Origin of the sequence: Bacillus sp. BHET2 (assembly GCF_005938125.1) — a bacterium.
In the GTDB taxonomy this organism is placed as follows: Bacteria; Bacillota; Bacilli; order Bacillales; family Bacillaceae_B; genus Rossellomorea.
Map to the genome: position 1 here is coordinate 229,077 of NZ_VCQN01000002.1, position 57,671 is coordinate 286,747.

A 57,671-nucleotide genomic window follows, 5' to 3' on the forward strand; every position below is an offset into this window, starting at 1 on the left:
CGGATTTGCTTACCACCTGTTTCAATAATTGCGTACATAATCGCACCTCCTTATAAACTCAGACTCGCCAATGACAGGTGTTGGAATGCTCCAAGCTTTTTTACCTGTAATGAGCGGTTGTAGCACGGGTGCTACAATCAATAACATTAGAATCCTATCATATAAATTGATGTACTGTCAATAACATTCAAGAAATTCATATGATCTTTGTTATATGATAATAAGGATGACCGTGGGTGATTTCCCTTATATCGATCTTCTTATTTAATACTTTTTCAAGTCTCTTTAGATGAATGGACTGATTCCCTGCAAACACATCCTCAACTTCCCTGGTTGCCTCTACTTCAATTCGGGATCCTTCCATCCCCTCCATTTCCCATAGCTCCCTCTCAAGCTTAAAAGCCATCGTTTCAGGAGTCAGTTCTCTTCCTGTACCTTGACATACTGAGCATGGGCGTGTCAAATAAGTTGGAAGAGGCTGACGGGTTCTTTTTCGGGTTAGTTCAAGAATGCCAAGAGGAGTGAAGCCGACTATCGTCGTACGCTGAGAATCTGATACCAATGCGCCGGACAGTTCATCCATGACTTCTTTTCTGTGGGTTTCTTTCTTCATATCGATAAAATCGATCAGGATCATACCACTCAGATTGCGAAGGGTCAATTGTTTCGCCATTTCTTTTGCTGCCAGCTTATTCGTTTCCAGGATGGTTTGTTCCAGATCATCTTTTCCTGTGAATTTACCGGAATTCACGTCCACCACAGTCATGGCTTCAGTGGATTCTATAACGAGAAATGCACCATGATCAAGCCAAACGATTTTTTTCAGCATGTTCTCCCAAATGACGGAAACGTGAAAATGACGAAAAATATTCTCTTGTCCTTGATAGAGTTCGAATTTCCACTTTTCTTTGTTCCCTTCACCGCTCATTGCCTCTATATGAAGAAGGCTTTCATAGTCATCAAAGACAATTTTCCCTCCTTCTCCTTTTTTCAATTGTTCATGGAGATCTACGTAAAAGGTATCCTGTTGCGATAACAAGGAGGGACATTTAGCTCTCAAGGAAACCTGCTGCAGATTTTCAAATCGGAAGCGCAAGGAATTCAACTCATCTTGTAGTACCCCTTCTCTAACTCCGGTAGCATTGGTACGCATCACAATGCCTTCTTCGGGCTGCTTCCACTCATTTCCGAGGCGGCGGAGTACCTTTCTATTTTCATCATCTACTTTTTTAGAGACGGCCACATAGAATCCTCGCGGCATATACACAAGATGTTCACCTTTCAGCTCAACTACCGCTGTCAGTCTGGCCCCCTTCGTTCCCATTTCATCCTTCATAACCTGAACGATGATCTTTTGGCCTTCGTGCACACATTTCCCAATTGGAATCGGATTGCTTCCTGCATGGTATGCCTCCACGTTTTCAGGTAAGTCCTTTTCATGGAGGTAGCCATTCTTGCCTTGACCAAAATCCACAAATGCCGCACCCAGCCCCTTTTGCACCTTGATGACTCTTCCTAAATAGATATTCCCTGTTAAGCTTCCCTCTCCAGGCTGATATGTAAATAAACCAACAATTTCATTATTTGAACGGTGCACCCACCGCTTCTCTCTGCCTTTACTATGTACAATGATTTCTTCCACAGCGAAACCTCATTTCTAAATGGGTTGACGGGGTGTAAACATCCACATCACAGAACAACGCCATTCTTAATAAAACAGGAAAAAGGGTTGGAATCAACCCTTTTCACCAGTATGCCCTAACTTTATACAGTTCGTATCCATTCGTCAATAAAGGTAGAGAAGATCCTTTGTTTTGGCCGACGTCATCTTTTCAGCAAAAAATGCATGGAGAAGTTCATTTTCATCAAGCTTTCCCACTTCCATTCCTTTATCGAATACAACGAGGGGGTGCTTCACCCCACGCTGAAACCTCTCCACTATGGTCATGATGGAATCTTCGCTTTCAACGTGGATCGGTCTTAGTTCGACAAATTGGTGGCTCTTTCCGTAATACCTCTCCATTAGAAATTTCATAAACGCATATCGCCTCTGTTTCCAGTCCACCCAAAGAGAGAAGTACAAGAACGAAAGAACGATCCACAGGTTTAAGTGGAGTGGAGCGGTCGCTAGAACAATCAGGTGAAACAGCAATAATAACCCAAATGAAAAGAGGAGCGTGTATTCATACGCTCTCAAGTAATTGAACTTTGTTGCAAGCAATAAGGAAACCATCTTTCCTCCATCAAGCGGCCAGATGGGAAGAAGGTTAAACAATAACACCATCATATTCAATTGAAGAAAAAGTGAAAATGTATCGGAACTCACCATTCCCATCCTCATTATCCCCCAACCTAAGGCAATGAGCCATACATGCTGCAAAGGTCCCGCAGCCACCACCCAGAACTCCTCACGCAATGAACGATTCCCATGCTCATCCATCTCCGCAACTCCGCCAAAGGGCAGTAAAGCGATTTTCTTTACTCTCCAAGAGAAAGATTGTGCCATTAATCCATGCCCTAACTCATGAATGGTAATGATGACCAGGAGCAGAATCAGTTCAAAAAAATGAGCGGTCATAATGGCAATCGCAATGACGAGCCAAAGGAGAGGATGAACGTAAAATTTTTTCAAAAGTGAAATGATATTAGTCAAATGACATCACCTGTATTGGGTCGATAAATGTATCACCCATTTTGATAGCGAAATAAAACTCTCCTGATCCGTCGTTTAGACTACTCGTGGAGACCTTCCCAACCAGGGATCCCTTCTCAATCGATTCATATTGTTTCACATCGATCGATTCCAAGTTGCCGTACCAGGATTCAGATTGATCAGCATGTTGAATGACCACCGTATTTCCAATCTCATCCTTCTTCCCTGCAAAAATGATCAAGCCACCCTTCATGGCGGTTACATCTTCCCCCAAGCCAGTTTCAAGCATAATGCCCTGTCCATTTGTCTTGAAATTTTCGACAACCTTACCTGATGCCGGCCTTGCGTATTCAGCACTTTGCGTGGAGGTGGGCTCTTTTCCTATATCACTAGTAGGTAAAAGGGCCAATGGTTTTCCAAACTGATCTTCATACCAGGTGGAAATGGCGGCAAATTGAAATTCTGTATCCATGGTTTTCATCACGACAGATTTTGCTTCATTGAAAACGGGTGAAGGACTTTTGAACATGATGGCAGTCACTAGAACCATAATTCCGGCTCCAAGAATTTTCAGCATGAATGTTTCTTTCTTAAACAGGGGGTGCATCCCTTCAGGCGGTGGCCCTCCTTCAAAGCTTGTCTGGCGTTCCATTCCATAGCGCTCCTCATCCGTCGGCAGAAAATAAGGAGGATTCTGATTTGTTCCAGTAGTCGCCTTCTTTCGTTTTGCTATTCGCTTCCGTATTTCATCCGCTCGGTTCCCCATGTACACCATTCCTTTTTATAAGGTATATTTCATCGATTCTCTTCTGGATGCCTCAACCCATTCCAGCGTGATTGAATATATTAGTCCTACTCATGATGACGAAACAAGAGCATAGATCCATATCTACCTGATTTGCTACAATGTATGACTTGTCCAGAGAGAATATTCATGGGGAAATAAAAAAAGCCCTGACAGAAACGTTCTGTCAGGACTCTGATATTGCTTACGCTTTCACACCAAATAACTTTTTAATTTTCGTAAACATACCGGATCTTTCTTCTTCTAACGATTGCAAAGGAACCGACTCTCCTAAAATGCGTCTCGCGATATTCCGGTAGGAAATGGATGCTTTACTTGTCGAATCAAGAGCAATCGGTTCACCCTTATTGGAAGATCTAATCACATTCTCATCATCTGCGACTATCCCAAGAAGATCTATGGATAGATGGGATGTGATTTCATCCACGTCCAGCATTTCACCATTCTTCATCATGTGATTTCTGATACGGTTAATCACGAGTTTCGGAGGTTCGATATTCTCTTGCTCCAGTAACCCGATTATCCGGTCCGCATCACGAACGGCAGAGATTTCAGGAGTGGTAACGACAATCGCCCGATCCGCACCTGCTACTGCGTTCTTATACCCTTGCTCGATTCCTGCCGGGCAATCAATAATGATATAATCATAGTCTTGCTTTAAGTCTAGTACTAGCCTTTTCATTTGTTCAGGGTTTACAGCAGATTTATCACTTGTTTGTGCAGCTGGCAATAAAAAGAGTTTGTCTTCGAAACGCTTGTCTTTCACGAGGGCTTGATGCACTTTACAACGGCCTTCTACAACGTCCACTAAGTCATAAATGATCCTGTTTTCCAGTCCCATCACCACGTCCAGGTTTCTGAGGCCGATATCCGTATCAATTAAACAAACCTTTTTGCCTTGTAGAGCTAATGCTGTACCAACATTGGCAGAAGTAGTCGTCTTTCCTACTCCACCTTTACCTGAAGTAACAACTATGGCTTCACCCACATTAGCTTCCTCCTTTAAAACTAGTAATATTTGGTCTAAGATGCTTCAAAACTTGCAATCGGTCCACAACGATTTGACCATTATCATCCACATATGCGCATTCCATTTCCCGATCATCCTCTTCCTCCACCCGATCGGGAGCCCTGTTCAGGGAGTCCGCAATCCGGAGCTGTGATGGAACCATTTTCGATGCTACAATGACCGCGTCCTGGTTTCCGTTGCAACCGGCATGGGCGATTCCCTTTAATGAACCTAATATGTATATATTGCCGCCAGCAAGGACTTTCCCTCCCGGGTTGACATCGCCTACAATAAGGATATCTCCAGTAATCTCAACGACCTGTCCCGAACGGATCACCCCGGTCATGGTTTCGATATTTCGTTCATCTATAAGTTTCTCTGCATCATTCTTTGTAATGACGTTACTCCACACTTCATTTACTACCAAATTACGTTTTTGCCTTACAATATCTTTCAACTCTTCTATTTGATCGTCTACTAAATACCGATTGCCTGTTTGAATATTGACCGTGAGCAGAGGGGCTCCTTCGGTTTCACGGTAGTGAGCAGACAGTTTATCGTCCAATTCCTTCTTTAACTCGTGAAACGAGCATTGATCGTTGAGATGAAGAGTCAGTCCTTCTTTTGTTCCTTTTATCATCACATTTGGCTTCTTATTATTCATGTCGTAAATTCTCACCTCAGTCGTCTATTAAATTCGACATAAGCAGTGTCATTTCCTCTTTTTATGAAAAAATTACTAATAGAATTTAATCATCCAACCACTCTTTTCGCTTTTTCTGAAGGTAGTTTCTAAATGGAAATGCGATAATGAGATAAAACACGGCATTCAGGACCAATGTCGGCCATAAACGCCAATCTACAAACTGCATAAACGTCAAATCAGTCCGTTTGATAATCAAGTTGATTTGATAGACCAAAAACTCTAAAACTGATACATTCACTATGGAAATGATCCCTAAAACAAAGAGGTTATTATGTAACACTTTCATCATTTGGTGAGTTAAAAAGATGACAAACGGAAACAACACTAAGTATATTCCATTGATTTCAGTGTAATAAATATCAAAGAGGAATCCAAAGATGAAACCATAGATCAGTGCGGTTCGATACTGAAAATACGCACAAATATAGAAAAGCACAAGTATCAGGAAATGAGGAACAATCATTTTTTGATCAAACCACTTTTCACTTGGAAAAAGATGGACAAACAGACTCTCACTATAGAAGAATAGGAGGGTCATGAAAGGGAGGAGGAGCCTGCTGATCATTGCTCTTCCCCCTCACCATCTGATTCTTTTTCAGTCACGCCCTGAATCTCACGATCGATGACCATGACATGTTCTAAATGATAGAAATCTGCAGACGGCTTGACGTATGCTGTCTGGGTAAGACCATATTGATCCGGTTTGACTTCCCTCACTTCACCAATGACAAGCCCTTTAGGGAATACGCCCCCGAGTCCAGATGTCATCACTTTAGAGCCCTTTTCAACCTTCATATCATTTGAAATCCGCTTCACTAAAATTTCTTCTTTCTTGCTGTCGTATCCTTCAATCCATCCGTTTATGTCCTGCTCTTTGCTTTGTACCACAGTGGAAATCCGATTTTTTGTATTGTTTGTCGAAATTAATTCAACAGTAGAAGAAAATTCATTGACGCTTTTAATCTTTCCAATCAATCCTGTAGAAGAAATGACAGCCATATCCGAATGAATGCCATTCACCTCTCCTTTATCAATCGTAATGAGCTCTTGCCATTGATCAGGGTTTCTTGCAATGACCGTTGCCTGGATCGTATTATAGGAGCGAAGATTATCCTTTTTATCCAGTACTGCCCTTAATTCATCATTATCTTGTTTAAGATCTTTTACCTTTGTTTCAAGCTTTACTAATTCATCTAAACGTGTTTTCAGCTTCTCGTTTTCTGTATATGTATTTTGAAGATCTTGAATATTATCAGCGACTCCCGCTACATAATTAACAGGTTTTGAAACCAACGACTGTCCGAATCCTACCATATCTTTCACAAACTGCTCTGGCCAGCTGATGCTATCCCGCTCCCGCAAGGAAAATCCAATCAATCCAACAAGGACGATGACACTGACGAGCAGAATGATCAAACGTTTATTCAGGAAGAATTGTGGCATGATGTACACCTCAACCTTTTCTCATTCTAGTAAACACTATATCAAAAAACGTACATTTTTGATATCATTCGTCAAAATATTCATGGTTCTTCGAAAAAAGATGGGGCCGGCCTTAAGGTAGCGTTTGCTTCCTCAAGGAGACGTCCCCTATTTATGTTCTATTATTATTTCCCTCGATTTTTAAAGAGGTGAATGTGGTCAAGGGCTTTCCCTGTGCCGATTGCCACGCAATCCAACGGTTCCTCTGCAATGAGCACTGGCATTTTCGTTTCATCGCTGATCACTTTGTCAAGGTTGCGAAGAAGTGCTCCTCCTCCTGTCAGGACAATCCCACGGTCCATGATATCTGCCGCGAGTTCAGGCGGTGTCTTTTCTAACGTACTCTTAACGGCATCGACAATCGTGTATACGGTGTCACGAAGAGCAGAAGCAATTTCGGCTGCCGTTACTTCTATCGTTTTAGGTAAACCGGTCAAAAGGTCACGTCCTCGTATCTCCATGGCCTCAATTCCTTCTGAATCTCCTGCAGATCCAACCTCCATCTTGATTGTCTCAGAAGTACGGTCACCGATCATAAGGTTGTACGTTTTGCGGATATAGTTGATGATCGCGTCATCCATCTCATCACCGGCTACGCGGATTGACTGGCTGGTTACGATTCCACCTAATGAGATGATCGCTACTTCCGTCGTTCCACCACCAATATCAACGACCATGCTTCCTGTCGGCTCCCATACTGGAAGGTTTGCACCGATCGCAGCTGCAAAAGGCTCCTCGATTGTATACGCGTCACGTGCCCCTGCTTGTCTTGTAGCGTCAATGACCGCTCTTTCTTCTACTCCGGTTATGCCTGATGGTACACAAACCATGACGTAAGGCTTTCTTGAAAAAGCTCCTTTATTTCGTGTCGCCTGTTTTATGTAGTACTTCATCATCGTCGCGGTTGTTTCATAGTCTGCGATGACTCCATCTTTCATCGGGCGCAGTGCCACAACATTTCCCGGTGTTCTTCCGATCATATTTTTAGCATCATTTCCGACTGCAACGATCTGCTTGTTATCTGTTTGAAGTGCAACAACAGAAGGTTCACGAACGACAATTCCTTTGCCCTTCACGTACACCAATGTGTTAGCTGTTCCTAAATCAATCCCTAAATCTTTCGTTCCAAACATGGATGGTATCTCCCTTTCTGATACAAATTAGCTGGTTTTTAAAATGTTTTATGTGTTTTCATAGGAGAGTTGTCCAAGCACTCTCTATCCTCGTAATTTTCGTCACAATAATTGTTCGTTCATGCATAACGAAAAGACTCATTCCTTTGAAGAATGACTCTCTCTTTTCAGGTACGCTGCGTTATATAGAATCACCATATTGTTTGTAAAAATCATAAGCTTTATTATATCGTAACCAGGAAAAAAATCATAGTGTCATAAATACCCTTTTTCCTTTAAACTGATAAACTTCTTCTCCCCTATTATAAGATGATCGAGTACATCAATACCAATGATTCGACCGCACTCTACTAATCTTTTTGTCACTTCTATATCTTCCCTGCTTGGGGTTGGATCCCCCGATGGATGGTTATGGATACAAATGATGGATGCGGCAGAGCGGCGGAAGGCCTCTTTAAAGACCTCCCGTGGGTGAACGATAGAGGCGTTCAGGCTTCCAATAAAGATGGTTTGTTTGTGGAGAACTTGATTCTTTGTATTGAGGTATAGACAGACAAAATGCTCTTGAGCTAAAAATCTCATATCATTCATGACGTAATTGGCTCCGTCCTCGGGTGAGCGGATGCTATATCTGTCATCAAAGGCCAAATTGCTGATTCGACGGCCAAACTCTACGCTAGCCATGATTTGAACTGCCTTGGCAAGACCAATCCCTTTCGTTTTCGTAATTTCTTCGAGGGACGCATCCTTTAATAGATTCAAGCCGTCAAAATGAGTCAAAAGCCTGTTTGAAAGTTGTAGGACCGACTCGGATTTCGTGCCGGTCCGTAGTAGAATAGCGAGCAGCTCCTGATTGGACAAGCTTGCCGCCCCACTTTGAATCAGCCTTTCCCTCGGTCTTTCATCCTGGGGAAAGTCACGAATCATTAGTCTATTTTCTTCATGCTGGGGTATTGTTTTAACCATTTTTTCCTCCTTTTCTTACGTGAAGGAGTCATTCTGGTCGAAGATAGCCCATATCAATTAAGGTTCGATTCACTCGGGAGATCGGTAATCCGACAACGGAGAAATAATCGCCTTTGATTTCTTTGACAAATTTCGCTCCAATTCCCTGAATGCCATATGAACCAGCCTTATCAAAGGGTTCTTCAGATGCAATATAGTCATCGATCTCTTCTGGTGTCAACTCCCAAAACGTAACGTCCGTTTTTTCATAAAAGAGTTCTTCTACTTCGCCGTACAGGATCGCAACACCTGTATAGACTGCATGGGTGGATCCTGAGAGCATCATGAGCATTTTTTTCGCTTCTTCTTTGGATTCCGGTTTCCCAAGGATTAATCCTTCCTTGGTTACAACGGTGTCGGAACCGATGACATAGTCAGTGGGGTGTTGTAACGATATTTCCTTTGCTTTCTTCCGGGCAAGATACATTACTACTTCATGAGGCATTAAATCAGATGAGAAAGTTTCATCTACAGTAGAGCTGATGACGGAAAAAGAGAGTTGGATTTGTTGGAGAAGTTCTTTCCGACGAGGAGATTGTGAAGCAAGTATGAGGCTGGACACACCAAACCATTCCTTTCAGAGTGAAAATGGGAGATACAAGAATATACTACCAAATTCCACCTCTGTAAACAAGAGAAAATAGAGCCCTCCCCTCTCACTCAGAGAATCATTTATAAAACTCTGACACGTTCGGGGCAGCCCTATTTGATCATTGCATTATTTCCTAGAAAATAGTCTAATTCAGTCGAAATTATAATCCACTATATAGGTGAAGATAGGTTAATAATTCTCCTTGAACCTCTGCTGCATCCTCGGGGGTTTTCATCGATGATGCCAGATTCCCTGCATTGATTAAGGATTTCCCCATGGACGTAATAGACTCCTGGCTAACCTTGATACTTTCAAGTTCCTTTACTCCCGATTGAATGGCCTTGATAGTTGAGTCATCCGGAGTATCACCAGTCACACCGACGCTGCTTACCTGTGCAATGGTATTGAACAGTGCATTGCCTTTCTCTAAGAACGTTTTCTCCTCTTTAGAAGCGTTTACACCTTTTGACCCAAGGACGAAATCTTTCGCGTACACATCCACCCCTTGGTCCTTCAGTTTTCCACCGAGGGATTTGGCCGTTTCTAAATCTCCTGAAACTCCGAGCAATAGAAAGAATTGTCCATCCTTCTCGACGCTTGCACTAGCCAAGCCTTTCCCAGTCAATTGATCCTTCATGGCATTTAATGCTTCCTCGGTGGAAAACACACCGCCTTGCAGAATGGATGTCGTGAAGTCCGGAAGTTCGACAGCGGTCACCGCCTGCTTGCCATCTGTGCTTCCCACTTCAGTACTATCCTGCAACGTAGACGCAGGAGAAGCCGGACCATCCGTTGTCGTAATAACCTTGAGCGTGCCGAAACCGAGGACTGCTCCCACCACAATCGCACCAATCAATGACATTACTAGATTGACAGAATCTTGAAATGGATTCTTGAAAGACTTCCGCTTTTTTTTATTACTACCATTCACATAATTGATTTTCTTATATTCCTTTGGAGGTTCGGCTTCCTCATCGGGAAGGATCCAATCAAATCCTTTATCCTCCGCCTCTTCACCAGCAGCTGCCTCAGATTCTCCCAACTTCCAATCATACACAAGAAGGTCTTCTTCAAACTTCGTTTTCTCCCCATTAATTTTTATCGAAATTTTTTTGTCTTTTTTCCCTTGCTTATCCATCATCGCCACCCTCCTTCATCTATTTTTTTCCATGCTATCACATCCAATAAAAAAAAGAACAAGACTTTTGTCGTCTTGTCCTAATAGGTTTTCGTCAAATTTTTTAGTTTTTCTGCAATGATTCAATCGAAAGGGTGGAAAATGGTATTTCTTCTTTTCCTCCATTATCATTTGTACATAAATTGTATTCTTCACCCATTAAACAAATGGAGATCATATTCTCTCCATCAGCTAGAATATAAGAAGTTTCATCAGGTGCCATGATGGTCTTAGAATGAGGATCCAAAATGGGTTCAATCAAATGAGCATCTATCAATTCTTTATATGTAATCTTATTGATTACTTTCTCTTGAAGCATGGCATCTTTCGCAAAGTATTGGGCTGAACTTTTCATCGTAAGGGCGTTCGCGACAAACGCCTGCTTCTTTGATTTTTCAATGATGTTGTTTATCGCTAAAACGGCAATCACAGCAATGATCCCCATTATGACAATAACTGCAAGCAATTCAACTAGAGTATATCCTTTTTCGTTTTCAGTCATCATTTATCAAACCTTTAATTGATCTTTACATTATCCGATTTTTGTTCAGGAAACTGTTGAAAAGGATTCTTTTTATTCGACGGCAGTGGTGTATCAAGCTTCGGCAGTTCCGACTCCAAAGCTACTAAACCGGGTAAATAAAATGCAGAAACGACTAAATTTAGATTAATATTTTCGACATTTTCTTTGTATTGCTGTATTTCAGCTGGACCGCTAAAGGAAATCTGTTCAACCTCTACGATGCGGTGCAGTTCTTCTAATTCATTGATGAATTTCTCTATTTCAAAATAGCTCTTTGCTTCTATGGAAAGCGTAGCTGTCAGTTTTTGAATGCCTTGTGGGAGCACCTCAACTGGTACAGGATTCTCCTCAGTTGTTTCGCTACCCTCAACTTCGCCCTCTACAGGAGAAGTGACCTCATTCGTTAAAGGAAGAGTGACTGCTCCTTCAGCAAATCCAATAGACGTGATAAAACTGTCAGAGACAATTTCCGCTTTTTCCAGATCAATAAGTAACTGCTGTGTCAGTGGTTTGACTGGTACTTTTTGTTGGAGAGAACTGGAATTTTCAAAAGAATCTTGCTTGATGGAAGCAATTTTGGAATCCAAGGCTTCAATCAGTTTTTTCTCCGTGTTGATTTCATTTTCTACATTCTCTTTTTGATTTTTCACCGGCAAATAGAAAAACCAGACTGCACCGAAGATCAAAGCGAAAACGAGAATGAGAGAAGTTGCAATCAATATCCATTCTTTCTTTGAGAAACGTATGCTCATTCCGAATCGCCCCCTTGCTCTTCGGCATCTTTTTCAATATTTTTTATCGCTTCTCTATCCAAGATAAGTTCATACTGAGCCGTGTACCTTGGTAAGATGATTTCCGTATTGATGGCTTTTTGACTGTCGCTATCTGAAATAGATTCTGTTTCAAGTGTTAATAAGTTTGCTTCTTGTATGTACTCTGATTCCTTCAAATGAGTTAAATAATAGGCCGCTTCCCTGCTAGTGTCAAATTGAATCCCTACTCCGACACTTCCATTTTCCCCGTATGTAAATTCCTTCATGAATCCTCGCTCCGGAAGTAATTCGACGAGATGATCCAGGACAGGCACCGTATTAATCGGATATCTTTCCGCCCAGCTGACGGCACTCTCTAATTGTACCCAAGCATCAGATGATTCGAAATTTGAAATACTTTGTTCCTTTTCTACCCGGATCTGTTTGTTTTCCTGAAGCTCAATCGTGAGGGCATCAACATCTTTCCCGACATTTGAAGCAAGGAATAATAAAAGAATAAGAGAAAGCACGCCAATCGATAAAATTCCCAGCACCACATACAACCATTGTCGATTTCTTTTTTCATTTTGAGGTAATAAATTTATTTCGACGAGCACTATATCACCTCTTTTAATCCTAAACCAATTGAAAGCAAGAACTGGCTGGATAGTTGTTCATTCGTGACAGCATCATGTGCTATAGACGGAACCTGGATGACGTCGATCTCAAACCGGTCTGAAAGGAGACTGTGGATTTGCCCTACCATGAGATGGTCCCCTGCCATAAAAATTTTGTTTATGGAGGACTCATCGTTTGTCAGTGTATAACGATAGAAGCTGATCACTTTATCTATTTCTTTCAAGGTCTCGTCAAATGGGCGGGAGTGGAAATCGTTTCGATTCATTGCCTGATCATCCATTACATCCCCGTCATTGGCTATCCCTATTGGCCTGAAAAATACGGGTTGGTGATCATGGAAAATGGAAACTGTCACATTATTCTGGTTAAAGTAGAGGAGCATTTCGTGATGTGAACGATGGGTGAAATCCAATGAGTGGATATAGCGGTAGAAAGCAAGTGGACTAATATCCGCCACGACAGGTTTCAGGTGAGAGTCTGTTAAAATTTGCTGATAGTCAAGAACGATATCTTCAGGAGCAGCAACCAGGACAATCTCTTTTTTTCCATCCTTATTTCCAACGACCACCACATCAAAGATCGGGTTTTCAAAAGGCAGGTGGATACTTGTTCCGATTTCAAGGAATAAATGACTCTTTACTTCATCATCTTCAATATCAGAGGATATCGTCATTTTCCTTACAATCATCTGAGTGTTCGGCACGATGAATTGGACTTCTCTTTTTTTTATTCCCCAATTAAGGACGCACTCTTCTAATAGAACCTGAAGAGCTTCTTTTTCAATGATTTTGCCATCTGAGATCACCCCATCTGCTATCCGTTTCTCTCCATAATGCTGGATGTGTAATGGAGAAAATGATTTAATTTCCACAAATCGAATCCATTGATCACTGATGACGATATTGATTTTATTTTTATTTTTATTGAAGAGACGTGATAACATCTTGGATAACCCCTTTTAGCTATATAAAGAAAAATACCAATGCAAGATTGGCTGATGAAAGAAGTATGCAACGAGTGTACCGATGACGATGTATGGACCAAAAGCAATCGGTTCTCCCTTTTTGAAAAAACCTGAAATCAAACCAAGTATTCCGACCGCTGCCCCAAATAGTGTGGCGAGAAAGAATGAAAAAATCATCACCTTAACCCCCACAACTAAACCGATGACTGCGAATAGTTTGATATCACCACCGCCCATTCCTCCCTTGCTGATGATCGCAATCAGAAGCAGTAAACAAAAGCCGGCAATGGCTCCAGCAATACTGTCCCACCAAGGTTGTAATGGAATGAATATCCGTTCGATGACGAAAAGGACTGAAAAAACCATCAGCACTTTGTCAGGAATGACCATATATTTAATGTCACTCACCGTGATGATCATAAATAACGACACCAGTGTTAGGGCGACAACGAGCTCCGGCTGTAGACCTAACATGATATAAGATAGTAGAAATAATAGACCGGTAGACAGTTCCATCAAAGGATAGAGAGGAGAAATGCGCCCTTTACACTGAGCGCATTTTCCTCCTTGTATACTATAGGATAGAACAGGAACAAGTTCCTTGGCCGTAAGCGTGTGTTGACAGTACGGGCATGCGGATCTTGGTTTGACGATTGATTTTTTTAGCGGTACTCGAAGGCCGACTACGTTGTAGAAGGAGCCTAGGAGGAGACCGTAAGCAAAGATTATTAAAGTCATAACAATATGTTACTCGCTAGCTACAGGTCCAGTAGCTGGGGTAGCATTTGTAAAAGTTCCATCTAAATCTACTCCATCACGATTTAATTTATTTGGATCTTTACTTACAAAATAACCAGGAGTTCCAGCATCATTTGTTGTTAATGTAACAGTATATGTGTAATTTCCATTTGAATCTTTTGTAACAGTTACCTTACTTCCTGTTGAACTGTAATCACCATTAGAAGGATTATCCACTTCTTCCAAGTAACCTTTTGATACTAAATTGCCTAATGTGAAACTTTTAGAAGCACCAGTAAAATCACCTGATGTTACTGCCAACCTAGCCCCACTCACCATCTGCTGAGCATTCGCAATATGTGCATCCTTCTTCGAGTTATTAATCAAACCACCAATACTAGGAATCGCAATCGCAGCAATAATTCCTAAAATAACGACAACGGCAAGTAATTCAATAAGCGTCAATCCACGTTCATTTTTCAATCTTTTACCTAATTTCTTTAACATGGTAATTCCTCCTGTTTATTTATCTATTACTAAAATATAGTAATCTAGTACTAGTATACAACACTCATCCGGCAAAATAATCATATTTTTTGTAAAATGATAGGTATTTTCTAATAGTTCTGAACACTGTTGAAGATTTCGAACATGGGCACTAAAATCGATGTGACGATTGTTCCCACCAAACCTGCGAGCATGACGATCATTAGTGGTTCAATCAATGATTTTAGACGATCTGTTGAACTTTCGACTTCTTTTTCGTAAAAATCGGCAACCTTTGCAAGCATGGCATCCAAGGAACCTGTTTCTTCTCCGATTGCGATCATTTGCGTAACCAATGGTGGAAAAGCCCAATGTCGTTTCATTGGCTCTGTCAGGGATGTCCCTTTTTCCAATGACCTCCTTGATTCGCCAATGACTTTGGATACAACTTCATTTTCGACCACTTTCTCTACTATCGCTAATGCCTGCAAGATTGGCACCGAGCTTGAAAATAATGAGCTCAAGGTTCTCGTCATTCTGGCCAGGGCTGCTTTTTGCAGCATCTTTCCAAAGATGGGAATTCTCAGGATGGCATAGTCAAGATAATATTTCGATTGTTTGTTTCGTCTTACCATGGCTAGTGTAAAGGCCACCAATCCAAATAACAAAATGATGATATACCAATACTTTTGCATAAAATCACTTGAAGCAATAACAAATTTTGTGATGGCTGGAAGTTCACCACCAAAATCGGTGAGCATTTTGACGAAGGTCGGTACAACTGCTGCAAGTAAGAAAATAACAACACCAATAGCGATAACACCAACGACCATTGGGTAAGCGAGTGCAGATATTATTTTCTGTTTTGTGATATGTTGCTTTTCATAATGAGTAGCCAATCCTTCCAATGTCTCATCCAAGCTACCTGATGCTTCTCCGGCTTTTAACATATTAATGAGTAAAGGTTCAAAAATCTTCTTATGGCGGGCGAATGAATCTGACAATGGATTCCCATCCCTTAATTCAGCTTCAATATCTGTCAGTGCTTTGCCCAGTTGTTTGCTTTCTGTCTGTTGGGCTAGAATATGAGTGGATTCTACGACGGTGACACCTGCTTGAAGCAGGGTAGAAAATTGCCTCAGGAAGATGACGAGATGCTGCAATTTCACCGGATTGCCAATCGTAATATCCCTCGTCATCAACGTTTCAGGTATTTCCAGAATTTCAATGACCCTGATTTCTTGCTTTTTCAACTGTATGAGGGCATCTTTTTTGGAGGCAGCTGTTATTACCCCTGATTTTTTCCCCAATTGATTTCGACCTGTATACTTAAAACGTCCCATTTATTGAGGAATCTCCTCTCTGCTATAAGGAAAAGCCATTTCCTTTGAAATGAGCCCACTCTCATAAAGGTTCATCACACTGTCGCTCATGATGTGCATTCCGCTATTTTTTGAAGTTTGCATGACATTTTGAATTTGATGGACTTTTTCAGAACGAATCAGATTGGCGATCGCCGCATTATTCATAAGCAACTCTGTCGCTGCTCTTCTCCCTTTTTTATCCGTCGTCGCAAACAAGCGCTGAGAAAGGATCCCAACCAGGACAGATGCAAGCTGTACACGGATTTGTGATTGTTGCTCAGGTGGGAAGACATCAACGATACGCTCTATGGTGGCAGGTGCGCTAGATGTATGAAGGGTCGCTAGAACAAGATGACCCGTTTCTGCCGCAGTAATGGCTGTATGAATCGTTTCAAGATCTCTCATCTCTCCAACCAGGATAATATCCGGATCTTGTCTAAGGGCACTTCTCAATCCCTTAGAGAATGAACGAGTGTCAAATCCCACCTCCCGCTGATCGATGATCGATGCACCATGTTTGTGCAGGTACTCGATCGGGTCTTCGAGTGTAATAATATGCTTTCTCATTTTACGATTCATATAGTCAACAATAGACGCCAATGTCGTAGATTTCCCACTGCCTGTAGGGCCAGTGACGAGAAATAAGCCCTGAGGTTTTTCTGCAATCATCTTTAATGCATTGGGAAGAAATAGATCTTCCATAGTCGGAATAGAGGTTGGTATCACCCGGATTGCCAATGATACGCAGGAACGCTGTTTGAATGCATTGACCCTGAACCGTGAAACTCCCGGAATTCCATAGGAAAAATCCAGTTCCCCCACATCTTCAAAAACTGGATACATATTCTCAGCGATGATGGCCTTTGCCATTAATGATGTGCTCTCAGGAAGTAAATTTTCTTTACCGAACCTCTTTAAGTCCCCATGTATCCGGAATATAGGGGGGGATCCCACTGTTAGGTGGATATCCGATGCCCCCAGTTCATAGGCGGACTTTAAAAGATAATCAACTTTGTCCTTCATTTCATTCACCTACTCTGATATCGCTACTCTTAATACTTCTTCCGTCGTGGTTAAGCCTTGTTTCACTTTCAACAGTCCATCATCAATTAAGAAGATGGTTTTATTCTGTACAGCATGCTCCCGTAGCTTTGAAAAAGGCTCATTATTTAATATGACCTTTTTCATATCATCATTCATGACAAGTACTTCATGAATTGCGATCCGTCCTTTGTATCCTGTCATATTACAGGAAGAACAGCCTTGCCCCCTGGTGATCGTTTCGATCTTCATACCTCTTTTGGCAAAAATCTCGACTTCTCTCTTGGTTGCTGCCATTTCTTGTTTGCAATCCCGGCACACTTTCCTGATAAGCCGCTGAGCAACGACCCCGCTGAGCGATGAGGCAACTAAAAAGGGTTCTACTCCCATATCGAGCAGCCTTGTAACCGTACTGATGGCATCATTGGTATGGATCGTGCTCAAGACGAGATGTCCTGTCAACGAAGCACGGATGGATACTTCCACCGTTTCTCTATCTCGGATTTCACCGACCATGATGATATTCGGATCCTGACGTAAGATAGCCCTGAGACCTTTTGCGAACGTCAAGCCCACATTTTGATTCACACCGATCTGATTTATGCCCTCAAGCTGATACTCAACCGGATCCTCTATCGTAATAATGTTCACTTCTTCGCTATTGAGATGGTTTAATGCAGCATATAATGTCGAAGACTTACCGGATCCAGTAGGTCCCGTTATCAGGACAATACCTGTCGGCTGCTGAATCATTTTCATGAACCTTTGTTGATTTACTTTGTTGAATCCTAATTTCAAGAGGTCATTAAGACTTGATCCCAGGTCAAGAATCCTCAATACGATTTTCTCGCCGTAGACCGTAGGCAGCGTCGACACACGTAAATCGATTGGATGGAAGTCGATATTCACTTTTATCCGCCCATCCTGAGGAACCCTGAATTCAGTGATATCAAGATTTGCCATGATTTTCAGCCTGGCAATCAGCATACTTTGCATATGCTTCGGAAGATTTCTTTCGGTTCTGAGAATCCCGTCCACCCTGTAACGGATGACTACTTTTGTTTCTTGTGGATCAATATGGATATCACTCGCTTTTTGGGTCACGGCATTCGAAAGGATTCCGTTCACTAACCTCACAATCGGAGACTCTGAATCGACAATCGTTTCTTCTTCAACTTGGTTTTGATTTCGATTCTCCTGAAAAAGGTCTTCAAATCCATCTTCTAAATCATAGAACTTATTAATGACTTTTAGAATGTCATCCTTTGTTGCAATCGCAGTCTCAATCTGGAAGCCAGTGGCTAAGCGAAGATCCTCAATAGCGTAAAAATCGAGGGGATCACTCATGGCTACGAATAGCTTATCCCCTTCTTTTTTCAATGGAATCATCAGGTTGCGCTTTGCCGATTCTTTCGGGATTAAATGGAATAAGTTCGTTTCAAATGGATACCTGTATAGGCTTACATGAGGGATGCCCAATTGAAATTCCAGCACTTCAATCAGCTGTTGCTCAGTAATATATCCTTTTTGAAGAAGGGCATCCCCTAACTTCTGTCCCTTCGCTTTATCTTTTAAGGTATCCTGTAACTGGGATTCAGAAATGATCCCTGCTTCAACGAGCAGATCCCCAAGTCTTTTTCTAATCGTAGTCACCATATCACCTGCTTCAAGGACTTATTTAAACTCTTTCTTCTGGGGTTTCACTTCTTCATTAGAGCTTTCTGAAGATTTTTCATCTGCTGAATCGCCACTTGTCTTTTCTGTGGATCCGGTTTCTTTATCTGGATTTTCATCAGATGAGGGTGCTGTATTATCCCCTTCTACTGATCCTTCACTTCCACCTTCCCCATCAGTTGGAACGTTGTCATAATCCGTTTCACTGGATTTCTCACTTAGTTCCTCTAAAGGATAGACGGCTATTTTATGCAGAGGAGCATAAAAATCTTCATTGATTAATTCTTCTGAAAGAATTTCTCCTGAAGTGCTCAGTTTTTGCTTGTAAACTCGAATTAGGACTCCATCTTTCCCTTCTTGCTGAATATCTACATTTCCTTTATCAACAAAAGGACTAAACTGTTTAATCATCCTAGGCGCAAAGGTTTCTGTATCCGATAACCGGACGTTGTAAGTGTTTGGAAAAGGAACACCTTGCAATTGCGCCTTGATTCGCTTACCTTCAATGGCCAAGCTCAGCTCATAACCCGTTGAATTAGGATTCGTTATGACAAAGTCCTGATTATTCATCGGATTGAATTTCGCCTCAAACCCTAATGCCACATAATCTGGGAGTTGTTTACTGATATTTCGTTCTATAATAGCGAAATTGGAATGTAAACTTATTTGATAAAGTAACGAAGCCACTGGACTTAAATCTGCTTGAGATTCCACAACAAAGCCTTCTGTTTCTAAGAAGTTCGCAAAGGAAAACTGTGAATTGGGTGCAACGGGAATGGTGGGAAAGTTGTTTATGAAACTCTTAATAGTCGGCGTAATTTCCAATTCATTTGACACTGCTTCGAAAATGACTTGCGCAGACTCATTACTGGTTATGTAGTCGGATACATTGACGCTTTCATCCATTTGAAGGCTCCCAGCTAAGGAAAGAATGTATTCCTGTAGGGAAGAGACATTGAATTCCTCAGCATGATAGCCTGCGAACTGATTGGAGAGAAAATTATCAAAAGAAGGTTGGTCTACACTGACAATTAAACTGGTGTTTTTATGGTTCTCAAGTCTTTCTATGCTCTCTTCTAAATGGAATTGGAAGATGGAGGGATCGATTTTTGCTGTCGCTCCATTATAATCCAGCGTTATGTTTTGATTGGCTTTCCATTCTTCTACTTTTTCATTCAGTAGGTTTTTTGCTTCTTCTTTGCTTGTTCCACCTAGATTAATAGATGCAACCGCTGCATGTTTTGATAGTTTGAGTGACTGAACAAAGAACGTTTCGTAAGCATAAACGCCTAAATGAGAAAACCCGTATAGAAAAAACGTGGATAAGAATAAAACGGTCATTAGTTTTATAAGCAGACCTTTTTTCACATTTGGGGCTCCTTCCTCATTCCTACTTAATATTCATCGTTAAATCAACAAACACAGATGGACCTGCTTCTTGAGCTGCTTTAATATCTGATTCAGTTAAAGATGACCCCTTTGCAATCAATAAATGTCCCTCTAAATTATAGATGTCTTCTGTCACTCTTTTACCTGCCAGTAATTGAGTCTGTTTTGTCTTGATCGTCTCTAAGCCATGTCGAGGTTGTTGTTGTGTTTGTGGTTGATACGTGTTTAGCTCTTCTTCAATCACTGGTTCTGGAATTGCTGTCTGATCGAAGCTACCTTTGAAGTTCTCAGCAGCATCCTCATTTACAATAATGATGTCTTTTCCAAACGTTAACACATACTCAGTACCAAGGAAATATACACTGTCTTGTGCATTTAACTCCAATGAAACAATCGCACCCGTTTCATCATCTACATAAAACTCTTGGATATTTCCGATCATTTGACCTTTCCGGGTCATGACACGAGTATCATTGATTTTTATTTTTTTATTCACAAGCTGGTTAGCGATGGGAATTTCATTTAAGTCGATTACAGCATTTTCATTCTCAACCGTTACGGCATATTCCCCTATGCCGACAACCTTTTTAAAAGGGATTGCTTTGACACTTACCTGCCAATCTTCATGTTCGATCGTCAGGAAATCAACAGATCCCTTTTCTGGATTGATTACAAGGGATTTAACCCTGCCTATTTCACTTCCATCGGATATGCTGATAATCGGTAATGTTTTCATTTCTGCGCTCTTTTTCATGTCATCTCACCTATTCTATCGTTTTAATTTCGCTTTGTTTTTCAGACGCATAGTCATTTGTCTGCTCTAAATCCATTTGAATATATGGGTAGTCTTTGAATCTTTCTTCGATTACTTTAATGAACATTTGTAAATCTTCGAATTGCTCAGTTGAAATGTAATGATCCATTAATATTCTTGCAAATGTGTAGTAATCTTGATCGTGTAAACTTGGGTGAAGATAGTGTTTGATCATGTTTTCCATTTGATCAGAAGAATACAGGCTTTGTGATAGTGCAATCTGCTCGATCATTGTTTTCATAACTTCCCTCATGATCCTTGTGCGTTGTGGAAGTTCATTCATATGAAGATCTTCTACTTCTCTATGATCATGATCAACGTTTTCTAGCATGTCCTCAAGTGGTGACTGCATATCCTCTTCCTTTGCATCATGATGATCTAGTTCACCTTCAATACCATTAGGGCCTTTATACTCAGGTTCTTCCAGTTCTTCTTCAAAGTCTGGTAGAGACTCTATTTTTTCTGCGTCTTCATTTTTATCTATCTTAGCATCAAATACTTCTTGTATTGCTTCTTTCTCTTCATTTCGATCCTCCGCTTTTTCATCAGAACCATTTATCATGCTTTCGATTTCACTTAATCCGTTATCTACTGCAACTCTTTTCTCTTCAACGTTTTCTATTTCTTCATTCAGTTCGTTTTCACTTGCATTTTCAATAAACCATTCACTTTCGTCTTCTACAAGATGAAACGATTCTGCTTCCTCAGCCTTACTGTCATCTTCCATGCTTACTTCATCCATGTCCGTATCTAGCTCATCCTGTTCAGAAGACTCCTTGAGATCGATCTCAGTGTTCACAATTAGAATTTCATCGGTTTCATCAAGCTCCAGTGTCTCCGTTTCTTCTTCGATGGAAACAGGAATTCCTCTATCATTCTCCCAAGTTTCAGGTGCACCCACGTTTTCATCAGTTTCAGATTGTAATGTCTTCTTGGGTTCTTCATATGTATACACCGCTTGTTTCTCTTCTACTTCAGTTCCAGTGGCCAAGGCCAATAGTCCGCTAAAACGCTGTTCAATCATATAAGAAGAAATGCCCAGCAAAACCAGTAACATGATTCCAATCATCCATATCGGATATTGGCTTGAAGCGACTAAACCAAGAAGAGTTAAACCAAATGCTACAGAAGCAATCATAATTTTCCCCTTCACGCTGATGCCTATTGGAATAAAATATAAAATAGGTAGTAATAGAACAAGTGCCAGTATTGAAAATAGGTAAATCATCTTACATTCAACCCCTTCCTATGATATATTTCATATAAATCAGACTTTTTTTAACAAGTTTCGACTACTAGATATTGTATAATAAAGTCAGGTATTTTGAAAGCGGGTGCGGGAGTGAAACATATAAAAATATTAAAAAATAATAGAGGACTCACTTTAATCGAACTTTTAGTTTCCATAACCATCCTTGGGATCGTCCTTCTTAGTTTCATGAATTTCTTTCTGCAATCCAGTACATATACCAACAACAATCAAAAGAAAACGGTGGGAGTCAATGTCGCCCGGAATGTATTGATGTTCATGGAAAAGCAAAACTTCCTGGAAACCCGTAACTATTTTCATGACGTGAACGCAGGAATTGAACCTTCAAAAGAAGGTTATTTAAAATTATTCATTTGCAATGATCAGTATGAAACTTTCTCTAATTCTTCTACCAAAACAGATATAAATGATTCATGTCCCAACAAAAAAAACATTATGATAAACGGGTTGGAATATGAAACGGCCATATATTCCGAGGAAGTCACCAATCCTGATGAAATGGATTACTATATTCCAATTACAATCGAAGTGAGGTGGGATATCAATGACCGGGAATACAGTACGTCGGTTGATGGAAAAATTAAAAGCGAAGATATCCGATAATAAAGGAATAACCTTGATTGAGCTGTTAGTCACCCTTACGATATCGTCCATCCTCTTGCCCGTTACATACGGAGCGATGATAACAGGGTATAAAGTCTATGAAAAAGTATCGATTGATGCCCAATTAAGAGAGGATGCAGACTATGTTTCTGCCATGGTAATGAAAAACTTATACTCCTATCCATTTGACAGCGTTAAAGAATGCACCCCAACTAGCTCGAACTGTATCAAATTTGTTAATAACAGTGAAAAAAAAGTCGCACCTTATTCTGGAAAGTCCTTCTATGAGGTAGAAGACAAAGCAATTCAAGATGATGAACAAACACTACAATTAGTTCAAATAGGTAAAAAAGGTCAATGGAGCTTTAACGGTGTCATCCTTGAGACCCCTTCTGACTTTACAGGGTCCACGATATCCACTAGTTGCTCATCCAGTCCCTGTGAGGATGCGATGATTCAACTGACCTATGAAGTGACCCATCCTCGTTTCAATAAGACGCTTCAATTAGAAAGTAATTTCGGATTTTAGAAGGGAGGAATACACTTGCGATCCAATGAAAGAGGAAACGCTCTACTGACCGTCCTTATTACCTCACTTGTCATGGTGACAATCGGCATGGCCATCATCAGTTCAACAATAGGTGGAGCCAAAAGGACCGAAGTAAGAGAGACGGACATTGATATTACATACGAAGGCTTAAAAGCGGTTGAAGAAATCTCTTCCAAGCTTGTCTTTCAATTGCAGCCATCCAAAAAGCTTGGAATCGATCAGTTAACGTCATTGAATATCAACTCGAAAGTAGCGGGCTTTATTCAATCAGATATTATTCCATCCTATCAATCTTCAGATACAATTAAATGCATTACCATCGTTGATGTGAGTGGTAAAAATGCCTCGAACCTCCTAGGGGATCAATGCGGGAAAGCAAGCTCTCTTCAATTCCACACATTCGATTTGGATTATCTAAGTTCAAACCTTACCCGGGTCTATGAAATTATCGTACATACAAAAAATCCTGAATCCGAAGATGGTAAAATTGAAAAAATCGTCCGAAAAAGAATTATCTTATCACCGATCCCGAGCTTCTTGAAATATACATTAGGCTCTCGTGAACAGCTGAATTTGAACGGCTCACCCCATTTGGTTGGTAACGTTTATGCACATTCACTTGGTGTCAGTGAGGAAGCAAACTATCAGTTGTCAGATCAATCTGATAACACAGTCAGTGCCCCTTTTCCATCCATCATTGGCGATTTGTATACCAGTTATGACAAATCAAATTATGCCGTAATGAAATCATTGGTAGATACTAAGCAATTCTACCCACACATCCCTGCACCAGGTATTAAACAAGATAGTCAATTTACGGATATTTCATTTGATCAAACATATGATGAAGAGGTTAGAAAGGTTTTGGATCCATTAAATCTCTCTCTTGGTAATAGCATAACTCAAGCTAATCTGAGAAATACGATCGGTCAAAATCTTCTCTCGAACAACCTTCTTCTCCCACCTATCGTGAACGGTATTCTGAATGAAAATGTACAAGGGGTAGTGAAAGCAACCAAAAGCATCACGGTGAAGGGACTCCGTCACACCGGAGTCGATTTGATCGTACAGGGAGATGTAAACATTCTAGCGAACTCCGTTATGAATATAGGAAACATCATCTCTACTGGTAATGTGACCATCTCCAATCTATCGGGTGATATGTCCATCGGAAATATCATTGCAGCAGGAAAAGTCTCAATCGAAGCGAATGCCCCGATAAAACTGAAAGAGAATATCGTCAGTTTCGATAATGTTTCAATTCAGTCTCAAAACTCAACTTCTATTATCGAAGGGAATATCTTCTCAGGCAGAAATCTAACAATACAGGGAGATGCCAATGACCCTGATGGAGAAAACGATGAAATGGCATTTGATTCAATCATCTATGCAAAAGGAAAGACAAGTATATCGAATTTAAATATTACCGGGCACAATAATCCCTCAGGTTCCGGTCAACTCATCTTGATCTCTAAAGGAGAATTGTTGGTCACTAGGATGAATGAATTCCAGTACTATAACGATGAGAAGGAAAAGAACAAGACTGACTTATTGCCTGATTCAAAGGAGAACATCAAACCACTTCAGGCTTTCTTATATACTGATAGTGACGCAACACTATATGGGGTCGGTTCCCTTTTCTATGTGAATGGTGGCGTCTTTTCAAAGGGAAACCTAACTGTAAATGCTGTACGGGGGGATGTAGATAACATGGATAGCATAAAGACTGATCTGTTATCGAATCAGGAAAAAAAATTATCCCGCTTTATCGTTCATTATAATAAAGATGTACTCCTATCAAAACTTGATGCTCTCCCACGGGTGGAGTCACTTTCCCTCATTAGTGATGAAATACTTGTGGAATAAATAAAGCGTGGCTATGAATGATCATAGCCACGCTTTTTATTTTACCATCTGCCATCGATGCTTCCGTCTTCGGTACCGGAATTTTCATCATCCTCAGAGACTACTTCAAAGATCGCAATGGCTTTAATACTCGGATCTGCATCTGACGTCACAGTAATGGTCGTAACTCCAATGTTCTCAGGAACTACTTTCCACTTTCCATCTTCTTTTACAATCTCCACGACACCATTTCCTGTGTCAGTAACACTTTTAATGTCTTTATTCGTTGCATTGGTTGGATTAAATAGTAAATTTGAATAAACGTCCATCTCGTCACCCTCTAAAAGCAACGTATACTTCGTTTTATCAAAATCCAAGCTTTCCAAATTGACGAACCTGGATTTCACGATGACGCGGATATTTTTTTTGTATTTCCCATTTTTAGTTGAAACTTCGACTATATCTTCACCTGGAGATAAACCTGTTATTTTATTTTCCTTGGTGGAATTGACTTGATTGTATACAGAATTGATTAACCTATCATCACCTTGGAAAACGTTGACGTTATAATTATTATTTGGTTTTCCAAAAGGAAAGATATCGATTTTAAATGACTTCGTTTCCCCTACATATAATTCGATGACGGACGGAACACGTATTAAATCGTCACCTTCTATCCAGATCGTCTTCCCGACTACATAATCATCAATCGCAAATCCACCATTGGCTTTTATCTGGACTTCATTCTTACCTAACATTTCGAGGATTTTTAATTCCTGTAGTTCAATGTTTGCCCATCCTTCAATCAGTTCATCGTCATTCAGAACTCGATACTCGTACGTAACACCATTCCCAGGAACTCCTTTCGACAGGTGATATTCAGCCTCATTTGATATAGAGGCACCGTCTTCCAATACATTCTTGGTGACTGCATCCTTAACTGTTAAGGCAGGAACAAATGATAATACAGACGTCGCTCCATCTTTATACGTAATAGCTAATTGAGTCGGAGCACTCGCTAATGACTTAACTGCGGTATTCGGAAATCCATTGTTCATCCCAGCTTCAAGAGTGGCTACAACGTTCTCCGATGGCCCGAGTATCCGAACTTTCTTAATCGTCCCGTTAGAATAGCCATCATAAGCATATTCTTTTAGATTGTGGAACTGCCTGGTCCTTACTTTGGCACTGATTTCATTTTGATTTGGATTCAAATTGCTGCTTACCTTATTGCCGTATCTTGAATCAATATAATAGACCTTCGCTTGAGGCATTTTTACATTGTTTATAGACCAAACAGCCTTTAGGGTAACGGGAATCTCTAAGGTAGACTGAGAGAAGGACCCATTATCAAAATTCATTTTTTGAATCAACTTGATCACAGCAGTTCGTTGCCCATTGATAGTCTCTATCGTAATTCCAGGACTTTCATTCACTTCCACTCCATCTGGTAATGGCTGATGAATCGTGATATCACTCAGATTCCCCTTGGCTTTAGGATTCACTAATCCGCCAAAATTCAACTGATACACTCCCGTGAATTTATTCGTCTCTTTTCCATGTTCAATAATTAAATTGAACAAATCTTGATTCATTTTCTGAAGATCCAACTTTCCTGTAACAGATGCAGGTGCATCATCCTTTACTTCGATTGTGACAGATTTTTTACCAGTATTTCTCCACGTCGTTTCTTCAGCCGTTTTATACTGTATTTTCATATCCTTAAATAAATAGGATCCCTTTGTCGAAAACTCCACTGGCAGAGAGAGTGTAATCGGGGTCGGTATTCCTTGACCTACTTCATAAACGCTTGAGAATGGTAAATACACTGTATTGTTGACCACTTTATATTGATTACGGTCCACTGTCACATTTTCTGGTAACTGAACAATAATTTCACCATCTAATTTGACTGAATTCAATTTATTCGCCAATTTTTCGAAGGCATCGGATACACTTCCTTCACTTGCTTTGATGAAGCTTCCCGAAGTCTGCTGTGCGAGCATTTCGAGATACCGATCATCTAAATCTCCTTCTCCATAACCCAGCGTATGCATAGTGATTTTGTCATTGTAGATCTCTTTGGATACTTCAAGCCCTTTCTGTTTGATCAAGGCTTGCATTTGCTGACTATTCGTTTCTACTTCGCCTGGATTGTACCAACCTGAACTAAATGAAATACCATCCATTGAAAATGATTTAATGAATAAAGACTTTAGCTTACTATTATCTGGTGAAGATATTTTGTGCAACCATTTATTGTAGCTGTATTTATTTTGATAATCATATGTCACTTGCTGATCACTTTCGACCACGCCTGTTTCACTACAGAAAAACCAAAGTGGTTTAATACATACTTCTTTTTTTACCTTTTCAATGGATGTTGCTATCATGGGCTGTCCATCTGTTAGAAACACAATATATTTTTCATTTTTGGAATCTCTCAGCATATTCTTTGCTGCTCTTAAGGGGTCGGTGTAGTTTGTTCCTCCATTAGCGGTAGTATATAACATTGAAGTTTTTATAGCATCGAGGTCATTGCTTAACGGAAGTATCGTTTCAATTTCAGAAGAGAAAGTAATCAGAGAAAAGCGGTCATTTTTTTGTTTGTTTTTCTCAAAGAATTGAACGGCATTGGTTAGTCCATTCTTTGCATTCTGCATTTTATCCTTCGTATTATTCATGGAACCAGATTTATCAAAAACAAAGACAACATCGATAGGTGGCCTGCTTGTTTCTTTCACTTCTCCTACCGGCATAATATTGAAGTCTAATGATGCCCTTGCATTCCCTTCTACCGGCTTAACAATCACTTCTTGGGAAGGAGTCACATTGAAGTTTACACTTAAATCTGCATTTCCAGCGGCAGAAGTATTGGTTGAATGAAATAGTAGTGCAAGAAACAAAATCAATAATAGTGGAATTTTTGGTTGAATTCTCATAATATCCCTCATTTTGGTTATCCTATAATGCTTTCATTATATCAATCTTCAAACTATTTTAATAGGACTTACTACTCAATAAACTTTATTTTTATAAAAGAAGGATGTCCACTGTTAGATTAGACATCCTTTCCTTTATTTCACATACTGAGCCACTCGATTTCGCCCGGCCTGCTTGGCTCCCGTATAAAGAGCACGGTCTGCATGGCGGATCAAGGCCATTGAATCGTCTGCATCTTCCGGGGCAGTAGATACGCCGATGCTTGCTGTAATTCTGACCATCACCCGCTTGTTGGATTCATCCAGGCTATCATGAAGGGAAAAGGGTTGATCAGCTATTGTACTTCTGACCTGCTCAGCGATGCGAAGGGCTTCTTTTCGCTCTGTATCAGGGAGGAGAAGGACGAATTCTTCTCCCCCGTATCTTGCGACCGTTCCTTTCGCATCAATTAGGGTTCGCAGTCGGTCTGCAAGTTCTATAAGGATTTCGTTCCCGCTCTGATGACCATAATTATCATTTATCACTTTAAAGTGATCGAGATCGAGCATGATGAGGGACAAGTTCTTTCTTTTTCCAACCTCTAGATTGTTGTATTCCATTGATAGAAGATCTTCGAAGTATCGATAATTATAAAGACCTGTCAGTGCACATCTTTCACTATTCTTCTTCGTCCGTTCATGATGTCTGGCATTGGCAATTGCCACTCCGAAATAAGAACATAAGATGTCGACTATCATTAATTGGAATTTTTCATAGGCTTTCTTTTTGGAAGAAGCGAGAAGAAGGATTCCCCTCACCTTTTGGCTTCTGACAATGGGGACACATAATACACTTTCTACTCCTTCTGGCATGTAACCTTCCGCGATATCAGTCCATTCAGCCCGTGAAGTATATAGAACGGACTTCCCAGTCTGCCAAACCACTCCACTGATTCCTTGATTTTTCCTAAGTGGGCGAAGATTATTCGATTTCATTTCTCCGTTTTCAACTCTTCTGAGGAGCACTAATTCTTCTTCATGGCAATCAAGGATATATGCATACTCCACCGGAAGGGTCTCGATGATCTTCTCTATGAAAATATCAAGCACTTCCTTTACTTTCAGGCTCTCGGTTAATTGGTGACCAATTTCCCCAGCTTTTTGTAGATATTCATTGATTTTTTCAGAAGAATTATAGAGCTTCAATATGATTGATAGGCTGATGAACGGGATGCCAATCAGTAAAGAGGCGAAGGCACCAAGTTCAAAGGTTAAATAATAAAGGGACAGAGAAAGAGGGAACATAATCATATTGGCCGTAAAATCCCACACAAAATCCTTACTGTAAAAGCGCACATCATTGTTAGCCACATAATGATGATAAATAAGGAGGAGAATCTGATTGATCATAATCGATACAATCTGATAACAAAGGATCGGGAAAATCAGCTGACTGAGTTCCCTTTCAGCGATTTCCCCACCGAGCATAAAGTAGATTAAACCACTGACGCATGAAACCAAAAAAAACATCAATGAATTTAAGGGTATTCTGTGCCAATCGTTTTTCGTCACCCTAAGCCTTATGAGTAAAGGGATGATCGAGAACTGCATGAGGACGATTTCAATAAATAGACCATACTTGATGAAACCGACGAGGGTCACCCACTGAATGAAGAAAATGGTTGCACCGTTGATTACGATGGGCATGAGAGGAATGAAAGTAGCAAATGCCACTAGTGTAATAAACTCCAGTTCGTTTCCTGCAATATTTTCAGGAGGATAGTATTGATAGGTAATATACAAACCAGCCGGTACAATGGCCAGCCACGCCAGCAATAAGTACAGCTTTTTCTTCAACGGTAACGTCATATCTATCCCCCATAGGTTTTCTTCCATTTTTTAATATTATTTGCTCCCACGACACTAGTTAAATAGTCACAAGTTTAAGAATATTTTATCAAATCATCATCACAAAGTCACTTATTTTTTCTATATTTTTCTAGTCTTCTACACAGAAATGGTTTTACTTCGGATAAAAAGTACAGGGACCCTGTTACAAGCAGCACTTCCTCTTTGTTCATTTCATGAATCTTTTCGTCCAAGAATTCTTTCCAGTCTGGAGCTTTCATTTTATTGGAATGGTTCGACATATCATATAACTCTTCGACTGACGCGACTCTTGGAAAATTGAAGGTCGTAAATGCTATGCTGTCCACTACTTCTTCCATACTAACAATCATCGGCTTCAGTTCTTTGTCATGCAGTGCCGAAAAAAGGACCGTTATTTTTTTACTGCCAAATCGTTCCTTGATCGTTTTCACTAGGGCCTCAACCCCTTCAGGGTTATGAGCACCATCAATATAAACCTCTGGTGTATCTGATAAAGATTCCATTCGTCCCGGCCAAGTTGCCTTCTTCAACCCAATTTTAATGTGTTTCTTTTCAGTTTGAATTTCCTGCCTTTCCTCCAGAAGCTCCACTACCTTTATGGCGATTGCTGCGTTATTGATTTGGTGTGTGCCGATCATGGATAATTCATACACTTCATCTTGACTGGGAGATACGTATTGGAATCTCTCTCCCTTTTCAAGCAGCGATGTCCGCTCTGCAGTAAAAGCATCACCAAGTTCAAAAATCTCACTTCCCATTTCCGCCGCCTTCTCTCTGATCACCTTTTTGGCTTCCATTTGGTGTACGCCAGATATGACAGGCACTTTCGCTTTGATAATACCTGCTTTCTCATAAGCAATGTCTTCTAATCTGTTACCAAGAAACTGAATATGATCAAGTCCGATACTTGTAATAACGGAAACCATTGGTGTAATGACGTTCGTGGAATCAAGTCTTCCACCAAGACCAACCTCATAGAGGACGACATCCACCGGATTCATTTCAGCAAAATAATAAAAGCTCATGGCAGTGATGATTTCGAATTCAGATGGGGCTCCCCATTCAGAGTGTTCCATGCGCTCGGCAATAGGCTTTATTTTTCCAACCAGTCCCGTTAAATCCTCATCTGGTATTGACTTCCCATCGATACTGATTCTTTCATTGAATCGTTCAAAATAAGGGGAAGTAAAGGTACCTACCGTAAATCCAGCCTCCTGTAACACATTTCCCAAATAGGTTACCGTCGATCCCTTTCCATTCGTCCCACCGATATGGACCGTTTTAAGCTTGTCGTGAGGGTTCCCCATCTCTTCCAGAAGTTTATTCATGCGCTGAAGTCCAGGCTTGATCCCCAGTCTCAGTCGCGAGTGTATCCATTCAACGGCTTTGTCATAGGTTAACATTATCTTCACTCCCTAAAATCACTTTCATCAAAAAGAGGACTTTAATCAGAACTGATTGCCGAAAAGGAAAATGCTTTCCCTATAACAATAAGTCCCGAAACTAAAGCCCTCTTCTTACCCTCTATTCTTTCACTTAAATCAAACTGATTTAAGTTCTTCTATTCTTGCTTTAACTGTTGCTTGTTTTTCCAGGTAATCCTTTTCTTTTGCTTTTTCCTCGTCTACAACATTCTGAGGGGCTTTGCTCACAAATCTCTCATTGTTTAACTTACCTTGAACGCGAGAAACTTCCTTCGTCCATTTCTCCAGTTCTTTTTGAAGACGGGCAACTTCTTCTTCGATATTGATTAACCCTTCTAATGGAAGGAATAAGTCTACTCCTGTCACAACAGCGGTCATCGCTTTTTCCGGCGCATCTAAATCTGTACCCATTTCAAGCTTTTCTGGATTGCAGAATTTTTCAATATACGCTTTGTTCTTTTCGATTATACCTAACGTACGCGCATCTTTCGCTTTCAACATTAAGTTGATTTGCTTGCTCATCGGTGTGTTCACCTCAGCACGAACATTACGTACGGCGCGGATGATGTCAACTAGAAGTTTCATCTCTTCAGCTGCCTCTTTGTCGGTGTGGTCTTCCTGAACCGTAGGCCATGCTGCTAGTGTAATCGATTCGCCTTGATGCGGCAAGTTCTGCCATATTTCCTCGGTAATAAACGGCATGAATGGGTGTAAAAGTCTCATTGTGTTGTCGAGAACATAAGCAAGAATCGAACGCGTTGTTTTCTTCGCTGTTTCATCCTCTCCATAAAGAGGAAGTTTCGCCATTTCAATATACCAATCACAGAAATCATCCCAGATAAAGTTGTATAATAGGCGTCCAACCTCACCAAATTCATAGCGATCGGCTAAACGTGTCACAGTCTCGATGGTTTCATTTAAGCGGGTAAGTATCCATTTATCCGCAACTGATTTTTCACCTGATAAATCGATTTCGTCATAGGTCATGCCTTCCATATTCATAAGAGCGAAACGGGATGCGTTCCAGATCTTGTTCGCAAAGTTCCAAACAGACTCCACTTTTTCAAATGAGAAGCGCAGATCCTGCCCCGGTGAACTTCCGGTAGTCAGGAAGTAACGCAGGGAATCAGAACCGTATTTTTCGATTACGTCCATTGGGTCTACACCGTTTCCTAATGACTTACTCATTTTCCGCCCATCAGCGTCACGAACCAGCCCATGAATCAGAACGTCTTTAAATGGACGTTCGCCAGTAAACTCTAATCCTTGAAAAATCATCCTTGATACCCAGAAGCCAATAATATCATATCCTGTTACCAGGGTGTTCGTTGGATAATAACGTTTAAAGTCTTCTGCGTTTGTATCCGGCCAGCCCATAGTGGAGAAAGGCCAAAGTGCTGAACTAAACCATGTATCTAATACATCTTCTTCTTGTCTCCAGTTTTCAATGTCTTCAGGTGCATCTTTGCCTACATACATTTCACCTGTATCATTGTGGTACCATGCCGGGATTCTATGTCCCCACCATAATTGACGTGAAATACACCAATCACGTGTGTTTTCCATCCAACGTAAGTAGGAAGTTTCAAATCGATCAGGTACAAAATTGATCTTGTTTTCAGCTTCTTGAAGCTTAACCGCTTGTTCAGCTAGTGGATCCATTTTTACGAACCATTGAGTAGAAAGGTAAGGTTCTACCACAGCTCCACTTCTCTCAGAATGCCCAACCGAATGCATATGCTCTTCAATCTTGAACAATACGCCTGAGTCCTTTAGGTCTTTCACAATTTGTTTACGGCAGTCAAAACGATCCATGCCATTGTATTTGTCTGCCTTCTCATTCATGGTTCCATCTTCATTCATTACAAGAATGCGTTCCAGATTATGACGGTTTCCGATTTCAAAGTCATTAGGGTCATGTGCCGGTGTGATTTTAACAGCTCCGGAACCGAAATCCATATCTACATAATCGTCACCAACAATCGGGATTTCACGTCCAACGATTGGAAGGGTAACCGTTTTTCCGATTAGATGCTTGTAGCGATCATCTTCAGGATGTACCGCCACAGCCGTATCACCGAGCATCGTTTCCGGACGAGTTGTTGCAATTTCAATATGACCGCTTCCATCAGCCAGTGGATATCTCATGTGATAGAATGCTCCCTGTACATCCTGATGTATCACTTCAATATCAGAAAGGGCCGTTTTCGTCGCAGGGTCCCAGTTGATGATGTATTCACCGCGGTAAATCAAGCCTTTGTTATAAAGGTCTATAAATACCTTTTGAACCGCATCAGATAATCCTTCATCCAAAGTAAAGCGTTCACGGCTGTAATCAAGACCAAGTCCCACCTTCGCCCATTGCGCACGAATGTGCTCGGCATATTCTTCTTTCCATTTCCACGTTTCTTCTACAAACTTTTCACGTCCAAGGTCATAACGTGAGATACCTTGATTGCGAAGTTTTTCATCTACTTTTGCCTGTGTCGCAATTCCTGCATGGTCCATCCCTGGTAGCCAAAGAACATCGTAGCCTTGCATCCGTTTCATTCTTGTCAGGATATCCTGAAGTGCAGTGTCCCAAGCATGCCCAAGGTGGAGTTTTCCGGTTACATTTGGAGGAGGGATAACGATGGTATACGGTTCCTTCTCCTTATCATTTGTCGCTTCAAAGTACTTACCTTCTAGCCACCATTTGTACCTGCCTTGTTCAATCGCATTCGGGTCATATTTCGTTGGCATTGAAAGTTGTTGATCTTGAGTTTCCATGTGATTTCCTCCTATATCATCGTGTGAATTAGTACATTTTCCTAAAAAAAATAAAAAAATCCCCCGTCCTATGAAAAGGACGAAGGATTCCATTCGCGGTACCACCTTTTTTCTCAGGAGAAATAGACCTCCTGAACTCTCGACAATCATAACGGCTTTTAACCGGCTTCTACTACTGACATTCATAGAAACAGCTCTTCAGGCGACCTTCCATTGTCTTAACGTAGAAAATCTCTCAGCAAACGATTTTCCTCTCTGAAAGTAAGGATCAATGTACTCTTCCTGTTCATTGCTTTTCGGATATTATTTATTTACTCATTATAGTATAGGATAAGATAAACTTTCGTCAATCATTATTACCAATTTTCATGAAAAATATTCATTTTGCCTACTCTAGGCACCATTGTGTACTGAAATCATAAGATAATGTAGTGAATATACCCAGGAAAGTGAGTGGACCAATTTGAAGAAAATCAATCAATACACCATGCAGAAATGGATGGGAAACGCCAGGTTAATATGTAAGCAATTCATCATTCCCTTTTCTATCTTTCAAGGGATTCGTACCATTTTGCTCCCTACCACTTTTGATGTCCTTCTGTTAACTCTGTTTATCGGTATCGGCCTTGCCATTTATTTCGATTGGATTTAATGGACCGACGAAATGGGGACTTCGTCAGTCCTTTTTTTATTCCCCCTCAGCCGCTTGGGCCTGCTCTTGTTTCTTCTTTTCCATTTCATCTAGCCGCATCACCACGTATTCGGTGTTTTTCAGAAGCCAGTAGTGCCTCTGTAGTTTCTTAATTGATTTCCGTTCATTCCTTTTGTCCTTTGGTGTATGAAAATATTTTTCAACGACAGCGATCACTGAACTCGGATATGCTAAATAACTCATGAACAGGAGCCGCTCTTCATTACGTACGGTGAAATGCTGAAAATATGTGGTGAGCCACTCGATGCATTCCTCATAATACTTGGGATAGGTCTTTAGCGTCCTCGATAAAAATGGGAGAAGATCATGAAACGGCGAACCCATCCTTGAATTCTCGAAGTTATGGAAATAACCCAGGCCACGTTCATCGAATAAGAAATGCTCCGTTGATACCTTACCGTGAGTAATCACGGTTCGGACCTTTTCTAATTCCTTCGTTTCCTCGTACCATTCATCAAGCATCTTACGAGAAAATTTCAATGCTTGAGATGCATCTTTATAATACATACAAAAATGCAATTGGAATGGTGACATATACGTTGTCTTTTCACAGGCTTCAACATATTCATCAAGAAACTCCTGCTCTTTATCCCACCTTGATGTGAGCTGCTCGTAATGAGATTCCCTCTCCTCTTTGTCAATTTTCACTTCTTGTGAGGATAGAGAGTGAAGCCGTGCTAGTTCCCGAAACATTTTCTGATGCTTTTCAAAGCTGTCCTCCCTCTCCTGGTTTAAAAGCCAGGGCATCACATAGTACAACTCCCCTTCATTCCAAACCGCATATCGCCCATCGAGAGTCGGATAGATTGGAACAATCCGGTTATATCCCCATTGGAACAGTATTTGCACATTCCGTACAAAATCTACCCCGTTCTGGGCAGGAAGCTGCTTAACTGCCAGTGTCCCCTTATTAGAGAAGACTTTAGAAAGTTTTCCGTAGCTTTCCACAAAATGAGGTTCGACACCATATGGTTGTAAGACAGGCTTTAATCCATCAAGCGTGTGTACCATTCCTCTCACCTTCTAAGATTACTTTTCTAAACGTACAGTCAAACACCAAGACGGGTTCTGTCGGGCCGTTACGTTCAACATGATTCCCCTCTCTGTTTAACAGACCTTTCTAAAAAAAACGGACCAACTCCAATGATTATGGTGTCAGCCCCATCGTTTGTTCTATAGTACAATTGCACTCGTCTTTAATCCTCGGTTGGAGGACTATGCGATATTTCTTTATCCCTTGAATACAAATTCGTTGTTGGGAATATAAAGAACCTGCCCCACATACACATCCTGATTGGCTTCGAGCTGATTCACCCTTAATAGTTGTGGAATGGTTAAATCATATTTTTCCGCAATATAATCCAGGGTCTCTCCTTCTTGAACGATGCAGACGCGCAATGTCGCACCTTTTTCCTCTTCTTTTCTCGCGAAAAAATCCGTTAATGAAATGGATTCATATTTCTTTTTCCCTTTTGTCTTTTTCTTTTCTTCCTGCTCTTCTCCGCTCTCTTCCATCTCGGCATCTACGGCAGACGATGATGAGGAAGACTCTTCTTCTTCCATCTCTTGCGGCTTGTATTTAGGTGTCGGAGTATAGGCAGCCTTTGGTTCAGCGTGCTGCTCCTCAGAAGATTCACTTAACTCATGCTGAGGCAATTCAAATACATTTTCCTTCCGATAATCAACTTCTTCAAAGGAATGAGTCGGATGTGCATCATATTGAATTTGAACAGGAATTTCATCTTCCACTTCTGCTGGAGGTGTCTTTCCTTCCAGGCTGAATGGACGATACTCCTCATCCTCCACTTCCTCCTCTTGTGACACATCTACGTACGTGGGCATTTTCTCTTCATCATAGTTTTCATATTCGTACACTTCTTCTCTTTCTTCCTCCGTCTCCACTTCTTCTTCAACTTCAGCTACGGCATTGGATCTGAAAAGCGGTTCATATTCTTCCTCTCTGCTATAGTTAGCCTCAAGAGGAGTATGGGCCTGTTGCTCTCCATAAATCCCCGTAATCGTCAAATCGGCATTCAATTTCAAACAGGCATTTTCAGGCACATTATAATCGAAGGACTCAACGTATACATCGATATCACTTAAGTTGGCGATTCGATTTTTGGGAATCGTCACATCCACAGGGAAACGATGGACAAATTCATACTCCCCTTTTTCTCTTTTCTCCACTGTTTGAACAAACTTTCCTCCCGCCTCAAACTCATTGTCTTCCGCTTCTCTTGGTGCAGTAGGTAGATATTCACCAGAAAGATCAAGGCTTCCTCTAATAAGTACGTACTGCTCTTGTTCTTGAATCGTTATATGAGGATCTAAGGAGATAGATAGCAATTCTTCAACTTCCTGTCCTTTTTTAAACCAAATTGATTCTTCCAAAGAAAATCGTAAACACGATTGTTGTTCGTGTGACAAAGAAATTCCTCCTTTCAGGTTCCAAACAAAGAAATAGTAAACAATACCATTATCACTTTATGAACCGAAAAGGAGGATTATGATTGATAACGAAAAGTTGTAGTAAGTTTAAGGAAGCATTGTTGAAAATTTCTGCCTACATAAAAAAATAACCGACCCCATAAAGGATCGGCTACCTCAATTACTTATTACTGATCTTCTCAAACGCTTTGTCAGCAGCTTGAAGAGTTTTCTCAATATCTTCAGCCGTATGGGCTGTCGATAGGAATAAGCCTTCAAATTGGGAAGGTGGCAGGAATACACCTTCATTTGCCATCTCCCGGTAGTAATCAGCAAACATCTCTAAATCAGAAGACTTCGCACCTTCATAGTTCGTTACTTCTTCATTCGTAAAGAAGATACCAACCATGGAGCCTGCCCGATTAATTCTATGAGGGATATTGTGCTTTTCTGCAGCTTTCTTTAAGCCCTCTTCCAACTGGTCTGCTTTCTGTGCAAACTCTTCATATGTTTCCGGTGTCAGTTGACTTAGGGTTTCATAACCAGCTGTCATGGCTAACGGATTTCCTGACAGGGTACCCGCTTGGTAAATCGGACCGCTTGGGGCGATTCTTTCCATGATTTCAGCTTTCCCACCATATGCACCTACAGGCAGGCCACCTCCAATGACTTTCCCTAAACAAGTCAGATCAGGGGTTACGTTGTAATAGCCTTGAGCACATCCGTACCCAACACGGAAGCCAGTCATGACTTCATCAAAGATTAACAGAGAGCCATGATTTTCCGTGATTTCACGAAGGCCTTCTAAGAAACCAGGCTGAGGTGGGACAACACCCATATTCCCTGCAACCGGCTCAACGATGATGGCAGCAATATCGTCACCAAATTGTTCAAAGGCGTAGCGGATGCTTTCTAAATCATTATATGGAACTGTAATCGTATTTTTGGCAACACCTTCTGGCACTCCAGGGCTGTCAGGTAATCCAAGTGTCGCAACACCTGATCCCGCTTTAATCAATAATGAGTCCCCATGACCGTGGTAACACCCTTCGAATTTCAGGATTTTATTACGACCAGTATATCCTCGAGCAAGACGTAGGGCACTCATGGTCGCTTCCGTACCAGAAGAGACCATGCGCACCACTTCGATACTTGGAACTCTATCGATCACAAGTTTAGCTAATTTATTTTCAATCTCAGTTGGAGCACCGAAGCTAGTGCCATTTTCTGCTACTTTTTTAATGGCTTCTACCACTCGGTCATTGCTGTGACCTAGAATTAGTGGTCCCCAAGAAAGCACATAGTCAATATATTCATTTCCATCAATATCGTAAATTTTCGATCCTTTTCCTCTTTCCATGAAAATCGGATCCATCTTTACGGATTTAAATGCACGTACCGGACTGTTCACTCCGCCAGGCATCAAGTTTACTGCTTCTTTAAACGCTTGCTTTGATTTCTCATATGAACGCAATAGGGTTTCCTCCTTTAATGATCTTTCGTCATCCTTATAGGAACTTTCCACCAATCAGGATAAACAATTGGCTACATCTTTAGCGAAATACGTAATGATCAAATCTGCTCCTGCACGCTTCATGCTTGTCAGCTTCTCCATTACGATTTCCTGTTCGTTCACCCAGCCGTTTTGTGCCGCAGCCTTCACCATGCTGTACTCCCCACTTACATTATAAGCAACAACAGGTGCGTTAAAACGGTCTTTTACTTCTCTCATAATATCTAAGTAAGATAAGGCAGGCTTCACAATTAGGAAGTCTGCTCCCTCTTCTATATCAGACTGCGCTTCTCTCAATGCTTCTAAACGATTTGCAGGGTCCATTTGATAGGTTCTCCGGTCTCCGAATTGAGGAGTAGAATGAACAGCATCACGGAAAGGACCGTAAAAGCTTGAAGAATATTTAACGGCGTAGGACATGATCGGCACATCCTGGTAGCCGGCTTCGTCCAGACCTTGGCGTATCGCTGCCACGAATCCATCCATCATATTCGAAGGAGCAATAATGTCAGCACCTGCTTCAGCCTGGCTGACTGCTGTTTGAGCCAACAGATCAAGAGTCTGGTCATTCAGTATTTTTCCATCTTTGACAATTCCACAATGCCCGTGACTTGTATACTGACATAGGCAAGTATCCGCGATGACAACCAGTTCAGGATACTGCTCCTTCACGAATCGTGTTGCTTCCTGGACGATTCCATGATCATGATATGCTTGTTTCCCTAATTCATCTTTTTCAGCGGGAACACCGAAAAGGATTATGGATTTGATTCCTAAGGAAACCACTTCATCCATTTCAGCTTTCAAATTATCCAGCGAAATATGGTAAACCCCCGGCATGGACGGAACAACATTCTTAATATTTTCCCCTTCCACAACAAACAACGGGTAAATTAAATCTTCTTTTCGAAGATGAGTTTCTCTTACTAACGCACGCATTGTTTCCGATTGACGCAAGCGGCGGTGACGGTTAAATTGCAGGTCTTTCATATTAAAAACCTCCTATTATTTTAGAACTAGTGAGAAGAGATGAAGTCTATCATCTCATTCACCATTGCACTTACAGTATAAATGGTTGGACAGACTTTTACATGTAATCCGTACTGTTCAGCAGTATTTTTCGTAATCGGACCTATACACGCGATGGGAATGTCCCGGATATGATCATGCAGTGAATATTCCTCGATGACCTTCATAAAATGATGGACTGTCGATGAACTGGTGAAGGTGATGATATCCACTTGTTCCTTCTCGATAATATTCTTTAACTGCTCTATGCTCTCCTTGGGAAGGAGCGTTTCATAAACAATCCACTCCTGACAGTCTAATCCAGCCGAAGCTAATTCCATCGCTACCACATTCCTAGCCAAGTTCCCTTTTGGAATCAAGACATTACCAGAAGGTTTTACTTTTGAAATAAACTCTTCGACAAAGTCATCGCCCGTGAAATTCTCTGGAACAAAGGAAACCTCGAGCCCGTACTTAATACAGCACTGCTCTGTTTTACTACCCACGGCAGCAAACTTTCCAGTAAATGAGGTCACCGGAATCTCAAGTTTCTTCAATGCTTGCAAGAAGAACTTCACTCCATTTTTACTGGTGAAAATAATCCATTCGTACGTATGTATGGCGTTGCGAGGAGTGCTCTCCCACGCATCTTTATGAGGTTGAAAATGAAGGAGCGGCACCAGAATGGGAACCCCTCCCTCGTTTTCAATAAGGGTTCCCGTCTCACTGGATCCTTCGTTGCCACGAGTAATCAAAACCTTTACTTGCGCTAAAGGCCCCTTACCCTTCATTATTGATCAAGCTCCTCTTTCACCTGATCGATCAAGGCTTTCGCACCTTGTTTTGTTAAACTTTCGGCCACTTCTTCCCCAACTTGTTTCGGATCCTGACCTACCATATATTCTTTATAAATGGTTTTCCCATCAGGAGAAGCGACAAGTCCGGTCAAGGCAATGTCTCCATTGTCCTTAAGCTCGGCAAATCCGGCGATCGGCACTTGACAGCCACCTTCCATTTTATGCAAGTACGCTCTTTCAGCAGTAACTGTAGCAGTCGTTTCTTCACATGCGAATTTCTCAAGGAGTTCAAGAAGTTGAGAATCACCATCTCTGCACTCAATCGATAATGCCCCTTGGCCAACTGCAGGTAAGCACAGATCCGGATCAAGAAATTCAGTTACAACATCTGATGTCCATCCCATTCGTGATAATCCAGCTGCTGCGAGGATGATGGCATCGTAATCCTCATTCTGAAGCTTAGAGAGGCGTGTATCGATATTGCCACGGATCCATTTGATTTCAAGATCTGGACGGACAGACAGGATTTGAGCCCCTCTGCGCAAACTACTCGTTCCCACAATCGCCCCACCAGCTAAATCCTTAAGAGCCACATGGTTTTTACTAATGAACGCGTCTCGGTGATCCTCACGCTCAGGTATACAGCCGATCGTCAGTCCATCAGGTAAAACTGCTGGCATGTCTTTCATACTGTGAACCGCCATATCGATTTCTTTATTCAGCATCGCTTGTTCGATTTCTTTCACGAACAAGCCTTTACCTCCCACTTTTGACAAAGTGACATCAAGAATTTGATCCCCTTTTGTGACAATCTCTTTCACTTCGAACTCGTAAGAGGGATCCAGCGCTTTCAACTGATCAATCACCCAATTGGTTTGTGTAAGAGCTAACTTGCTTCGTCTTGATCCAACAATAATTTTTCTCATAATGACCTCCTGAAAACTTATGAATACCAGAAATGAAATGAAGACAACCGACTACCTAAGAAGAAGTTAATTAATATAATCAAGAAGGCTGCAACATTAAGAAACGCTAAAGATTTTCCAAATACATTCTTTTTAATGCGAAGGTATAAGTAACTGCTATATAAAATCAATAGAATGAATGATCCTATTATTTTCGGATCATACCACAGAAATTCCGGTAGCTTGATATATGCCCACTGCAACCCAAGTATCAGGCTCAAGAGGAGCATGGCTACACCAATCGAGTTCGAGATATAGGATATCTTCTCAAGCTTCGACAAATCACTGATCCTCCATAACCTTTGCCCCCATCTTTTCTCCTTTAGCAATTTAAATTGCAGAAGATATAGTAGGGAAAATACAAAGGATAGTGAGAATGCTCCATAGGACAGGATAGCCATCGTGATATGAATCAATAATAATTCTGATATCACTTGTTCTGCCATCGCCTGTGACTCCACCTGTACAGGTGCGAATGTATGTATCGCCATGATGATGAATCCAAGTACATTCGTGAAGAATACAGTGAAATCCACTCTCAACAACCGGTTGATGACGAGGGACAGGGTGATGAGGACCCACGCATAAAAATAAAGTCCCTCAAAGATGGTGAGGACCGGGAACCTGCCTGTATTCATCATGTATAGAAATAAAAAGATTGTTTGAAGGACCCAAACAATCGCAAGTAACCAGAAGGCAAACAGGTTCGCCTTCCGGTTTTTGTTTAAGAAATCTATAAAATAAAAGAGAATACTAATAGCATACAGAACAATCATAAGTTCGTGCAGCCTAGTCATCGTTTGTTCAAACATCGACAATAACCTCACTTATGCTTGAAAAGAGGGTTGTGGTGCAAGCTTAAGATCGCTCTCAATCTTTTCGTTGGCTGCTTTCACTTGTTTTTGCTCTAGCACTTGTTGTTCAATGTTAAAAATATTGATAAATAAGTCCAATTTATCGTTAGAGTCTGGAAGCCCTGCAAATTCCTTCGCTTGAAGAATCGGATCTTTTAATAGTTGATTAATGATGCTCTTCGTGTGCTTATTTAATACTTTGCGTTCCCGATCCGTCAGGTCAGGCATTTTCCGTTCGATGCTTTCCATTGTATCTGCTTGGATCGACAATGCTTTTTGTCTGAGAGCTGAAATGACCGGAACCACTCCCAGCATATTCAACCACTCTTTAAAGGAGACAATTGCGGCTTCAATCATGATTTCGATTTGCTCAGCTGCTTTTTTACGCTCAGCCAGGTTCGCCTGCACAATGCCTTCTAAATCGTCGATATCATAAAGGAAAACACTTTCCAATTGTCCGATGGCTGGATCTAAATCCCTTGGTACAGCAATATCCACCATAAATAATGGGCGACCTTTTCTCATGCTTTCCACATGGGACATCATTTCTTTCGTAATGACAAAATCCTTTGCACCTGTAGAGCTGATCATAATATCCGCTTCAACAAGGGCACACTGGAGCTCCTGCATTGTTTTAGCATCGCCACTGAAACGCTCAGCGAGAGATTGGGCCTTTTCATACGTACGATTAATGACGGTCACCTTAGTAGCACCACTGCCATGGAGATTTTGAATGGCAAGTTCCCCCATTTTACCGGCCCCGAGAATTAAAACATGCTTGTTCTCTAAGCTACCAAATACTTTTTTAGCAAGTTCAACGGCAGCATAGCTGACAGACACAGCGTTAGAACCAATATCTGTATCAGAGTGCCCTTTTTTCGCTACTGTCACAGCTTGCTTGAACAGATGATTAAATACGGTTCCGGTCGCCCCTGACTCCTGAGCACTGAGGAAGCTTGAACGAATTTGACCAAGGATCTGGGTTTCTCCCAAGACCATTGAGTTCAGTCCGCAGGCAACCTTAAAAAGGTGTTCGACTGCTCCTTCTTGTTCATAAATGAAAAGATAAGGCGTGAACTCCTCTTTATCTATATCAAACCATTGAGATAAGAAATCTTTAATATAATAACGACCTGTATGAAGCTGATCTACAACCGCATAAACTTCCGTTCGGTTACATGTAGAAACGATCACATTTTCAAGTATGCTTTTCTTTTCCTTTAGGGTCTTCATCGCTAAAGGAAGATCCGTTTCATTGAAAGATAAACGTTCGCGAATCTCTACAGGGGCCGTTTTGTAATTTAAACCAACGACTATTGTATACATGCTATGCACTACACCCCCAAGTAAAATCATTACTATTATTATAACATGTCCAAATAAGAGCCTGACCCCAGAAATGTGAACAGAAATTGAACCCTGGTTATGGTACATTTATAGGGTAACAACCAATCCTTCTTCTGGGACTTGCTAAACATTCATTTTATCCTATAGATTTAAGAAAGAGCAGAAAAAGCATGAAAGCATTTTCAATTCTTAAGAAATCTTCTATATTTCGACATACCCTACTAATGTAGGGTACCAAAACAAGCTTAAACAATCAAGTAATGGAAAGGTTTCACGCTATTTGTCGGATCTTACGGGTTAAATTTATTATTATGTGTTATTTTCCCATAAAAACAGGATTTATAACCCACATTTAAAAAGATTAAGGAGGAAGACCATGAAACAGCAAAGAATATTCCCAGGAATCATCTTAATCGGCTTCGGAGCTTATTTTTACTTACAACAAGCAAATATCGTATTATTTCAGGAGTTCTTTACGTGGCCAACTTTACTCATCATTGTTGGGCTCGCATTTCTTGGTCAGGGGTATGGTGGGAGAGATTATGAAGCCATTCTTCCAGGTACAATTCTCGTTGGTTTCGGCCTCCATTTTCACGTTGTAAATAAACTTGCTATCTGGCCGGACCATATGGGGACTTTCATCCTTATCATTGCGTTGGGCTTTCTGCTCAAATACCAAAAAACGAGGGCGGGATTATTTCAAGGTCTACTCTTTTTATCCTTATCTATCATTCTCCTTTTCTATGATAAGGTTGTGAGATGGTTTGGATTAATTGAAGGCAGTGTTGGCACAGCTTGGGAATTCTGGCCGATCGTTATTATCGGAATTGGCGTCTATTTATTATTTATTAGAAAAAAATGATGACTACATAATGAAAAAAGCCCGGGAAATCTCCCGGGCTTTTATACGCTCTATTAGAGAACCGAATCCAAAAATTCTCTCGTTCGTTGCTCCTTTGGCGAGCCGAACAATTCTTGAGGTGGCCCTACTTCAACGATTCGGCCATCATGCATGTACACGACCCAGTCGGCCACTTCCCGGGCAAACCCCATTTCATGGGTCACGACGACCATCGTCATCCCTTCTAAAGCAAGCTCCTTCATGGTAGCCAACACTTCTCCAACCAACTCAGGGTCAAGTGCCGACGTGGGCTCATCAAAAAGCATGATTTCAGGCTTCATTGCAAGTGCTCTAGCAATGGCGACACGCTGTTTCTGACCACCAGATAACTTGGATGGATAGACATTTTCTTTATCAGCAAGTCCAACTTTCTTTAATAACTCTTTCGCATCCTTCTTTACTTCTGCCTTCGATACACCTTTAACGTAAACAGGGGCTTCCATTACATTTTCCAATACGGTTTTGTGGGGGAAAAGGTAGAAATGCTGAAACACCATCCCTACCTTCTGACGGATCTTGTTCAAATCATGTGTATCCTGATTCACTTCTTCGCCCTCAATAACGACCTTCCCATTGTCTTTCAGTTCCAGGAAGTTTAAGCAACGTAGCAATGTACTCTTCCCCGAACCACTGGCTCCAATAAGGCAAACCACGTCACTTTCTCTTACGCTAATGTCAATGTCCTTTAGTACATGTAAATCACCGAAGGATTTATTTAATTTCTCTACTTTAATCATTTCCTGACTCACACTAAATCCCTCCCGTATCTTTATTAATCACTGACAGACATACGTTTTTCGATTATATTGACAATCGTCGAGAATACCAATACAAGAACCAGGTAATAGATTGCTACAACGAGCAGGTATGTCATGTAATCAAAGTTATTCGATCCGAGTGTCGTCGCCACACTGAACAATTCAAACATCCCGATGAAGGAAGCAAGAGATGAGTCCTTCAATGCAATGATGAATTGGTTCCCGAGCGGCGGCAGGGCACGTCTGAATGCCTGAGGTAGGATGATCCTTCTCATAGACAAGCCAAGTGACATCCCAAGAGAACGTCCCGCTTCCATTTGTCCTTTATCAATGGATTGAATGGCTCCACGAAAGATCTCGGCGATGTATGCTCCATTATGGAAAGCAAGACCCATGACGACAGACCAGAAGCCTGAAATATTCAATGAAGTTAATCCAAAGTAGAAAATGAAGATCTGAACAATTAAAGGAGTTCCCCTAACAACGAAAATGTATAAATCCGCAAGCAATGACAAGGGCTTGATTCCGGAAATCTTAAGAAATGCGAAAAATAAACCAATCACAATCGCAATAAGAACTGAAACAAAGGTTAATTGGAACGTTAATAACATCCCTTTAAGAAAAACATCATATGTACTGGCAAAGGTTTCTAAAAAGTGCATGAACTTCCCTCCATTCAACTATAATACGTAGTTAAAACAAAAAGCGAATGCGCATAGAAGCACATCCGCTCTGTGTCATGCTGCTCTTACTCTTTCTCTGGATCCGATGTTATGTCTGTATTGAAATATTTTTCACTGATTTTCTTTAATGTACCGTCTTCTCTTAATGTATCAAGAGCTTTATTAATTTCTTCCAGTAGTGCTTCATTGTCTTTACTTACAGCGATAGCTTGCTCACTGCGACCGATCAGTTCACGGGCCTCAATGTTCAAACCGGAAGCAATCGCTTCCTTACCTGTAATGAAATCTGTAATAACAGCATCGTGTTTGCCTTTATTTAATGCCTCTAGAGCGACAACGTCACTATCATACGCCTGAATTTTATCCGTTACTTCCTTAGCTGTGTCTGCGTAAGTAGATCCTTTGGATACGGCAATTTCCATATCTTTCAGATCGTCCAATGTTTCTACAGAGCTGTCTGTGCGAACGAAAATCTGTGGTCCAGAATAATAATAAGGAGTTGAGAAGTCAACTTCTTTCAGGCGATCCTCCGTAATCGTATGACTGGCAACCGCTGCATCAAAACGACCGGATTTCACTCCTTCTACAATTCCTGCGAACTTGAATTTCTTCTGTTCAGGTTCAAGACCCATTTCCTTCGCCACTGCTTCAGCGACTTCAATATCGAAACCGGACATGGTTCCATCATTATTTGTCACACTGAATGGCTTGAATTCACCTGAAGCTGCATAAATGAATTTGTCTTTTTCTACTAATTTGGCACCATTTTCTGTTGTTGCCTTCCCGCCACAGGCTGATAGAAGAAGTACAGAAATGACTAATAAGACCAGGCTTTTCCAATTATTCACTAGCTAAAGTCCCCCTTATGTAGCTTGTAATATTTTTAATCTTTCATAATTGTATCAACAATGGAGAAAATTCTCAAAATTCAAATTTGACTTATATTGGTTATAATTATCCATTTTACAGGATGAAAGGCACTCAGCTTGTTTAGAGATACATATGCGAAAGCATCCTTTCATTTCCTTTCATATACTCGGTTCATATAGGTCTATCAACCTTATACGGACTTCGGTAGACCATCTTTTATACTACTCTCAAGCTTGAATAGAATTAGTGATTTTTTGTATTTTATAGGTGATTAATTTAATAGTCAATTTAAAAAGGAGTCTATAGCATTACTTCTTTTTATTAACATGTGGTGATTTCCACTGCAGGTGGTCGATTTTTGTTTCAATAGTTAAATTATTGTTGCATTCGTTTTTGTCACTATTAAGCTTTGTCACGACACCTCTCGCACACACTCTTTGACAAAGCCTTGGCAGTTCCTATGGTAGAAAACAACAATCTATGCGAAAAGAGCCTTGTTGTAGGATAAAAAAAAGAAACGATCCAATGCTCAAGGCATATGAATCGATTCTTTATGAAAATCTATTTCTTATAATACGATTTGATTGCATCCCAGGCTTTGTCTTTTCCAAGTCCAGTTTCAGAAGAGAACATGATAAGGTTGTCTTCTGTGTCCATATTTAATGTTTCTCTTGTGACTTTCAGATGTTTTTGCCATTTGCCCTTCGGAATCTTATCGGCTTTCGTGGCAATGACGATACAAGGAAGGCCATGGTGTTTAAGGAAATCATACATCATCACGTCATCATTTGACGGCGCGTGGCGAAGATCCACAATCATGATAACCGCTCTAAGCTGATCACGAGATGTAATGTACGTTTCAATCATCTTCCCCCATGCTTCCCGCTCTGTTTTTGAAACTTTCGCAAAACCATAGCCTGGTACGTCAACATAATAGAGGGTTTCTTCTATTTTATAAAAGTTTAACGTCTGTGTTTTACCTGGCTTGGATGAAATCCTTGCCATACTCTTACGTCCGATCATTTTATTGATGAATGAGGATTTTCCTACATTCGAGCGCCCTGCCAGGGCAAACTCAGGAAGGATATCGCCAGGGTATTGTTCAGGCCTGACTGCACTGATGACTAGCTCAACTTGATTTACTTTCACTTCTTTTCACCTACTAATGCTTTCTCTAAGACTTCATCAATATGGGATACGAGGATGAAGGTTAATTCTCCCCTAACACTTTCAGGAATATCATCAATATCCTTTTCATTATCTTTCGGAAGGATAATCGTTTTTATTCCGGCACGATGAGCACTTAATGTTTTTTCTTTCACGCCTCCGATTGGAAGAACTCTTCCTCTCAGGGTCATTTCACCTGTCATTCCTACTTCTCTGTTCACGTATTTACCTGTCAGGGCGGAGACGAGTGCGGTCGTAATCGTAATCCCTGCTGAAGGGCCGTCTTTAGGTACTGCACCTTCTGGAACGTGAATGTGAATATCATATTTCTCATGGAAGGACTCGTCAATTCCAAGCACACTTGCTTTCGATCGAACATAGCTAAAGGCAGTTTGAGCTGATTCCTTCATAACATCTCCCAATTTCCCGGTCAACACAAGCTTTCCTTTACCTGGTGCTAGGGACACCTCGATCTGCAGCGTATCTCCCCCAACCGTCGTATAGGCAAGACCTGTTGAAACTCCGATTTGGTTTTCCACCTCTGCTTGGCCATAACGGAACTTTTTCTTTCCAAGAAACTCTTCAATATTGCTTGAGGTGATCACGACGCGCTTCTTCTCTCCCGAGACGATGATCTTCGCTGTTTTCCTGCAAAGAGCAGCCAGTTGACGTTCTAAGCTCCTCACACCTGCTTCCCTCGTATAGTAGCGGACAATATCAACAATCGCCTCGTCCCTCACTTGAAGCTTTGATTTATTCAAACCGTGATCTTTGATTTGTTTATCTAATAAATGGTGCTTCGCAATATTTAACTTCTCAAGCTCAGTATAACCTGCAATCGTTATGATTTCCATTCTGTCTCTTAATGGACCTGGAATTGTGGACAAATCATTGGCAGTAGCGATAAACATCACTTTCGATAAATCATAGGTTTCTTCAATGTAGTGATCACTGAAATGAGAGTTCTGTTCAGGATCCAAGACCTCAAGCATTGCTGAGGATGGGTCTCCCCTGAAATCAGAGGACATTTTGTCAATTTCATCGAGAAGGAACACCGGGTTGATCGTACCCGCTTTTTTCATTCCGCGGATGACTCTGCCTGGCATGGCTCCTACATAGGTACGCCTGTGGCCTCTGATTTCAGACTCATCACGGACACCACCAAGGGAGACGCGGACAAAGTTTCGACCCAATGATTCCGCAACTGAACGGGCTAAGCTTGTTTTACCGACTCCAGGTGGTCCGGCAAGACAAAGGATCGGTCCTTTAAGAGATTTCGTTAATTGCTGAACAGCAAGGTACTCGAGAACTCTCTCTTTTACTTTTTCAAGACCATAATGATCTCTATTTAGAATTTGTTCCGATCGCTTAATATCCAGTTGATCTTTAGTTTCAGTTGACCATGGCAAGGAAACAAGCCATTCAATGTAATTGCGGATAACAGAGCTTTCAGCTGAGCTAGACGGCACTTTCTCATAACGTGCCAGTTCTTTTAATGCTGTATGTTCAACATCTTCCGGCATGTCAGCTTGTTGGATCTTTAACGTCAGATCTTCTATTTCACCCGTTTTGCCTTCTTTGTCGCCTAATTCTTTTTGAATGGCTTTCATTTGCTCCCGAAGGTAATACTCTTTTTGGGTTCTTTCCATGGATCGTTTTACGCGCTGACCGATTTTTTTCTCCAAGCTGAGCACTTCTTTTTCATTGTTGATCGTTTCGATCACCATTTGGAGTCGCTTCTTGATGTCTAAAGTTTCAAGAACGTTTTGCTTTTCCTTCATTTTAAGAGGAAGGTGGGAAGCAACGATATCCGCAAGTCTTCCTGGTTCCTCAATGTCTGAAACAGTTGAATATGTTTCGGCTGAAACCTTTTTCGATAGCTTTATGTATTGTTCGAAATAATTCAATAACGTTCTCATTAAAGCGTCTGTTTCTGATTCTTTCACTTCGGAATCCTTGAATTCCTTTACTTCTACCTCATAGAAATCTTTCTGATCAGTGAATGAGGTGATTGACGCTCTGGTTAATCCCTCAACCAATACCCTGATGGTCCCATTCGGTAATTTAAGCATCTGTTTAACCTTGGTCAGAGTTCCCATTTCGTAAAAATCTTCTTGTGTTGGCTCATCTATATTCATATCTCTTTGAGTGGTTAAGAAAATTAAATGGTCATCCATCATGGCTTTTTCTAAAGCTTGTACAGAGCGCTCACGTCCAACATCTAAATGCAAGACCATTGTTGGATATACAAGTAAGCCTCGTAATGGAAGGAGGGGAACCGTTAAATTATTTTGATTTGACACATATAACACCTCCGAATTTTGCTCTCTAAGTCTTTGTACAATTCTAACTTATTTACTAGGTAGTGTCTATTAAATAGGTATTTACAACTTTATTCAATCTATTTCACGCATATGCCTTTTTGCACTTTGTTGCTAGCGAATTGGAATATTTCCCTATTCATACAGCCGTAATTGATTAACAGAAGTGAATCCATCCACTCCTTCAAAAACAAACCGATTCGGATAGACCCGAATCGGCCAATAGTCTACACACTTTTTTTATTTTGTTCGGTTATCATGTCAGATTGCGGAAGTGGTTCTTTCATGAGGGCAAGATCCAAGACTTCTTTAAGTTGTTTGACCGGTATCACTTCTATTCCCTCTATTTCACTTAACATCGCTTGTTGGTTATCGTAAGGAATAATCGCAATAGTAGCTCCAGCTAATTTAGCTCCTTTCACTTTCGCTGCTACTCCACCGACTGGTTTCACCAGCCCATGGATACTAATTTCCCCTGTTACGGCAATGGTATGTTTAACCGGAATTCGATAAATGGCAGAATAAATACCAAGCGCCATGGCAATTCCTGCGGAAGGTCCATCAACCGGTACTCCTCCAGGGAAATTCACATGTATATCATATTGGTCGGCTGGCACTCCCATGGAGCGAAGAACCGTGATCACATTTTCGATTGAGCCCTTTGCCATACTCTTTCTTTTAATGGATTTACTTCTATCTCCGATGCTTTCTTCTTCCACTATGCCTGTCACATTGATTCCACCCCTATCAGTGGCAGGTATCACAGTTACTTCAATTTCAAGCAATGATCCTGTGTTTGGACCTGTGACTGCTAAACCATTGACCAATCCAATTGTGGCTTCTTCATTGATTTTTTTCTGATAGCGAGGTGAGAGTTGACTGGACTGGATAATCCATTCTAGCTCATGATCGAAAATTTCCTTTCTATTTTCCGTAATGGCGACGCCGGCTGCAATTTGAACCATATTAACCGCCTCTCGTCCATTTCTCGCATAGGAAGAAAGAGTTTCAAGTCCCTTATCGCTTATCGTCATTCCTACTTTATCAACGGCCCCAGAGGCTACCTTTTTCACTTCATCGTGTTCAAGTTCCCTGAAAAACACTTCCATACATCTGGATCGAATGGCTGGAGGAATTTCACTCGGTGTACGGGTCGTTGCACCAATTAAACGAAAATCGGCTGGCAGACCATTTTTGAATATGTCATGAATATGGGTTGGGATTTGGTGATTTTCTTCATTGTAATAAGCGCTCTCTAGAAACACTCTGCGATCTTCCAATACTTTCAATAATTTATTCATTTGAATAGGATGCAATTCTCCTATTTCATCAATAAACAATACGCCTCCATGGGCATTGGTCACAGCCCCTTGTTTAGGCTGTGGGATTCCAGCCTGTCCCATCGCTCCTGCACCTTGGTAAATGGGATCATGAACTGAACCAATCAATGGATCAGCAATTCCCCGTTCATCGAAACGAGCTGTTGTAGCATCAAGTTCAACAAAAACAGCGCTTGGCCTAAAGGGGGATTTCATATTCTTTTTGGCCTCTTCCAAGACCAATCGGGCAGCTGCCGTCTTCCCAACACCAGGAGGTCCATAAATGATGACATGCTGAGGATTTGGACTGCATAATGCTGCTTTCAGGGCTTTGATTCCATCTTCCTGACCTACAATATCTGCAAAGCTTGCCGGTCTTACTTTTTCCGCAAGAGGCTCAGTTAACGATATAGATCTCATCTTTCGGAGCTCTTCCATTTCTTTTTTCGATTCACGATCAATAGACACTTTTTGCGTTCGCTGATTTTTCAATAGGTTCCAAAAATACAATCCAATGATGATTCCGAAGAATAATTGGATAAATAAAGCAATGCTCGTAAAGCTCATTCGTCTCCCTCCAAGTAGATACAAGTTGTTATCGGTTAGTATCTCCTCGACCTTGCGGGAATAAACAAAAAAAATCGCAAACTCATTCGTTCAAATAAAGGGTTAAAAATGAAATATCAAGCGACTCTTCATAGCAACTGAGCGTGTAGTGGCTGGTTTCCGTTCCAGTTGCTCCCCTACCCTGAAGCGACCGGTAAAGCTCCAGGGGTTCACCTGTTTACAAAATGATTTACTAAATCAATTTCACTTTTTTTCTCTAATAATTGGCAATCCTCTATATCTAATGACCAAAGCCCGGAATTCAATACCACTCCTGACTTCACCAATTGAATTTTATTCTTGAAGATAGGACCATCCAATACAAACGTATGGTATTCGCCTAATTCTCCCATTGGGCAGCTATCTTGCCTCTGGATCTCATTATAAAAAGTCCAATCAAGAAATCTTCCAGCCCATGATTGATCAAAAATGGTTTCAGACGCTCTGCATATGACAGATGAAAATCCAAGGGAAATAAACGCAGACAATAATTGATTGGCTTCATCTTTGGATATCCACACTGGAAAGATAGGAGTAACGCCTGCACGACTGGCTACCTGTACATTCCACATCTTGTCTTCTTCAGAATATAAACTTCCAAAGGCAATTTCTTCGATGCCTTTTTCATTTTTTAATTCAATCAGTGCGTTAACGAGAGCTTTTTCATAGTCATTCCCTGAATCTACTAAGACTAATGGGATTCCCAATGCTTTTGCCTGCTTTTTTACTATTTCTAACCGGATGCCATGTGCATGGTTCCGATCATCTAATTCAGATACCATTGACACGAGACAAACGACTTCTTTTTCTTCTTTTAAGATGCGATACAAAGCAAGACAACCATCTTTTCCTCCGCTCCATGATATGGCCACCTTCGTTTTCTTCCTCTCCAATCATCTCACGTCCTTTTGTATTAGAAATTCACACAACATGTTAAAAAAGCCAAGAATGAAGAATCATTCTTGGCTTTACGTTAAGCTATTAAGCTGATGTCTTTTCTTCGTTCGGATCGATCATTGTTCCATCTTCAAGCATTAAATGCGGTGCCGCATCTCCAAGAATCGTTTCTTTCGTAATGATACATTTCTTGATATCATCACGTGATGGTAGATCGAACATAACATCCAACATCATGTTTTCGATAATTGAACGTAATCCACGAGCACCTGTTTTACGTTCGATTGCTTTTTTCGAAATTTCAATAAGAGCATCTTCTGTGAACTCAAGCTCTACATCATCTAATTCCAGCATTTTTTGGTATTGTTTTACCAATGCATTTTTAGGCTTTGTCAGAATTTCAACCAACGCTTCTTCATCTAGAGGCTCAAGGCTTGAAATAACTGGTAGACGCCCGATGAATTCTGGAATTAATCCAAATTTCAATAGATCTTCAGGAAGTACTTTAGAAAGTAGGGATTTATCTTCTTTAACTTCTGCATTTTTAGGATCTGATCCGAAACCAATCACCTTTTGACCTAAACGGCGTTTGATGATTTGTTCGATACCATCAAATGCTCCACCACAAATAAATAGTACATTGGACGTATCAATCTGGATGAATTCTTGATGAGGATGCTTGCGTCCGCCTTGTGGAGGAACGCTTGCTACAGTACCTTCAAGAATCTTTAGAAGGGCTTGTTGAACCCCTTCGCCTGAAACGTCTCTCGTAATGGATGGATTTTCAGATTTTCGTGCGACTTTATCGATTTCATCGATGTAGATAATTCCTTTTTCAGCTTTTTCCACATCGTAATCAGCAGCTTGGATCAATTTCAATAGAATATTCTCTACGTCTTCCCCTACATAACCTGCTTCGGTTAAAGAAGTGGCATCTGCAATTGCGAAAGGAACGTTCAGAATACGTGCAAGTGTTTGAGCTAGTAGGGTTTTACCGCTACCTGTAGGCCCAATCATAGAGATATTACTCTTAGAAAGTTCCACATCATCCACTTTACTCGTTGAATTGATACGTTTGTAATGGTTGTAAACGGCTACAGCAAGAGATTTCTTTGCCTGATCTTGACCGATTACGTACTCGTCCAGGATTTCCCGGATTTCACGAGGTTTCGGGACGTCTTTGAATTCTACTTCTTCTTCTGTACCCAATTCTTCTTCGACGATTTCCGTGCAAAGCTCGATACATTCATCACAAATATACACACCTGGTCCAGCGACTAATTTACGAACTTGGTCTTGTGTTTTTCCGCAAAAAGAACATTTAAGTTGCCCTTTTTCATCATTAAATTTAAACAATGATTTTCACCCCTTCGTTAAAACTTCATAAAATCGTGCTTTGTTTCATTAAACGAACGATTCCTTACTTCCCTATTACCTAAAGTTATGTACTGCATTTTATCATATTATATGTCCGTAAAGAAATTGATACGATTCTTAAGAATCATCTTATTATGTAACGTGCATTTTAGCAAATGATTTATATTGTTAATGACTATTTTGTCCAATTGAAGCAGGGAAATGTAAGGAATCTTATTATGTATGTTCCTGGTGAAAAATAATGCAACCCCGTTTAATAAGCTTTTTCCAAAAATCGTGGTTCTTATTCTTGATCGTGGGATAAAGTTTATTATTAAAAAGAGTATAGTATTTTGACTCATTTTGCCAGAGAAACAAAAAACGCCCAGAGCAAACTTGTTTGCTTATTCGTTTTTTGTTTCTCTGGCAACTTCTCAGCTCTGCTGAAAAGCGTGTGAAACGTTCCTTTCACACGAATGAGTCAAAATACGGTGTAAAATGGTCAATCATTGTACAAAACAAGGCACGAATGAATCGCGCCTTGTCTGCTATTTTTATTATGCTACAGTTTTGCTATTATCTACAAGGAATTCTACTGCTTTACGAACTTTAAGGTCAGCTTTAAGTGTGTCAAGGCCGCCTAGAGCTTGTTTAATGTTGTCAGCAGACATATTGTATTGTTCTGCCATTTTGTTAACTTCTTCTTCTGCTTCTTCATCAGTTACTTCAAGATTTTCTGCTGCAGCGATTGCTTCAAGTGTTAGGTTTGTGCGAACGCGTTTACCAGCATCTTCTGTCATTTGAGCGCGAAGATCCTCTTCAGTTTGACCAGAGAATTGGAAGTAAAGTTCAAGGTTCATACCTTGCATTTGTAGACGTTGTTCGAATTCTTGCATCATACGGTCTACTTCAGCTTTAACCATAACTTCTGGAATTTCCACTTCAGCATTGTCAGAAGCTTTATTTACAAGAGTTTCACGAACTGCTGTTTCAGCTTCGTTCTTTTTAGACTCTTGAAGACGATTTTCGATTTTTTCTTTTAGTTCAGCAAGCGTTTCAACTTCTTCATCAGCGTCTTTCGCGAACTCGTCGTCTAATGCTGGAAGTTCTTTCGCTTTGATTTCGTGAACTTTTACTTTGAACGTAGCAGGTTTACCAGCAAGTTCAGCTGCATGATATTCTTCTGGGAAAGAAACTTCTACTTCTTTCTCTTCTCCAGTTGTTACACCAACCAATTGCTCTTCGAAACCTGGGATGAATTGACCAGAACCAAGTTCAAGTGAATAGTTCTCTGCTTGGCCGCCTTCAAATGCTTCACCGTCAACGAATCCTTCGAAATCCATTGTTACTGTGTTGCCTTCTTCAGCTTTTCCTTCTTCTTTAACAGCTAGTTCAGCTTGCTTTTCTTGAAGTGAAGTAAGTTCAGCTTCTACATCTTCTGCTGTTACTTCTGTTTCCACTTTTTCTACTTCAAGGCCTTTGTACTCGCCAAGTTTAACTTCTGGCTTCACTTGTACTTTAGCAGTGAAAACTAGATCTTTTCCTTGCTCCATTTGCTCAACATCGATTTCAGGACGATCGATTGGATCGATTCCAGTTTCTTCGATTGCTTTCGCATACGCTTCAGGTAAGATGAAATCTAATGCGTCTTGATAAAGTGATTCTACACCGAAACGTTTTTCGAACATTCCACGAGGCATTTTCCCTTTACGGAATCCTGGTACATTTACTTGCTTTACAACTTTTTTGAATGCTGCGTCTAAACCTTCGTTTACTTTTGCAGCCTCTACTTCAATTGTAAGTACTCCTTGATTACCTTCTTGTTTTTCCCATTTTGCTGACATACTGTTCCCTCCAACAATCTATAATTGATCTTAAATTTTTTACGCATAGTAGTAGATAGTCCTGTATGAATCTAGCACTATCATCGTAAATATATGAAAAACTTTTACATTACAACCACTACATTATAACATACAGCCACTGTCTTTCAACAGAGAGCATTTAAATATTGGGAGAGGAAATTTCCTCTAGTTCCTTAAGTTTGGCTAGAATCGCCTGAGATTGCGTGTTTTCAACTTGTTCTTTTAACTGTTCCTCAAGAATTGTATCTGCAAACATCCCCGCAGTGTAGTATTCATATACAGAAGCAATTTCTCCCGTTTCTTCTTCAAGTTTAAATGGATAAAGAAGAAACGCATGCCGCTTCAGTAATTCTTGAGCATGTTGAAAGAGAGTTGGATTCGTCTGGGCGAGATGATCATCTAGTGCATTCGAGACACCCGTGAAGAAGTCAGACTCAAATACATCTTCAAGTGCTGCAGGGTAAACCCGGTCCTCCCTGCCAAACTTAGATACAAGTACTTCTTTATCCATTCCGTGCTCTCTTAAAACATTCAGAACCATCGTTTGCAGGAAAGGATGAGAATCTGAATCCTTTAAAATCGCCTTTAGCTCCCCAATAAAAGGCTGAATATTCCGGTGTACCATTTGTGCCACGAGTAAGGTTTGTTCCTCCAGACTCTTTCCAGATAGTACAAATGACAGATCTTCTTCACCAGGTTCTTCAGGAATAGAGGCCTTGCCACTTAGCACTTTTTCACTAAAGTGAAGAAGCTTTTTGAAATGTTCTTCTTTTTCAAAGGGAACTTCTTTTTCATCAAAAAGAGCGTGAATCGTATCAGCTACTTCGCTGTGCTGATGCAGTTGGATAAGGATCATCAAATACATATCAACAACTTCGAAATAGTCACCGATTCCTTCAAGGAGCATTTCTTTACATATGTATTTGGCTTTATCATACTGCTTGCTTTCGTAGAGAGACAATACAAGAGCTGTATTGATATCGGGGCTATCTGGTTCTAGTTCATAGGCTTGTGTGAGCAGCTGTGAGGATTCATGCACCTCTCCACTTTCCAACGCCTGCAAACCTTTTTCGAGTAACCGATCCTT

General features: G+C 40.8%; 51 protein-coding genes and 2 other annotated features (2 of these 53 cut by a window edge). Of the genes, 5 read left to right on the forward strand and 46 right to left on the reverse strand.

All coding sequences use genetic code 11. The features are described 5' to 3' along the window. From rplU to FGG79_RS10930, 24 genes are all read right to left on the reverse strand, one after another. Positions 1–38, reverse strand: partial view of a 50S ribosomal protein L21 gene (gene rplU, locus FGG79_RS10815; protein ID WP_138778158.1) — the start only. The gene continues 271 nt to the left of window position 1, outside the view; only the first 38 of its 309 coding nucleotides appear in the window; its start codon is at positions 36–38; its stop codon lies beyond the left edge, outside the window. Positions 39–50: 12 nt separating this feature from the next. Further along, positions 51–129 (reverse strand) — a sequence feature (ribosomal protein L21 leader region). Positions 130–196: 67 nt separating this feature from the next. After that, positions 197–1,642: an Rne/Rng family ribonuclease gene (locus FGG79_RS10820; RefSeq protein ID WP_138778160.1), complete on the reverse strand. Its 1,446-nt coding sequence runs from the start codon at positions 1,640–1,642 to the stop codon at positions 197–199. Between the two features lie 144 nt (positions 1,643–1,786). Beyond that, the gene (locus tag FGG79_RS10825) at positions 1,787–2,653 is read right to left on the reverse strand and encodes a M50 family metallopeptidase (RefSeq protein WP_240794255.1); all 867 of its coding nucleotides are present in this window, start codon (positions 2,651–2,653) and stop codon (positions 1,787–1,789) included. Next, positions 2,646–3,419 (reverse strand): M23 family metallopeptidase, encoded by a 774-nt coding sequence (locus tag FGG79_RS10830; RefSeq protein ID WP_138778162.1) that lies wholly within the window; start codon positions 3,417–3,419, stop codon positions 2,646–2,648. Before FGG79_RS10830 ends, FGG79_RS10825 begins: the two co-directional genes overlap by 8 nt. Positions 3,420–3,642: 223 nt before the next feature. Continuing rightward, positions 3,643–4,446 carry a septum site-determining protein MinD gene (gene minD, locus FGG79_RS10835; protein WP_138778163.1) on the reverse strand — a complete coding sequence of 268 codons (804 nt, stop codon included), beginning with the start codon at positions 4,444–4,446 and terminating at the stop codon, positions 3,643–3,645. Between the two features lies 1 nt (position 4,447). Then, entirely contained in the window at positions 4,448–5,131 is a 684-nt protein-coding gene (gene minC, locus FGG79_RS10840) for a septum site-determining protein MinC (RefSeq protein WP_138778165.1), read from the reverse strand. 85 nt (positions 5,132–5,216) lie between these two features. Further along, positions 5,217–5,738: a rod shape-determining protein MreD gene (gene mreD, locus FGG79_RS10845; protein ID WP_138778167.1), complete on the reverse strand. Its 522-nt coding sequence runs from the start codon at positions 5,736–5,738 to the stop codon at positions 5,217–5,219. Further along, positions 5,735–6,616 carry a rod shape-determining protein MreC gene (mreC, locus tag FGG79_RS10850; protein ID WP_138778169.1) on the reverse strand — a complete coding sequence of 294 codons (882 nt, stop codon included), beginning with the start codon at positions 6,614–6,616 and terminating at the stop codon, positions 5,735–5,737. Before mreC ends, mreD begins: the two co-directional genes overlap by 4 nt. A gap of 164 nt (positions 6,617–6,780) precedes the next feature. Continuing rightward, positions 6,781–7,788: a rod shape-determining protein gene (locus FGG79_RS10855; protein WP_138778171.1), complete on the reverse strand. Its 1,008-nt coding sequence runs from the start codon at positions 7,786–7,788 to the stop codon at positions 6,781–6,783. A 255-nt stretch (positions 7,789–8,043) separates the two neighbouring features. After that, positions 8,044–8,754 carry a RadC family protein gene (gene radC, locus FGG79_RS10860; protein WP_138778173.1) on the reverse strand — a complete coding sequence of 237 codons (711 nt, stop codon included), beginning with the start codon at positions 8,752–8,754 and terminating at the stop codon, positions 8,044–8,046. Positions 8,755–8,782: 28 nt separating this feature from the next. Next, complete coding sequence (locus tag FGG79_RS10865; protein ID WP_138778175.1) at positions 8,783–9,355, reverse strand: Maf family protein; 573 nt, start codon at positions 9,353–9,355, stop codon at positions 8,783–8,785. Between the two features lie 190 nt (positions 9,356–9,545). After that, complete coding sequence (locus FGG79_RS10870) at positions 9,546–10,526, reverse strand: SPOR domain-containing protein (protein WP_138778177.1); 981 nt, start codon at positions 10,524–10,526, stop codon at positions 9,546–9,548. A 100-nt stretch (positions 10,527–10,626) separates the two neighbouring features. Continuing rightward, positions 10,627–11,064 carry a type II secretion system protein gene (locus tag FGG79_RS10875; RefSeq protein ID WP_171050895.1) on the reverse strand — a complete coding sequence of 146 codons (438 nt, stop codon included), beginning with the start codon at positions 11,062–11,064 and terminating at the stop codon, positions 10,627–10,629. A gap of 14 nt (positions 11,065–11,078) precedes the next feature. Then, positions 11,079–11,837, reverse strand: coding sequence for a hypothetical protein (locus tag FGG79_RS10880; protein WP_138778181.1), 759 nt, complete (start codon positions 11,835–11,837; stop codon positions 11,079–11,081). Beyond that, positions 11,834–12,454 (reverse strand): hypothetical protein, encoded by a 621-nt coding sequence (locus tag FGG79_RS10885; protein ID WP_138778183.1) that lies wholly within the window; start codon positions 12,452–12,454, stop codon positions 11,834–11,836. The genes FGG79_RS10880 and FGG79_RS10885 overlap by 4 nt, the downstream gene beginning before the upstream one ends. Beyond that, entirely contained in the window at positions 12,454–13,419 is a 966-nt protein-coding gene (gene pilM / locus FGG79_RS10890; RefSeq protein WP_138778185.1) for a type IV pilus biogenesis protein PilM, read from the reverse strand. Before pilM ends, FGG79_RS10885 begins: the two co-directional genes overlap by 1 nt. Positions 13,420–13,434: 15 nt before the next feature. Continuing rightward, positions 13,435–14,178: a prepilin peptidase gene (locus FGG79_RS10895; RefSeq protein ID WP_138778187.1), complete on the reverse strand. Its 744-nt coding sequence runs from the start codon at positions 14,176–14,178 to the stop codon at positions 13,435–13,437. 9 nt (positions 14,179–14,187) lie between these two features. Continuing rightward, positions 14,188–14,685: a type II secretion system protein gene (locus FGG79_RS10900; protein ID WP_138778189.1), complete on the reverse strand. Its 498-nt coding sequence runs from the start codon at positions 14,683–14,685 to the stop codon at positions 14,188–14,190. A 110-nt stretch (positions 14,686–14,795) separates the two neighbouring features. Further along, on the reverse strand, positions 14,796–16,007 hold the full coding sequence (locus FGG79_RS10905; RefSeq protein WP_138778191.1) for a type II secretion system F family protein: 1,212 nt from the start codon (positions 16,005–16,007) through the stop codon (positions 14,796–14,798). After that, positions 16,008–17,051 (reverse strand): type IV pilus twitching motility protein PilT, encoded by a 1,044-nt coding sequence (locus tag FGG79_RS10910; protein WP_138778860.1) that lies wholly within the window; start codon positions 17,049–17,051, stop codon positions 16,008–16,010. Positions 17,052–17,060: 9 nt separating this feature from the next. Next, complete coding sequence (locus tag FGG79_RS10915) at positions 17,061–18,725, reverse strand: GspE/PulE family protein (protein WP_138778193.1); 1,665 nt, start codon at positions 18,723–18,725, stop codon at positions 17,061–17,063. An 18-nt stretch (positions 18,726–18,743) separates the two neighbouring features. Continuing rightward, a complete protein-coding gene (locus FGG79_RS10920; RefSeq protein WP_138778195.1) occupies positions 18,744–20,111 on the reverse strand; it encodes a VanW family protein in 1,368 nt (455 codons plus the stop codon). Between the two features lie 22 nt (positions 20,112–20,133). Further along, positions 20,134–20,886: a PRC-barrel domain-containing protein gene (locus FGG79_RS10925; RefSeq protein WP_138778197.1), complete on the reverse strand. Its 753-nt coding sequence runs from the start codon at positions 20,884–20,886 to the stop codon at positions 20,134–20,136. Positions 20,887–20,896: 10 nt separating this feature from the next. After that, complete coding sequence (locus tag FGG79_RS10930; protein ID WP_138778199.1) at positions 20,897–22,174, reverse strand: hypothetical protein; 1,278 nt, start codon at positions 22,172–22,174, stop codon at positions 20,897–20,899. Positions 22,175–22,288: 114 nt separating this feature from the next. Between FGG79_RS10930 and FGG79_RS10935 the strand changes: the two genes are divergently transcribed. The 3 genes from FGG79_RS10935 to FGG79_RS10945 are packed head-to-tail and all read left to right on the forward strand — an operon-like array spanning position 22,289 to position 25,235. Then, entirely contained in the window at positions 22,289–22,819 is a 531-nt protein-coding gene (locus FGG79_RS10935) for a type IV pilus modification PilV family protein (protein ID WP_171050896.1), read from the forward strand. Further along, entirely contained in the window at positions 22,761–23,348 is a 588-nt protein-coding gene (locus tag FGG79_RS10940; protein ID WP_138778203.1) for a PilW family protein, read from the forward strand. Before FGG79_RS10935 ends, FGG79_RS10940 begins: the two co-directional genes overlap by 59 nt. A 15-nt stretch (positions 23,349–23,363) precedes the next feature. Beyond that, the gene (locus FGG79_RS10945) at positions 23,364–25,235 is read left to right on the forward strand and encodes a hypothetical protein (protein ID WP_138778205.1); all 1,872 of its coding nucleotides are present in this window, start codon (positions 23,364–23,366) and stop codon (positions 25,233–25,235) included. A gap of 41 nt (positions 25,236–25,276) precedes the next feature. On the opposite strand, the gene FGG79_RS10950 is transcribed toward FGG79_RS10945, so the two are convergent. The 4 genes from FGG79_RS10950 to FGG79_RS10965 all read right to left on the reverse strand — a co-directional run bounded on the left by FGG79_RS10950 (position 25,277) and on the right by FGG79_RS10965 (position 34,218). Then, positions 25,277–28,156, reverse strand: coding sequence for a vWA domain-containing protein (locus FGG79_RS10950; protein ID WP_171050897.1), 2,880 nt, complete (start codon positions 28,154–28,156; stop codon positions 25,277–25,279). Between the two features lie 135 nt (positions 28,157–28,291). Further along, positions 28,292–30,004 carry a diguanylate cyclase gene (locus FGG79_RS10955; RefSeq protein WP_138778209.1) on the reverse strand — a complete coding sequence of 571 codons (1,713 nt, stop codon included), beginning with the start codon at positions 30,002–30,004 and terminating at the stop codon, positions 28,292–28,294. 107 nt (positions 30,005–30,111) lie between these two features. Further along, the gene (locus tag FGG79_RS10960; protein ID WP_346764046.1) at positions 30,112–31,428 is read right to left on the reverse strand and encodes a bifunctional folylpolyglutamate synthase/dihydrofolate synthase; all 1,317 of its coding nucleotides are present in this window, start codon (positions 31,426–31,428) and stop codon (positions 30,112–30,114) included. Between the two features lie 138 nt (positions 31,429–31,566). Next, complete coding sequence (locus tag FGG79_RS10965; RefSeq protein ID WP_138778211.1) at positions 31,567–34,218, reverse strand: valine--tRNA ligase; 2,652 nt, start codon at positions 34,216–34,218, stop codon at positions 31,567–31,569. Positions 34,219–34,290: 72 nt separating this feature from the next. Further along, positions 34,291–34,517: a binding site (T-box leader), on the reverse strand. A gap of 164 nt (positions 34,518–34,681) precedes the next feature. Here FGG79_RS10965 and FGG79_RS10970 point away from each other — a divergent pair. After that, a complete protein-coding gene (locus tag FGG79_RS10970) occupies positions 34,682–34,870 on the forward strand; it encodes a hypothetical protein (protein WP_138778213.1) in 189 nt (62 codons plus the stop codon). 36 nt (positions 34,871–34,906) lie between these two features. Here FGG79_RS10970 and ysxE read toward each other — a convergent pair whose 3' ends face one another. The 8 genes from ysxE to hemA all read right to left on the reverse strand — a co-directional run bounded on the left by ysxE (position 34,907) and on the right by hemA (position 43,820). Next, positions 34,907–35,941 carry a spore coat protein YsxE gene (gene ysxE / locus FGG79_RS10975; RefSeq protein ID WP_138778215.1) on the reverse strand — a complete coding sequence of 345 codons (1,035 nt, stop codon included), beginning with the start codon at positions 35,939–35,941 and terminating at the stop codon, positions 34,907–34,909. A 219-nt stretch (positions 35,942–36,160) separates the two neighbouring features. Continuing rightward, entirely contained in the window at positions 36,161–37,357 is a 1,197-nt protein-coding gene (gene spoVID / locus FGG79_RS10980) for a stage VI sporulation protein D (protein ID WP_240794256.1), read from the reverse strand. Positions 37,358–37,538: 181 nt separating this feature from the next. Further along, a complete protein-coding gene (gene hemL / locus FGG79_RS10985) occupies positions 37,539–38,831 on the reverse strand; it encodes a glutamate-1-semialdehyde 2,1-aminomutase (protein ID WP_138778219.1) in 1,293 nt (430 codons plus the stop codon). A 54-nt stretch (positions 38,832–38,885) separates the two neighbouring features. Next, complete coding sequence (gene hemB / locus FGG79_RS10990; protein WP_138778221.1) at positions 38,886–39,860, reverse strand: porphobilinogen synthase; 975 nt, start codon at positions 39,858–39,860, stop codon at positions 38,886–38,888. Between the two features lie 26 nt (positions 39,861–39,886). After that, the gene (locus FGG79_RS10995; protein WP_138778223.1) at positions 39,887–40,669 is read right to left on the reverse strand and encodes a uroporphyrinogen-III synthase; all 783 of its coding nucleotides are present in this window, start codon (positions 40,667–40,669) and stop codon (positions 39,887–39,889) included. Beyond that, a complete protein-coding gene (gene hemC, locus FGG79_RS11000) occupies positions 40,669–41,601 on the reverse strand; it encodes a hydroxymethylbilane synthase (RefSeq protein WP_138778225.1) in 933 nt (310 codons plus the stop codon). Before hemC ends, FGG79_RS10995 begins: the two co-directional genes overlap by 1 nt. Before the next feature lie 17 nt (positions 41,602–41,618). Beyond that, positions 41,619–42,452 carry a cytochrome c biogenesis protein gene (gene ccsA, locus FGG79_RS11005; RefSeq protein WP_138778227.1) on the reverse strand — a complete coding sequence of 278 codons (834 nt, stop codon included), beginning with the start codon at positions 42,450–42,452 and terminating at the stop codon, positions 41,619–41,621. A gap of 15 nt (positions 42,453–42,467) precedes the next feature. Continuing rightward, complete coding sequence (gene hemA / locus FGG79_RS11010; protein ID WP_138778229.1) at positions 42,468–43,820, reverse strand: glutamyl-tRNA reductase; 1,353 nt, start codon at positions 43,818–43,820, stop codon at positions 42,468–42,470. Positions 43,821–44,217: 397 nt separating this feature from the next. Here hemA and FGG79_RS11015 point away from each other — a divergent pair, with 397 nt between their 5' ends. Then, entirely contained in the window at positions 44,218–44,703 is a 486-nt protein-coding gene (locus FGG79_RS11015; RefSeq protein ID WP_138778231.1) for a LiaI-LiaF-like domain-containing protein, read from the forward strand. Positions 44,704–44,756: 53 nt separating this feature from the next. Here the strand turns inward: FGG79_RS11015 and FGG79_RS11020 are convergent, their stop codons facing one another. The 10 genes from FGG79_RS11020 to FGG79_RS11065 all read right to left on the reverse strand — a co-directional run. Further along, positions 44,757–45,479 (reverse strand): amino acid ABC transporter ATP-binding protein, encoded by a 723-nt coding sequence (locus FGG79_RS11020; RefSeq protein ID WP_171050914.1) that lies wholly within the window; start codon positions 45,477–45,479, stop codon positions 44,757–44,759. Positions 45,480–45,514: 35 nt separating this feature from the next. Further along, entirely contained in the window at positions 45,515–46,162 is a 648-nt protein-coding gene (locus tag FGG79_RS11025) for an amino acid ABC transporter permease (protein ID WP_138778235.1), read from the reverse strand. A gap of 86 nt (positions 46,163–46,248) precedes the next feature. Continuing rightward, positions 46,249–47,031 (reverse strand): transporter substrate-binding domain-containing protein, encoded by a 783-nt coding sequence (locus FGG79_RS11030; protein WP_138778237.1) that lies wholly within the window; start codon positions 47,029–47,031, stop codon positions 46,249–46,251. Between the two features lie 583 nt (positions 47,032–47,614). Then, the gene (yihA, locus tag FGG79_RS11035) at positions 47,615–48,202 is read right to left on the reverse strand and encodes a ribosome biogenesis GTP-binding protein YihA/YsxC (protein ID WP_138778239.1); all 588 of its coding nucleotides are present in this window, start codon (positions 48,200–48,202) and stop codon (positions 47,615–47,617) included. After that, complete coding sequence (gene lon, locus FGG79_RS11040; protein ID WP_138778241.1) at positions 48,199–50,523, reverse strand: endopeptidase La; 2,325 nt, start codon at positions 50,521–50,523, stop codon at positions 48,199–48,201. Before lon ends, yihA begins: the two co-directional genes overlap by 4 nt. Before the next feature lie 245 nt (positions 50,524–50,768). Further along, positions 50,769–52,427 (reverse strand): ATP-dependent protease LonB, encoded by a 1,659-nt coding sequence (gene lonB, locus FGG79_RS11045; RefSeq protein WP_138778243.1) that lies wholly within the window; start codon positions 52,425–52,427, stop codon positions 50,769–50,771. Between the two features lie 209 nt (positions 52,428–52,636). Continuing rightward, the gene (locus FGG79_RS11050; RefSeq protein ID WP_138778245.1) at positions 52,637–53,359 is read right to left on the reverse strand and encodes a Dph6-related ATP pyrophosphatase; all 723 of its coding nucleotides are present in this window, start codon (positions 53,357–53,359) and stop codon (positions 52,637–52,639) included. Positions 53,360–53,447: 88 nt separating this feature from the next. Further along, positions 53,448–54,719, reverse strand: coding sequence for an ATP-dependent protease ATP-binding subunit ClpX (gene clpX, locus FGG79_RS11055; protein WP_138778247.1), 1,272 nt, complete (start codon positions 54,717–54,719; stop codon positions 53,448–53,450). 557 nt (positions 54,720–55,276) lie between these two features. After that, complete coding sequence (gene tig / locus FGG79_RS11060) at positions 55,277–56,563, reverse strand: trigger factor (protein ID WP_138778249.1); 1,287 nt, start codon at positions 56,561–56,563, stop codon at positions 55,277–55,279. 160 nt (positions 56,564–56,723) lie between these two features. After that, positions 56,724–57,671 carry the 3' portion of a tetratricopeptide repeat protein gene (locus FGG79_RS11065; protein WP_138778251.1) on the reverse strand. The gene runs 54 nt beyond the window's last position, so 948 of the gene's 1,002 nt are visible here — the last part of the coding sequence; its start codon lies off the right edge, out of view; its stop codon occupies positions 56,724–56,726.

What these genes read in the sequence shown, in the direction of transcription:
- FGG79_RS10830 (WP_138778162.1), bottom strand. Translation starts at nt 3,419, where the DNA reads ATGGGGAACCGAGCGGATGAAATACGGAAGCGAATAGCAAAACGAAAG.
- minC (WP_138778165.1), bottom strand. Translation starts at nt 5,131, where the DNA reads ATGAATAATAAGAAGCCAAATGTGATGATAAAAGGAACAAAAGAAGGA.
- mreD (WP_138778167.1), bottom strand. Translation starts at nt 5,738, where the DNA reads ATGATCAGCAGGCTCCTCCTCCCTTTCATGACCCTCCTATTCTTCTAT.
- mreC (WP_138778169.1), bottom strand. Translation starts at nt 6,616, where the DNA reads ATGCCACAATTCTTCCTGAATAAACGTTTGATCATTCTGCTCGTCAGT.
- FGG79_RS10855 (WP_138778171.1), bottom strand. Translation starts at nt 7,788, where the DNA reads ATGTTTGGAACGAAAGATTTAGGGATTGATTTAGGAACAGCTAACACA.
- radC (WP_138778173.1), bottom strand. Translation starts at nt 8,754, where the DNA reads ATGGTTAAAACAATACCCCAGCATGAAGAAAATAGACTAATGATTCGT.
- FGG79_RS10870 (WP_138778177.1), bottom strand. Translation starts at nt 10,526, where the DNA reads ATGATGGATAAGCAAGGGAAAAAAGACAAAAAAATTTCGATAAAAATT.
- FGG79_RS10875 (WP_171050895.1), bottom strand. Translation starts at nt 11,064, where the DNA reads ATGACTGAAAACGAAAAAGGATATACTCTAGTTGAATTGCTTGCAGTT.
- FGG79_RS10880 (WP_138778181.1), bottom strand. Translation starts at nt 11,837, where the DNA reads ATGAGCATACGTTTCTCAAAGAAAGAATGGATATTGATTGCAACTTCT.
- pilM (WP_138778185.1), bottom strand. Translation starts at nt 13,419, where the DNA reads ATGTTATCACGTCTCTTCAATAAAAATAAAAATAAAATCAATATCGTC.
- FGG79_RS10895 (WP_138778187.1), bottom strand. Translation starts at nt 14,178, where the DNA reads ATGACTTTAATAATCTTTGCTTACGGTCTCCTCCTAGGCTCCTTCTAC.
- FGG79_RS10900 (WP_138778189.1), bottom strand. Translation starts at nt 14,685, where the DNA reads ATGTTAAAGAAATTAGGTAAAAGATTGAAAAATGAACGTGGATTGACG.
- FGG79_RS10905 (WP_138778191.1), bottom strand. Translation starts at nt 16,007, where the DNA reads ATGGGACGTTTTAAGTATACAGGTCGAAATCAATTGGGGAAAAAATCA.
- FGG79_RS10910 (WP_138778860.1), bottom strand. Translation starts at nt 17,051, where the DNA reads ATGAAGGACAAAGTTGATTATCTTTTAAAGTCCGCCTATGAACTGGGG.
- FGG79_RS10915 (WP_138778193.1), bottom strand. Translation starts at nt 18,725, where the DNA reads ATGGTGACTACGATTAGAAAAAGACTTGGGGATCTGCTCGTTGAAGCA.
- FGG79_RS10925 (WP_138778197.1), bottom strand. Translation starts at nt 20,886, where the DNA reads ATGAAAAAGAGCGCAGAAATGAAAACATTACCGATTATCAGCATATCC.
- FGG79_RS10930 (WP_138778199.1), bottom strand. Translation starts at nt 22,174, where the DNA reads ATGATTTACCTATTTTCAATACTGGCACTTGTTCTATTACTACCTATT.
- FGG79_RS10940 (WP_138778203.1), top strand. Translation starts at nt 22,761, where the DNA reads ATGACCGGGAATACAGTACGTCGGTTGATGGAAAAATTAAAAGCGAAG.
- FGG79_RS10950 (WP_171050897.1), bottom strand. Translation starts at nt 28,156, where the DNA reads ATGAGAATTCAACCAAAAATTCCACTATTATTGATTTTGTTTCTTGCA.
- FGG79_RS10955 (WP_138778209.1), bottom strand. Translation starts at nt 30,004, where the DNA reads ATGACGTTACCGTTGAAGAAAAAGCTGTACTTATTGCTGGCGTGGCTG.
- FGG79_RS10960 (WP_346764046.1), bottom strand. Translation starts at nt 31,428, where the DNA reads ATGTTAACCTATGACAAAGCCGTTGAATGGATACACTCGCGACTGAGA.
- FGG79_RS10965 (WP_138778211.1), bottom strand. Translation starts at nt 34,218, where the DNA reads ATGGAAACTCAAGATCAACAACTTTCAATGCCAACGAAATATGACCCG.
- ysxE (WP_138778215.1), bottom strand. Translation starts at nt 35,941, where the DNA reads ATGGTACACACGCTTGATGGATTAAAGCCTGTCTTACAACCATATGGT.
- hemB (WP_138778221.1), bottom strand. Translation starts at nt 39,860, where the DNA reads ATGAAAGACCTGCAATTTAACCGTCACCGCCGCTTGCGTCAATCGGAA.
- FGG79_RS10995 (WP_138778223.1), bottom strand. Translation starts at nt 40,669, where the DNA reads ATGAAGGGTAAGGGGCCTTTAGCGCAAGTAAAGGTTTTGATTACTCGT.
- hemC (WP_138778225.1), bottom strand. Translation starts at nt 41,601, where the DNA reads ATGAGAAAAATTATTGTTGGATCAAGACGAAGCAAGTTAGCTCTTACA.
- ccsA (WP_138778227.1), bottom strand. Translation starts at nt 42,452, where the DNA reads ATGTTTGAACAAACGATGACTAGGCTGCACGAACTTATGATTGTTCTG.
- hemA (WP_138778229.1), bottom strand. Translation starts at nt 43,820, where the DNA reads ATGTATACAATAGTCGTTGGTTTAAATTACAAAACGGCCCCTGTAGAG.
- FGG79_RS11015 (WP_138778231.1), top strand. Translation starts at nt 44,218, where the DNA reads ATGAAACAGCAAAGAATATTCCCAGGAATCATCTTAATCGGCTTCGGA.
- FGG79_RS11020 (WP_171050914.1), bottom strand. Translation starts at nt 45,479, where the DNA reads ATGATTAAAGTAGAGAAATTAAATAAATCCTTCGGTGATTTACATGTA.
- FGG79_RS11025 (WP_138778235.1), bottom strand. Translation starts at nt 46,162, where the DNA reads ATGCACTTTTTAGAAACCTTTGCCAGTACATATGATGTTTTTCTTAAA.
- lonB (WP_138778243.1), bottom strand. Translation starts at nt 52,427, where the DNA reads ATGAGCTTTACGAGCATTGCTTTATTTATCCAATTATTCTTCGGAATC.
- tig (WP_138778249.1), bottom strand. Translation starts at nt 56,563, where the DNA reads ATGTCAGCAAAATGGGAAAAACAAGAAGGTAATCAAGGAGTACTTACA.